Annotated in this window: 58 protein-coding genes and 1 pseudogene (1 of these 59 running past the window's edge); 28 read left to right on the plus strand and 31 right to left on the minus strand. The window is 41.9% G+C overall.

Annotated elements, in window-relative coordinates; translation table 11 throughout:
* The first annotated feature begins 81 nt into the window (after window positions 1-81).
* The 4 genes from psbQ (at window position 82) to hemJ (ending at window position 3,609) form a co-directional block, all read left to right on the plus strand.
* Window positions 82-549: a photosystem II protein PsbQ gene (psbQ, locus tag V7K45_RS10105; protein WP_335002909.1), complete on the plus strand. Its 468-nt coding sequence runs from the start codon at window positions 82-84 to the stop codon at window positions 547-549.
* Window positions 550-654: 105 nt separating this feature from the next.
* Window positions 655-1,773, plus strand: a complete 1,119-nt coding sequence (locus V7K45_RS10110; RefSeq protein ID WP_335002911.1) for an NAD(P)/FAD-dependent oxidoreductase — start codon at window positions 655-657, stop codon at window positions 1,771-1,773.
* 146 nt (window positions 1,774-1,919) lie between these two features.
* Window positions 1,920-2,771 (plus strand): alpha/beta fold hydrolase, encoded by an 852-nt coding sequence (locus tag V7K45_RS10115; protein WP_335002914.1) that lies wholly within the window; start codon window positions 1,920-1,922, stop codon window positions 2,769-2,771.
* Window positions 2,772-3,027: 256 nt separating this feature from the next.
* Window positions 3,028-3,609 (plus strand): protoporphyrinogen oxidase HemJ, encoded by a 582-nt coding sequence (hemJ, locus tag V7K45_RS10120; protein WP_335002916.1) that lies wholly within the window; start codon window positions 3,028-3,030, stop codon window positions 3,607-3,609.
* Between the two features lie 79 nt (window positions 3,610-3,688).
* Here hemJ and V7K45_RS10125 read toward each other — a convergent pair whose 3' ends face one another.
* Window positions 3,689-4,582 carry a peptidoglycan-binding domain-containing protein gene (locus tag V7K45_RS10125; RefSeq protein ID WP_335002918.1) on the minus strand — a complete coding sequence of 298 codons (894 nt, stop codon included), beginning with the start codon at window positions 4,580-4,582 and terminating at the stop codon, window positions 3,689-3,691.
* Between the two features lie 144 nt (window positions 4,583-4,726).
* On the opposite strand from V7K45_RS10125, the gene V7K45_RS10130 reads away from it, so the two are divergent.
* Window positions 4,727-4,876, plus strand: a complete 150-nt coding sequence (locus tag V7K45_RS10130) for a hypothetical protein (RefSeq protein WP_335002920.1) — start codon at window positions 4,727-4,729, stop codon at window positions 4,874-4,876.
* A gap of 601 nt (window positions 4,877-5,477) precedes the next feature.
* Here V7K45_RS10130 and V7K45_RS10135 read toward each other — a convergent pair.
* The 5 genes from V7K45_RS10135 to V7K45_RS10155 form a co-directional block, all read right to left on the minus strand.
* The gene (locus V7K45_RS10135; RefSeq protein ID WP_335002922.1) at window positions 5,478-5,756 is read right to left on the minus strand and encodes a transferase hexapeptide repeat containing protein; all 279 of its coding nucleotides are present in this window, start codon (window positions 5,754-5,756) and stop codon (window positions 5,478-5,480) included.
* A complete protein-coding gene (locus tag V7K45_RS10140; protein ID WP_335003034.1) occupies window positions 5,756-7,474 on the minus strand; it encodes an NAD+ synthase in 1,719 nt (572 codons plus the stop codon). Before V7K45_RS10140 ends, V7K45_RS10135 begins: the two co-directional genes overlap by 1 nt.
* A gap of 70 nt (window positions 7,475-7,544) precedes the next feature.
* A complete protein-coding gene (locus V7K45_RS10145) occupies window positions 7,545-8,291 on the minus strand; it encodes an NUDIX hydrolase (RefSeq protein WP_335002924.1) in 747 nt (248 codons plus the stop codon).
* Complete coding sequence (locus V7K45_RS10150) at window positions 8,252-8,851, minus strand: nicotinate-nucleotide adenylyltransferase (RefSeq protein ID WP_335002926.1); 600 nt, start codon at window positions 8,849-8,851, stop codon at window positions 8,252-8,254. Before V7K45_RS10150 ends, V7K45_RS10145 begins: the two co-directional genes overlap by 40 nt.
* Window positions 8,852-8,942: 91 nt before the next feature.
* Entirely contained in the window at window positions 8,943-10,352 is a 1,410-nt protein-coding gene (locus tag V7K45_RS10155; protein ID WP_335002928.1) for a nicotinate phosphoribosyltransferase, read from the minus strand.
* Between the two features lie 454 nt (window positions 10,353-10,806).
* On the opposite strand from V7K45_RS10155, the gene V7K45_RS10160 reads away from it, so the two are divergent.
* Window positions 10,807-10,959: a hypothetical protein gene (locus tag V7K45_RS10160; RefSeq protein ID WP_335002930.1), complete on the plus strand. Its 153-nt coding sequence runs from the start codon at window positions 10,807-10,809 to the stop codon at window positions 10,957-10,959.
* A gap of 712 nt (window positions 10,960-11,671) precedes the next feature.
* Window positions 11,672-12,238, plus strand: coding sequence for a CAP domain-containing protein (locus tag V7K45_RS10165; RefSeq protein WP_335002932.1), 567 nt, complete (start codon window positions 11,672-11,674; stop codon window positions 12,236-12,238).
* 256 nt (window positions 12,239-12,494) lie between these two features.
* Here V7K45_RS10165 and V7K45_RS10170 read toward each other — a convergent pair whose 3' ends face one another.
* The 5 genes from V7K45_RS10170 to V7K45_RS10190 all read right to left on the minus strand — a co-directional run bounded on the left by V7K45_RS10170 (window position 12,495) and on the right by V7K45_RS10190 (window position 20,153).
* Window positions 12,495-14,006: a trehalase family glycosidase gene (locus V7K45_RS10170; protein WP_335002934.1), complete on the minus strand. Its 1,512-nt coding sequence runs from the start codon at window positions 14,004-14,006 to the stop codon at window positions 12,495-12,497.
* A 125-nt stretch (window positions 14,007-14,131) separates the two neighbouring features.
* Complete coding sequence (treY, locus tag V7K45_RS10175; RefSeq protein WP_335002936.1) at window positions 14,132-16,930, minus strand: malto-oligosyltrehalose synthase; 2,799 nt, start codon at window positions 16,928-16,930, stop codon at window positions 14,132-14,134.
* A gap of 224 nt (window positions 16,931-17,154) precedes the next feature.
* The gene (locus tag V7K45_RS10180; RefSeq protein WP_335002938.1) at window positions 17,155-17,355 is read right to left on the minus strand and encodes a hypothetical protein; all 201 of its coding nucleotides are present in this window, start codon (window positions 17,353-17,355) and stop codon (window positions 17,155-17,157) included.
* 62 nt (window positions 17,356-17,417) lie between these two features.
* The gene (gene treZ / locus V7K45_RS10185) at window positions 17,418-19,265 is read right to left on the minus strand and encodes a malto-oligosyltrehalose trehalohydrolase (protein WP_335002940.1); all 1,848 of its coding nucleotides are present in this window, start codon (window positions 19,263-19,265) and stop codon (window positions 17,418-17,420) included.
* 480 nt (window positions 19,266-19,745) lie between these two features.
* The gene (locus V7K45_RS10190) at window positions 19,746-20,153 is read right to left on the minus strand and encodes a thiol-disulfide oxidoreductase DCC family protein (RefSeq protein WP_335002942.1); all 408 of its coding nucleotides are present in this window, start codon (window positions 20,151-20,153) and stop codon (window positions 19,746-19,748) included.
* Between the two features lie 527 nt (window positions 20,154-20,680).
* Between V7K45_RS10190 and V7K45_RS10195 the strand changes: the two genes are divergently transcribed.
* From V7K45_RS10195 to V7K45_RS10220, 6 genes are all read left to right on the plus strand, one after another.
* Complete coding sequence (locus V7K45_RS10195; RefSeq protein ID WP_335002944.1) at window positions 20,681-21,205, plus strand: calcium-binding protein; 525 nt, start codon at window positions 20,681-20,683, stop codon at window positions 21,203-21,205.
* A gap of 385 nt (window positions 21,206-21,590) precedes the next feature.
* Window positions 21,591-22,640, plus strand: coding sequence for an aldo/keto reductase (locus tag V7K45_RS10200; RefSeq protein ID WP_335002946.1), 1,050 nt, complete (start codon window positions 21,591-21,593; stop codon window positions 22,638-22,640).
* A 114-nt stretch (window positions 22,641-22,754) separates the two neighbouring features.
* A complete protein-coding gene (gene dps, locus V7K45_RS10205; protein WP_335002948.1) occupies window positions 22,755-23,327 on the plus strand; it encodes a DNA starvation/stationary phase protection protein Dps in 573 nt (190 codons plus the stop codon).
* Window positions 23,328-24,172: 845 nt separating this feature from the next.
* Window positions 24,173-24,889, plus strand: a complete 717-nt coding sequence (locus tag V7K45_RS10210) for a pirin family protein (RefSeq protein ID WP_335002950.1) — start codon at window positions 24,173-24,175, stop codon at window positions 24,887-24,889.
* A gap of 258 nt (window positions 24,890-25,147) precedes the next feature.
* Window positions 25,148-25,852 (plus strand): mobilization protein, encoded by a 705-nt coding sequence (locus V7K45_RS10215; RefSeq protein WP_334839092.1) that lies wholly within the window; start codon window positions 25,148-25,150, stop codon window positions 25,850-25,852.
* Between the two features lie 214 nt (window positions 25,853-26,066).
* Entirely contained in the window at window positions 26,067-26,789 is a 723-nt protein-coding gene (locus V7K45_RS10220) for a class I SAM-dependent methyltransferase (RefSeq protein ID WP_335002953.1), read from the plus strand.
* An 8-nt stretch (window positions 26,790-26,797) separates the two neighbouring features.
* Here the strand turns inward: V7K45_RS10220 and V7K45_RS10225 are convergent, their stop codons facing one another.
* The 3 genes from V7K45_RS10225 to V7K45_RS10235 form a co-directional block, all read right to left on the minus strand.
* Complete coding sequence (locus tag V7K45_RS10225) at window positions 26,798-27,226, minus strand: YidH family protein (RefSeq protein WP_322661105.1); 429 nt, start codon at window positions 27,224-27,226, stop codon at window positions 26,798-26,800.
* 321 nt (window positions 27,227-27,547) lie between these two features.
* Window positions 27,548-28,210, minus strand: coding sequence for a hypothetical protein (locus tag V7K45_RS10230; RefSeq protein WP_335002957.1), 663 nt, complete (start codon window positions 28,208-28,210; stop codon window positions 27,548-27,550).
* Window positions 28,211-28,290: 80 nt separating this feature from the next.
* Window positions 28,291-29,001 carry a cadmium resistance transporter gene (locus V7K45_RS10235; protein ID WP_335002959.1) on the minus strand — a complete coding sequence of 237 codons (711 nt, stop codon included), beginning with the start codon at window positions 28,999-29,001 and terminating at the stop codon, window positions 28,291-28,293.
* Window positions 29,002-29,287: 286 nt separating this feature from the next.
* On the opposite strand from V7K45_RS10235, the gene V7K45_RS10240 reads away from it, so the two are divergent.
* Window positions 29,288-30,274: a LysR substrate-binding domain-containing protein gene (locus V7K45_RS10240; RefSeq protein ID WP_335002961.1), complete on the plus strand. Its 987-nt coding sequence runs from the start codon at window positions 29,288-29,290 to the stop codon at window positions 30,272-30,274.
* Window positions 30,275-30,363: 89 nt separating this feature from the next.
* Here V7K45_RS10240 and V7K45_RS10245 read toward each other — a convergent pair whose 3' ends face one another.
* The 5 genes from V7K45_RS10245 to V7K45_RS10265 form a co-directional block, all read right to left on the minus strand.
* Window positions 30,364-30,732 carry a pentapeptide repeat-containing protein gene (locus tag V7K45_RS10245; RefSeq protein WP_335002963.1) on the minus strand — a complete coding sequence of 123 codons (369 nt, stop codon included), beginning with the start codon at window positions 30,730-30,732 and terminating at the stop codon, window positions 30,364-30,366.
* A complete protein-coding gene (locus V7K45_RS10250) occupies window positions 30,722-31,036 on the minus strand; it encodes a hypothetical protein (protein ID WP_335002965.1) in 315 nt (104 codons plus the stop codon). Before V7K45_RS10250 ends, V7K45_RS10245 begins: the two co-directional genes overlap by 11 nt.
* Before the next feature lie 167 nt (window positions 31,037-31,203).
* On the minus strand, window positions 31,204-31,632 hold the full coding sequence (locus V7K45_RS10255) for a hypothetical protein (RefSeq protein WP_335002967.1): 429 nt from the start codon (window positions 31,630-31,632) through the stop codon (window positions 31,204-31,206).
* A complete protein-coding gene (locus V7K45_RS10260; protein ID WP_335002969.1) occupies window positions 31,629-32,483 on the minus strand; it encodes an FAD-binding domain-containing protein in 855 nt (284 codons plus the stop codon). Before V7K45_RS10260 ends, V7K45_RS10255 begins: the two co-directional genes overlap by 4 nt.
* A gap of 276 nt (window positions 32,484-32,759) precedes the next feature.
* Window positions 32,760-32,963 (minus strand): hypothetical protein, encoded by a 204-nt coding sequence (locus tag V7K45_RS10265; protein ID WP_335002972.1) that lies wholly within the window; start codon window positions 32,961-32,963, stop codon window positions 32,760-32,762.
* A gap of 106 nt (window positions 32,964-33,069) precedes the next feature.
* On the opposite strand from V7K45_RS10265, the gene bcp reads away from it, so the two are divergent.
* The 4 genes from bcp to V7K45_RS10285 all read left to right on the plus strand — a co-directional run bounded on the left by bcp (window position 33,070) and on the right by V7K45_RS10285 (window position 36,160).
* Window positions 33,070-33,549 (plus strand): thioredoxin-dependent thiol peroxidase, encoded by a 480-nt coding sequence (gene bcp / locus V7K45_RS10270; protein WP_335002974.1) that lies wholly within the window; start codon window positions 33,070-33,072, stop codon window positions 33,547-33,549.
* Window positions 33,550-33,651: 102 nt separating this feature from the next.
* Window positions 33,652-34,308, plus strand: a complete 657-nt coding sequence (locus tag V7K45_RS10275) for a type I restriction endonuclease (protein ID WP_335002976.1) — start codon at window positions 33,652-33,654, stop codon at window positions 34,306-34,308.
* Between the two features lie 62 nt (window positions 34,309-34,370).
* Window positions 34,371-34,997, plus strand: a complete 627-nt coding sequence (locus V7K45_RS10280) for a restriction endonuclease subunit R (RefSeq protein ID WP_335002978.1) — start codon at window positions 34,371-34,373, stop codon at window positions 34,995-34,997.
* A 5-nt stretch (window positions 34,998-35,002) separates the two neighbouring features.
* A complete protein-coding gene (locus V7K45_RS10285; protein ID WP_335002980.1) occupies window positions 35,003-36,160 on the plus strand; it encodes a cysteine desulfurase family protein in 1,158 nt (385 codons plus the stop codon).
* 107 nt (window positions 36,161-36,267) lie between these two features.
* Here V7K45_RS10285 and V7K45_RS10290 read toward each other — a convergent pair whose 3' ends face one another.
* Window positions 36,268-37,200 carry a 1-aminocyclopropane-1-carboxylate deaminase/D-cysteine desulfhydrase gene (locus V7K45_RS10290; protein ID WP_335002982.1) on the minus strand — a complete coding sequence of 311 codons (933 nt, stop codon included), beginning with the start codon at window positions 37,198-37,200 and terminating at the stop codon, window positions 36,268-36,270.
* Between the two features lie 219 nt (window positions 37,201-37,419).
* Here V7K45_RS10290 and V7K45_RS10295 point away from each other — a divergent pair, with 219 nt between their 5' ends.
* From V7K45_RS10295 to V7K45_RS10305, 3 genes are all read left to right on the plus strand, one after another.
* The gene (locus tag V7K45_RS10295) at window positions 37,420-39,150 is read left to right on the plus strand and encodes a diflavin flavoprotein (RefSeq protein ID WP_335002984.1); all 1,731 of its coding nucleotides are present in this window, start codon (window positions 37,420-37,422) and stop codon (window positions 39,148-39,150) included.
* Window positions 39,151-39,262: 112 nt separating this feature from the next.
* Window positions 39,263-39,775, plus strand: coding sequence for a phosphate-starvation-inducible PsiE family protein (locus V7K45_RS10300; RefSeq protein ID WP_335002986.1), 513 nt, complete (start codon window positions 39,263-39,265; stop codon window positions 39,773-39,775).
* A 96-nt stretch (window positions 39,776-39,871) separates the two neighbouring features.
* Complete coding sequence (locus V7K45_RS10305; RefSeq protein ID WP_335002988.1) at window positions 39,872-41,608, plus strand: diflavin flavoprotein; 1,737 nt, start codon at window positions 39,872-39,874, stop codon at window positions 41,606-41,608.
* A 452-nt stretch (window positions 41,609-42,060) separates the two neighbouring features.
* Here V7K45_RS10305 and V7K45_RS10310 read toward each other — a convergent pair whose 3' ends face one another.
* The 3 genes from V7K45_RS10310 to rplU form a co-directional block, all read right to left on the minus strand.
* Complete coding sequence (locus V7K45_RS10310; RefSeq protein WP_335002990.1) at window positions 42,061-42,480, minus strand: hypothetical protein; 420 nt, start codon at window positions 42,478-42,480, stop codon at window positions 42,061-42,063.
* A gap of 285 nt (window positions 42,481-42,765) precedes the next feature.
* Window positions 42,766-43,062 carry a 50S ribosomal protein L27 gene (gene rpmA / locus V7K45_RS10315; protein ID WP_099099325.1) on the minus strand — a complete coding sequence of 99 codons (297 nt, stop codon included), beginning with the start codon at window positions 43,060-43,062 and terminating at the stop codon, window positions 42,766-42,768.
* 29 nt (window positions 43,063-43,091) lie between these two features.
* Window positions 43,092-43,499, minus strand: coding sequence for a 50S ribosomal protein L21 (rplU, locus tag V7K45_RS10320; RefSeq protein ID WP_335002992.1), 408 nt, complete (start codon window positions 43,497-43,499; stop codon window positions 43,092-43,094).
* 582 nt (window positions 43,500-44,081) lie between these two features.
* Between rplU and V7K45_RS10325 the strand changes: the two genes are divergently transcribed.
* Window positions 44,082-44,315 (plus strand): Nif11-like leader peptide family natural product precursor, encoded by a 234-nt coding sequence (locus V7K45_RS10325; RefSeq protein ID WP_334929218.1) that lies wholly within the window; start codon window positions 44,082-44,084, stop codon window positions 44,313-44,315.
* Between the two features lie 317 nt (window positions 44,316-44,632).
* Window positions 44,633-45,721: a nucleotidyltransferase domain-containing protein gene (locus V7K45_RS10330; RefSeq protein ID WP_335002994.1), complete on the plus strand. Its 1,089-nt coding sequence runs from the start codon at window positions 44,633-44,635 to the stop codon at window positions 45,719-45,721.
* A gap of 72 nt (window positions 45,722-45,793) precedes the next feature.
* Here the strand turns inward: V7K45_RS10330 and V7K45_RS10335 are convergent, their stop codons facing one another.
* Window positions 45,794-46,090: a hypothetical protein gene (locus tag V7K45_RS10335; protein ID WP_335002996.1), complete on the minus strand. Its 297-nt coding sequence runs from the start codon at window positions 46,088-46,090 to the stop codon at window positions 45,794-45,796.
* 162 nt (window positions 46,091-46,252) lie between these two features.
* On the minus strand, window positions 46,253-47,377 hold the full coding sequence (bchI, locus tag V7K45_RS10340; RefSeq protein WP_322667693.1) for a magnesium chelatase ATPase subunit I: 1,125 nt from the start codon (window positions 47,375-47,377) through the stop codon (window positions 46,253-46,255).
* A 312-nt stretch (window positions 47,378-47,689) separates the two neighbouring features.
* Here bchI and V7K45_RS10345 point away from each other — a divergent pair, with 312 nt between their 5' ends.
* Complete coding sequence (locus V7K45_RS10345) at window positions 47,690-48,982, plus strand: glycoside hydrolase family 10 protein (RefSeq protein WP_335002999.1); 1,293 nt, start codon at window positions 47,690-47,692, stop codon at window positions 48,980-48,982.
* Between the two features lie 92 nt (window positions 48,983-49,074).
* Here V7K45_RS10345 and V7K45_RS10350 read toward each other — a convergent pair whose 3' ends face one another.
* The gene (locus tag V7K45_RS10350) at window positions 49,075-49,776 is read right to left on the minus strand and encodes an ATP-dependent Zn protease (RefSeq protein WP_335003001.1); all 702 of its coding nucleotides are present in this window, start codon (window positions 49,774-49,776) and stop codon (window positions 49,075-49,077) included.
* Window positions 49,777-50,003: 227 nt separating this feature from the next.
* On the opposite strand from V7K45_RS10350, the gene V7K45_RS10355 reads away from it, so the two are divergent.
* The 3 genes and pseudogenes from V7K45_RS10355 to V7K45_RS32940 form a co-directional block, all read left to right on the plus strand.
* On the plus strand, window positions 50,004-50,219 hold the full coding sequence (locus V7K45_RS10355; RefSeq protein ID WP_322674149.1) for a DUF2945 domain-containing protein: 216 nt from the start codon (window positions 50,004-50,006) through the stop codon (window positions 50,217-50,219).
* 9 nt (window positions 50,220-50,228) lie between these two features.
* Window positions 50,229-50,555 carry a DUF3140 domain-containing protein gene (locus tag V7K45_RS10360; protein ID WP_292779720.1) on the plus strand — a complete coding sequence of 109 codons (327 nt, stop codon included), beginning with the start codon at window positions 50,229-50,231 and terminating at the stop codon, window positions 50,553-50,555.
* A 23-nt stretch (window positions 50,556-50,578) separates the two neighbouring features.
* Window positions 50,579-50,728 (plus strand): annotated as a pseudogene (locus V7K45_RS32940) (response regulator); the annotation flags it as partial.
* Between the two features lie 32 nt (window positions 50,729-50,760).
* On the opposite strand, the gene V7K45_RS10365 reads toward V7K45_RS32940, so the two are convergent.
* The 4 genes from V7K45_RS10365 to V7K45_RS10380 form a co-directional block, all read right to left on the minus strand.
* On the minus strand, window positions 50,761-51,606 hold the full coding sequence (locus V7K45_RS10365; RefSeq protein WP_335003003.1) for a GNAT family N-acetyltransferase: 846 nt from the start codon (window positions 51,604-51,606) through the stop codon (window positions 50,761-50,763).
* A gap of 522 nt (window positions 51,607-52,128) precedes the next feature.
* Window positions 52,129-54,417, minus strand: coding sequence for an FUSC family protein (locus V7K45_RS10370; RefSeq protein WP_335003005.1), 2,289 nt, complete (start codon window positions 54,415-54,417; stop codon window positions 52,129-52,131).
* A 135-nt stretch (window positions 54,418-54,552) separates the two neighbouring features.
* Window positions 54,553-55,161 (minus strand): hypothetical protein, encoded by a 609-nt coding sequence (locus V7K45_RS10375; RefSeq protein WP_335003007.1) that lies wholly within the window; start codon window positions 55,159-55,161, stop codon window positions 54,553-54,555.
* Between the two features lie 236 nt (window positions 55,162-55,397).
* Entirely contained in the window at window positions 55,398-55,862 is a 465-nt protein-coding gene (locus V7K45_RS10380) for a pentapeptide repeat-containing protein (protein ID WP_335003009.1), read from the minus strand.
* A 311-nt stretch (window positions 55,863-56,173) separates the two neighbouring features.
* Here V7K45_RS10380 and V7K45_RS10385 point away from each other — a divergent pair, with 311 nt between their 5' ends.
* Window positions 56,174-56,746 (plus strand): hypothetical protein, encoded by a 573-nt coding sequence (locus V7K45_RS10385; RefSeq protein ID WP_335003011.1) that lies wholly within the window; start codon window positions 56,174-56,176, stop codon window positions 56,744-56,746.
* 173 nt (window positions 56,747-56,919) lie between these two features.
* Here the strand turns inward: V7K45_RS10385 and purU are convergent, their stop codons facing one another.
* Window positions 56,920-57,235 carry the 3' end of a formyltetrahydrofolate deformylase gene (gene purU / locus V7K45_RS10390; RefSeq protein ID WP_335003013.1) on the minus strand. Its footprint extends 539 nt past the window's final position, so only the last 316 of its 855 coding nucleotides appear in the window; its start codon lies off the right edge, out of view; the stop codon is at window positions 56,920-56,922.

Genomic DNA, 57,235 nt, shown 5'->3' on the forward strand with positions numbered 1-57,235 from the left:
GGCTGACAAGAACGATTGACTGCGCTAGCGATCTAAAATGACACTGTGAATCGGTAAACCAAAAGCAATCAAGTTCAATATATGGTGCGTCAACGCTCGATTTTTTCATTTTTCCTAGTACTATTGGCCACATTTCTGATTAGTTGTGGTGGCCCTGGGGCTGCGGTGGCACCTCCGACTTACACAGCAGTACAACTTGAAAAAATTCAGGCTTATGTTCCTGAAATTCAGGCTGTGCGCGATCGCTCACAAGAGTTGACAACCCTGATTAAAAGAGGTGATTGGATCAATGTGCGTAACTTTATACATGGGCCCATAACAGAAGCAAGGCTGAACCTGACTTATGTCACTTCCAACCTTCTACCCAAAGACCAACCCAAAGCACGTCAAATAACGCGAGATTTGTTTAACGACCTAGTTAAACTTGATAAAGCTACTAGTGCTGGCAATCCTTTAGTTGCCTTGAATCAATCCCAAGCTGCCTTCGCAGAGATTGACAAATTCCTTCAACTGCTTCCTAAAACCAGCAGTGAATCAGAGGCAAGTTAAGCGCAAGGTAAGATGAGCAAAGGGGATGAGGAAACAGGGAGAGTAAAAATTGCTCCCCCTGTTCCTTCATCCCCCAGATTTTTTGATCTTCGCCTCAAAACAGCAATGAGTCATGTAGTTATTATCGGTTGTGGTGTAGTTGGGGCTGCGATCGCTTACGAACTGAGTCTAGTAAAAGGGCTGAAAATTACAGTTTGCGATCGCCAACCCCCAGCACAAGCTTCCACGGGCGCTGCACTTGGCGTTTTGATGGGCGTAATCAGCCAAAAAATCAAGGGTAAAGCTTGGCAGATGCGACAAACTAGCATCCAACGCTATGAAACCTTGATTCCTGAACTAGAAGCTTTAACGGGTCGCAAAATCCCTTTTAATCGTCAGGGAATTCTCATGCTTTTGTCTGATTCTTCCTTAGAGGGGATGTCAGCATGGGAAAAACTAGTAAAAATTCGCCACTCTCAAGGCTGGAATTTAGAAATTTGGGACACGGCTAAACTCCAGAATATCTGTCCTCAAATTAATAACGAAAAAATCACTGGCGCTGTCTATTCTCCCCAAGACCGTCAACTCGATCCAACTGCCTTGACGTTAGCTTTAGTTGAGGCTGCACAGCAAAATGGTGTAACTTTCAAATTTGGCGTGACTGTTTTGGATGCCCCAACCTCAACACCTGAATCTTCCCTCCAATTTTGCAATCAACTTGAGACTACAGAAGGAAAAATAGCCGCAGATTGGTTTGTAATTGCAGCAGGGTTAGGTTCTACACCGCTAACGGCAAAATTAAATCAGATAATTGATATCCGCCCTGTACTTGGGCAAGCCTTGCAAATGCGTGTGGGGCATCCATTAGGAAATCCCGACTTCCAGCCAGCGATAACAGGTAACGATGTCCATATTGTTCCTGTGGGCGGTGGAGATTATTGGATAGGCGCAACAGTGGAATTTCCTCACAATGGCGATGAGATACCGCCAAATCAAGAACTGCTGGAATCTGTTAGAGAACAAGCGATCGCATTTTGTCCAGAATTAGCCACAGCAAGCATTCTTCGCACCTGGTCAGGGTTACGTCCCCGCCCTGAAGGTCGCCCAGCCCCAGTTATTGGTAAGTTGCCAGGGTTTAGTAACGTCCTCTTAGCCACCGGACACTATCGCAACGGCGTTTTACTAGCACCCGCTACAGCTTATGCGATTCGTGAGATGATTATTTCTCAGGGAATGGGGGGATGAGGGAGCAGCACTTCGGCTACGCTCAGTGACCAAGGAGCAGGAGAAGAATAACAAACAACTCAATGCCCAATTCCCACTTGCCCTGAGCGACTTGTACTGAGCGTAGTCGAAGTAAGCCGAAGGGATGCCCAATATAGGAAAATAACGTGTCAATAACAGAACATAAAATCAATGTAGATTCACTGGAATGGTTTTATCGGGAATCTTTACCAATCGGCAGAAGTGACTTAGCGCCTGTGGTGTTGCTACACGGCTTAGTTTCACAAAGTTACAGTTGGCGTCATATTATACCTGCGTTGGCGAATCAGGGGACAAGAGCGATCGCTCCAGATTGGATTGGTTACGGCTTTTCTGCCAAACCAGAAAAACGAGATTTTGCTTACACTCCCGATGCTTTTATCACAGCTTTAGAAGGATTTATTAAAGCCTTAGAACTTGAACATTTTTCTTTAGTTGTCCAAGGTTTTTTAGGTTCTGTAGGATTACAATATGCGTTGCGTCATCCAGAACAAATTGCTAATTTAGCTATTTTAAATACACCAATTTCAACTGCTGCCAAATTACCCTGGAAAATTAAACAAATGGGTTTACCTTTGGCTGGTGAAGTCATGACCCAAGATCCCTTATTAGTCGATCGAACACTAGAGGGTGGGAGCCGTTATCGCATTGGAGATAAGGATTTAGATGTTTATCGAAAACCATTTTTAAAAAGTTCTTCATCTGGTCGAAGTCTCTTAGCAAGTATTCGCAATTTACAGCTTGATTCTGCCATGACAGAAATACAAACTGGCTTCAAAGAATGGCAACAACCAATTCTGATTCAATGGGGTATGATTGACCCTTGGCTACCTGTAGACATTGCCGAAACCTTTACCAATTCCGTACCAAATACCGAATTAATAAAACTTAATAACGTCGGACATTATCCTCAAGAACACTACCACGAGGCGATTTTGGAAGACCTTTTACCCTTTGTGCGTCGTAAAGATGTTCATTGACAATATAGCTTTGGCAAAAATCGATATTATAAAAATGAATGTCAGAATTCAGGAGTCAGAATCAATTAGTAGAGGATGCAAAATCATCAGTATAGTCTACTAAATGGAAGATTGAGTGGCAGAATTAAAATGTTTTTTCTTGTTAAAACTCTTCCTTTAACGAGTGGAATATTCTAAATTCAGAATTCTGGCTCCTGACTACTTTTTATTACCATTACAAATGGATCGCAACCACAAGTAAAGGAGATTATGATTCATGGCTTATTCATGGTTTAAAGCTTTTCATATTGTCGGATTTGTAGTTTGGTTCGCTGGTTTGTTCTACTTAGTACGTCTTTTTATCTATCACGTTGAAGCTAACGAAGAACCTGAACCAGCACGAACGATACTGAAAAATCAGTATCAAATTATGGAAAAGCGCCTTTACTCCATCATCACTAACCCAGGAATGTTTGTGACGATCGCAATGGCCATCGGTTTAGTCAGCACTGAACCGGATATCTTAAAAGAGGGTTGGTTGCATATCAAACTGCTGTTTGTGGCGATTTTAATTGGCTATCATCATTACTGCGCTCGGTTGATGAAGAAATTAGCAGTAGATGAATGTCGCTGGAGTGGTCAGCAATTACGTGCTTTAAATGAAGCGCCTACAGTTATGTTAGTAGCGATCGTTTTGCTGGCTGTGTTTAAAAATAATTTACCTACAGATATCGCTGCTTGGGCTATTTTCGCCATGATTATTTTGATGGCAGTCACTATTCAACTTTATGCCAAAAAACGCAGGCAAGATAAAGAGAAATTGACCGCACAGATAGGGCAACCACAAGAACAAAGTTAGACAACGTAAGGTAGCACATCTGTGCTACCTTACTAAACAGAAATGCTACCAATTAACCATTACCTCATCCTGGAAACCTTTACAGTAAATCATCCCCAGGAATCACGGTTGTGTAAAAAATATATTTGCGATTAGCCACATAACGACGATCTTGTTTAATAATTGCCATAAACTCTCTATGTCCCTCACGGGTACGTCCCACTAAACAACCCGCGCTAGCAAGGCGAATATCATTTTGAGGAAAATCAAAGCCGTAGTGTTGATTCACATGAAAATCATCACCTGTATCAAGTTTGTCGCCAGTCCGTTTAAAATCTTGGTTGAAATCTCTACAAACTGTTATATCTCCAACTTGCACTAACGCTTCATGAGGTTCTGCTGTACCGTGAGTACCAACAGCCCAAGCTTTGTATTGCCCAAACTGAATCCTAGCTGCTCCTTTGGGATTCATCGGATTGTAAGTGTAGTACTTCCCTGGTTCTGTAGTAGCTTCCCAATGATCTACGATTTTGGGAACGCCATTTACTAGTTCAATAACAATGCGGCGATCGTTAAATTCGTTGGGTGCATCATTGTTGAGAGTCCAGTCTCCATTGATACCCTCTACATAAACAATATTGTATTCTTTGGGATTGGTAAATATCTGATAACCTTTGGCTAGCATATATTTCACAATCTTGCTAGCGATGTCATTGCCTAGTTTTAAGGGGGGTTGAGGAAGATCGTCTATTTTGGTTTCAATTAGTTTCTTAGCTGTAACTGCTCCTAAAAAGCCACTCTCTTCAGTCTTTGTTAATTCTTGAAATTTTTTGAGAGATATCACAGAAACAGGGCCAAATTTCCCATCTGCGGGAGGTTCCAGCAAACCTAAGCCGACTAACAGTATCTGAATCTGACGAGCCAAGTCTTCATCCTCAGCGATCGCATCAAATGACCATTTCTCATCTTTTCCCAAGAAATCTTGTAGTTTCATTATGCACCTGCTTTCATTTACTGAGTTCTAAGTATAAACATCATTTTAAAAATTGATGTCGTCTAAAACTATACTCTAACCTCAAATATGATGTCAGCTGGAGTCTGGGATCGCGCGCACATTGAGCTAATTTGCAGAGATTTCGTGAAGAAATTGATCGATACACCGAAATTCGCAACACGCGCCGAACTAACCAACCTGCTAAAAGATATGAACACGCTCACCCCTGGTATTCACAGCGAATCAGACTTTGAGTCATTGCTAAATGCGATCGCACACCGTTTAGATGAGTAAAACTAGACTATTAGTCAATACAGTTTAGTTAGTGCCAAAAACCTTGCAATGTGTAGGTTGGGTTGAGGAACGAAACCCAACATTTTCGGGGTTTTGTTGGGTTGCGCCTTGCTTAACCCAACCTACAATTTTACTTTGAGTCATTGCTAAATGCGATCGCACACCGTTTAGATGAGTAAAACTAGACTATTAGTGACGCTTTGAGATAGAGCAATGTCTCCGACAGGCTATGTCTACGCCCTTTTAACTCGACAATTTGTGTTCTGAAGTGCAAGCTTTAAGTTAAGAAGTAGAATGATGAAGATAAAAGGTGCAACTGTGAGGATAAAAGGTCAAGCGATCGCCCTTTTAACTCGACAACTCATGTTCCAAGGTGCAACTTTCAAGTTCAGAAGTTAAACAGTGAAGGGTGAAAGTAAATATTTGGCTCTTTAATTCACTTCGGAGTTTGCACTGTCCCATTGGTGTCGACTTAAGACTGGGCGAATGGAATTCGCGGCTATACAAGCGAAGTCCGCCTGCGCGGACTAACGAAAAATTAAGGATTTGAAACCTGCGAAGGCAGGTTTTGTCTGTGTAGACGCGGTTTCAACCGCCCATTTCACTCTTCTGTAAATATGTCAGCATGGCGTAATGACCGACCATACTCTAAAGCTTCCAAAAATGCTGGTTCATCAGAGATTGAGCCAATAACCTTTTCCAGCCAATTACTATAGGTAGGCGCATCAATAACTCGATATTTGATATCTGCAACTGTTTGTTCAAGAGTCGCTAAACGTTGTTCAAAATTTGCTTCATCTAACATAATTTTCTTTGAGACTCTAGTTTCAATGGTAATACTTATCCGCGCCTGGACAACGCGGATGAGCATCTTATCCATCACAATAAACTAAGGTTAGGTGTAGCTGTGGTTTTAGCCTGATAAGCCTTTTTGACACCAACCCAGTTACTAGCAATTGGCATTCGCCAACCGGTTCCAAAGGCGCGATCGGTGATTTTTAAGCCGGGGGGTGCTTGTCGCCGTTTAAATTCAGCCCGCGCCACCATTTGGATTACTCTGTCTACAATCACCGCATCGTGACCGGCTGCAACAATTTGCGCTGCTGATTGATGGTTGTGAATCAGGCGTTGCAAAATATCGTCCAAAACTTCGTAAGGCGGTAGAGAGTCTTGATCGACTTGGCCTGGTTTGAGTTCGGCGCTGGGTGCTTTAGTCAAGACGTTTTCCGGGATGATTTCATTATGGCGATTTAACCAATGGCAAAGTGAATACACGCGGGTTTTAGGTACATCTGCAATCACTGCTAACCCGCCATTCATATCGCCGTAGAGAGTACAGTAACCAACTGCCATTTCTGACTTGTTACCAGTAGATAAAAGCAGATAGCCAAATTTATTAGCGATCGCCATTAATAAATTACCGCGAATCCGAGATTGGATATTCTCCTCAGCCAGTCCAAACTCTGTACCCGCAAACACATCATCTAAAGTTCGATCGAAGCCTTGCATTAATTCGCCAATTGGTAAAAGATTAGTGTTAATCCCCAAATTTTCGGCTAATGCTACAGCATCGCTAATGGAATGCTCCGAACTGTAAGGGGAAGGCATGAGAACACCAAGGACATTTTCTTTACCAAGTGCAGCCGTGGCGATCGCAGCTACTATGGCAGAGTCAATTCCACCACTTAAACCCAAAACTACTTTAGAAAAGCGACACTTACGAGCGTAATCTTGCACTCCCAAAACTAAAGCTTGCCAGATTTCTTCATCTTCCGATTCATACACAGGTGCTATAGTACCTAATTGAAAATCCCGTTGCGCTTCGTCAAATTCAACTACTACTAAATCGGTATCAAAGCCACGGGCACGACACATAACTTCACCTTGACGATTCAAGGCAAAACTACGTCCATCAAAAATTAGGTCATCATTTCCGCCAACCTGATTAGCATAAATCATCGGTTGTTGAAAACGTATTGCACTATGCCTGAGCATAGTTTCACGAAACTGCTGCTTGCCGACAGTGTAGGGGGAAGCAGACAAATTTACAATTAAATCTACACCCAAAATTGCTAAGTCAGCAATCGGATTTACTGCATAACTACGTTTGCCCCAGAATTCCTCATCGTTCCATAAATCTTCGCAAATAGTTACGCCAATATGGATATTATCTAAAGTGAAATAATTGGCTTGCAAACCTGGTTCAAAATAGCGACGTTCGTCAAATACATCGTAAGTCGGCAAAAGTCTTTTGTGAAAAACTTGCTTAACCTGGCCATTCTCTAACAAAGCTATGCTGTTAAATAAACTTTTACCTCCAGTAATAGACGCTTCGAGGTTTTGTTCAACAGTTCCTACCAACACAGCTAAATTTGGTGGTAAATCCTGAGCCAAGTTTTGTAAAGTGATGCCCATCGCTTCCACAAAACTAGGATTTAGTAATAAATCTCTTGGTGGATAGCCGCACAGAGAAAGTTCTGGTGTTAGCAACAAACGCGCACCGCTAGATGCTGCTCGTTGTGCTGCCTCCAGGATTTTTTGAGCATTTAAAAGCAAATCACCAATTGTCGGATTAATTTGAGCGATCGCAATTTTCATATTATTTGTCATTTGTCATTGGTCATTTGTCAAGAGTTATAAGTTACTCTTGATTTGGGGTAGAGATTGATTAAATAAACACCAAAGGTTTATCTTTTAAGGGGGCAAAAGCTTCGGCGTCAAACTTATACAAACTAGCCGGACGGCCAGCACCCCGTGATACCTTAATTCCGGTATCGCATAAAAAACCTAACTTGAGTAGACGCGCTCGAAAATTAGAATAATCGGAAAAGTTATCACCTAAAACTGTGGCGTATAACTGATATAAATCATTCAAGGTGAACATTTCTGGCAAGACTTCAAAAGCCACCGGGCTATACTCTAATTTATTTCGTAATCGCCTGTGTCCATAAGCCAGAATTTCATTATGGTCAAAAGCTAATTGCGGCACTTGTTTTACTGGATACCAAGCTATGCCAGTCATGCGATCGGCAATCAATTCAGCTTCTTCAAATCGCACTAGGGCAAAGTAACTAACTGATAAATAACGCACACCATAACTATCAGTTGCTTCCCGTGGATCGCGATTTGGCCCGCCAAAGGTATACAGTTGTTCTAAATAGAGATTGTTGACCTTAATTTTCTCCGCCATAATGCGATAAGCGGCATCTTCTAAAGACTCTCCTGGACGTACCAAAGTACCGGGAAGACTCCAATGATTTAAAAATGGTTCTTGCTGCCGCATTACAAGTAGAACTAACAGCCGATTTTGTACAGTATCTACAGAAAAAATTACATTATCAACACCAACCTTGAAATCGGCCAAAGGTTGTTGGTTTAACGGAGTTGGTAGCTTTTTTGGTGAACGTCCTGGCATTCGTACAAATGCTCTCGATTAATATAGGCAACTACAGGGGCTGTAAGGGCTTGGGGATCTCTATGTTCGCGGTACGCTGTTGAGGAAACATCTAGACCGGTCAGACTAGCGATCGCAATTTTCCCTCCCAGCTTTTGCACTACCTCTGAACTAGACTCATCTATTACATATCCGGGTCGCGGTACAATCAGTAGTTGCACTTCCTGTAACAAATCTTCAATGCGATACCAACGTGGTAGCTGAGTCAGTAAATCTGAACCAACGATCAACGTCAATTCAGCGTCTTCACCCCAAGTAAGCTTGGCTTTTTCCACTGTTTCCAGCGTTCTGAAGCTACTCAATTCTTGTTCCAAAGCAATATTGTGCCGTGGGGTGTCTATATCCGCAATCAACAGTCGCAACATTGCTGCCCGATGTTCCAAGGGTGTTTGATGGGACTTAAATGGATTATCTGCTGCCCAAACTGCTACCCAATCATAACGCTCAGATAACCAACTCAGAATTTTTTGATGTCCCGCAGTTGGTGGATCGGCACTAGTACCAAACAAAGCAATTCTCATACTAATTCGTAATTCGTAATTCGTAATTCGTAATTAAGACAGACTGAAAGAGTACTTCTTACCTCTGTGTTCTCTGTGCCTGTGCGGTAGCCTACGGCAAGCCGCTGGTGCGTCTACGTTTCTTAGTTTCTTCAGTCAACACCCGTAACCCCTCAGAAATTTCCACTTCTACAGCTACCGGACGATCCAAACGCCGTGTTTCCTGTGGCAAACTCGCAACTGAGGCGGCGGTACGTTGACGAATTGTTGCCAACGATTCCAACGGCTGCACTCGTTCACCGTTTTGCACTACCAATTGCAACAAAGGTTCTTCTTCTAAAGCAATTTCACCTAAGAGTCCCAACCTGTCTGCTTTTACCTTACCTCCCGTAAACGAGCGAAAAATCTGCTTGCGTCCTGGATAAGTAACTTTACTACTAGACTGCTTCATCACGGGGATGCCATCAATGTCTACAAGTTTATAAACTCCATTGACAGGCGAACCTGTAACTAGTCGCGTTCCCAGCCCGTAACCATCAATTTCGGCCCCAGCAGCTTTTAATCTGGCAATTTCCCACTCATCCAAATCACCACTAGCAAAAATTGGCACACTGGGAAGGAGCGATCGCACCTGTTTTGATAAGGTAACTAAATCTCCTGAGTCCAATCTCACTCCTGTTAATTGCATTTCCCCGGAATTTACTTTTTCGGCCAAGCGCTGGGCAGCAGCAATGGTATCGTAAGTATCAATTAGTAATGGCGCACCCGGAAAATAGCGATGAAATGCACTAAAAGCTTGTTCTTCAGTGCCTTCTATTGCTGACAGTGCCATCACTAAGGCGTGTGCCATCGTACCACTTGGCTGTTGTCCCAGTTGTAGCGCTGCTAACACATTGGAAGTGGAATCTAACCCACCCGCCAACGCCGCCCGCGCCGCCCACAAAGACCCTTGGGGACTAAATGCCCGTCTGGTACCAAATTCTAAAAGAGTTGCTGATTCCCCCGCTACATCCCGCAACCGGGCTGCTTTTGTGGCAATCAAAGTCTGGTAATTAATCGTATTCAGCAGGTAAGTTTCTACTAGTTGCGCTTGCCAAAGGGGTGCTTCCACCCGCAACAGTGGTTGATTGGCAAACACGGCTGTTCCTTCTGGTACTGCCCAAACATCGCCCGTAAAGTTTCCCTCAGCTAAAAGTGACCAAAAGCGATCGCCTGCGTGAGCAAAAATTCCCGTTGCTTGTAATGCCGCAATTTGCGCGGTACTAAAGCGGATTTTAGCTAAATATTCCAATGCCTGCGTCAGCCCCATTGCAATCAAATAACCAAAACCCTCTGGCAATCGTCTGACAGACAATTCAAAGCTTGCCCGTCGTTGTTCTATACCTTCGCCTGTGTAACAAGCTGCCATTGTTAACTGGTAAAGGTCGGTCAGCAAGCTGTAGTCATCGGCAGAAAGGTTTAGTTCCTGGTTCTGCTGGCTTTGCTGTTTATATACATAGTCCAAATCTGGCAAAGTTGTCATGCAAGAGCTTCCTTACAAGATGCTTCTTTTATTTATGGTAATATTTACCATAAATAATGTCAACTCCCTGCAAGTATATTGTCTGAGATTGCCGTAGAACAGTAGATTTATCGCTAGCTTAATACTAACTTTATCAAATACTTAATATTTTTTAATAGTGATGGCACGCAATAATGTTAATTAGAGCGGGTGGCTAATCAAGGGAAATAATATCCTGTCAGAGAAAGTTTGTTTTGCTTCGCTATTTTCCCAAATGGGTTGAAAGAAACAACTCTGTTACAATTAGAATCGAAGAGAAAAATTTGACTTTTTGACAAGCTAAAGTATTGCAAAGTTATCTGAATAAACATTGCATATATTCTCAATATATTGAGAATATATGCAAGGCTTGAGTATTAAGATTAGAGTATAAGCATCACCATTAAAGCGACTCAAAAAGAAGGAGTCCAATCTTATGGATATTTCCAAAATCATTGCGAACATAACCCAGTATATTTCTGAAGCTGCAATGCGGATTTTTGGCCCTACGGATGATGCTTATCCTGCTGTTGGCGTACAACCTTTTACAGGTGAGCCTTACGACGAAGATAGAGATGAGAATTGGTAGATGCTGATACGGCATTGATAAATAGGAGTCAAAATTCAGAATTCAGACGAGGGCAATTTCTGGGGAGTTTAGGCAAACCATATAATTGAAAACCACTAAATTGTAGATTTAGCTTTGTACTTAAACCCCTTTATTCATAAAATAGTGGCGTATTGCAATACGCTACTCATCTAATTTGTTTTGCATTCTGGCTCTTAACAATTCGATTTGTAAAAATCGCCAAAATCAGATACCCGACTTTCCTAAGAAGTCGGGTATCTTGTTGTTTATGGATAATTAAGTTGTATTAATTGACTGATAAAGCTTCTAGAGATTGCTCTGCCGGAAAGTGATAGAAAGGGTTTAAGTCGGTAGGCATGAGCAAACTAATATATGTTTAGTTTTGTAAAAACAGTGAAATAAGGAATTTGTAAGGTATGTATCGAATTTAGATTTCGTTACATACTTGGAAATTTCCTCGCCCACTTACTCAGGATTGCTATACCATTAGCAAAAAAAATTTAACTTGCTGCATAGATTCCTATATCTGAACGTAAGAATCGAAAGGGTTCACAAGTTTCCTCTTTATCAAGAGAATCCAAACTTTAAATTCTTATTCAAGGAGAATACTTATGAACCCTAAACGAAGACCTAAAAAATCTTTCGGAGAGGTTTGGAAACTACTTCTAAACTTCTTTGAAACATCACCAAGTCCACTTCAGGGGAGATACAAATGAAACTTGTTAAAGGCACTTTTCTAACCGGGATATTTTTAAGCACACTTGTCTTAGCAGCTAGTGGACTCTCAGAAAACCCAGCACAGGCCGAATTGACAATTAACCCGTCACAGTTTCATTTAATAAATCAAATTAAAATTGACCCATCATTATACCGTGTTGACGAACTAGCAGTACTAAAACAAGAAGTTTATGACCAGGTGAATCAGTACCGGGCTACTCAAGGTCTACCACCCCTTCAATTAGATTCTCGCATAACTGAGCAAGAGCAAACCTATGCACAAACTATGGCTGAAGCTGGATACACCCTTAATCATCAGGGGGTTTATCAGAGAGCCGAGGTAGTGCGCCAAGCGATTCCCCACAGTAGCTACAGCTATGGTGAAAATGAGTACTTCTGTTACGGTGATGGTTGTTCTGCCACGGCCGCGGTGCAGTGGTGGCTGAGTAGCCCTGCTCATCGCGCAAATATTCTAGGCCAGTATGAACTAACTGGCATAGGCGTCGCCAAGGATGCCAATGGTAAGTATTTCTTCGCGCAAATGTTCCTTCACACCCAGTGATATTGTGTCCTTAGTCGCAACACCATCAATTAGTTGATAGCGATCGCACTCACCGTAGTGGCTAATAAATTCATCAACAGTTAGATTGGGGCTGATTGAACGATTGTGATTATTCCTCAGGAACCAGAAGTCAGAATTCAGGAGTCAGGAGAACATTGGATAAATAAATATGCCAATCATACTAGATTCCTTCTATATTCTGAATTCTGACTCCTGTTAGCGGATAGCTATACTTGAGCAGTGCTGAATTCTTACTTTAAACTTTTTGATTGCCGATTGCTAAGAGTTCCAGAATGGCTCCATTTGTCCAGCCGAAACCAACTTCGTTAGAACTATATCCAAAGCATATTTCGTCGGAAACGTTGGCAGAACAGCGTTCAACATCATATTTCTCAACTAAGGTATTGTGACGCTCGAATTCTTTAACTACCATAGTGAGAAACTTGTTGGCAATGCGATCGCCTTCTGTATGATACCCATAGCGGTGAAGTCCAAGGACTGCAACTAATGTCAATGGTGCCCAGCCAAGGGGAGCATCCCACTGGTTGCCGGTGACACGAGTACTGCTAAAAATTCCGCCTGGGGCTTCAAACAAAGAGAGATTTTCTACGACGCGTTTGGCTTGAGTTGGAGAAGCAATTCCCAGCCAGAGAGGATAGAACGTGGTAGCAAATTCGTAGCGGCGGCGTTTTCCATTCTGGAAATGATAGTCGAAATATAATCCTTGTTCTTCATCCCAGAGAAATTTATCGATCCGATCGCGGCGGATATCTGCGCGATCGCTCCATTTTTGTTCCAATTGTTCGTTCCCCAGAATATGCTTAATTTGCGCCATGTCAAGTTCAACCTGATACAGCAAACTGTTGAGGCACACAGGAGCGTAGTGGAGGATATCAGCACTGAAAGGGCCAAATCGGTTGGTGATATCAAAACCGGACTCGCGCATGGTGCGATCGCTTTTGTAAAATAGATTGGTCAGTTTATTTTTTTCGCGATCGTAGTAAAGATTGACATCGTAATCTTCAACCTCAAAGCTTTGGTAATATTCCTTGACGCGATCGTAGTGGCTTTTTCCCTCTTCATCCCGCTCGGAAAACAAAACTTCTGGTGCCGGGCCTTCCCCAAAGGCATAAAATCTGGATAAGCCGGTTGCAGCATTCAGATGGGGCGGTACTACCCAGTAATAATAAAATTGCTCTAACAACGGTACGGTTGCTTTCAACCACTCTTCATCTTGGGTGTGCTGGAATAACGCCAAAACCATCATACTGAGGACAGGGGGCTGCGATCGCGACAGCATATAAGTCCGGTTGGCGTTGAGGATGATGCCGTAATGTTGTACTTGATACAACAATTGATCGACTTGACTTTGTGCTAGCTCCAATTCTCCATCGTGCAAAAGTCCTAGCAATATAAAGTAGCTGTCCCAGCCATACATTTCGTTGAAGCGACCACCTGGTACGACATAAGGCCCTGGTAAGTATAGTAACCCATGCTGTTTAATCGCTTCTGCTTCTGCTGGCAAAGTGCGAATTTCTAGCTGTTGCATATCTTTTGGAGATAGCGATCGCTCTAACACAGTCTGAATGTTGGGACAATCTTCTGAAGGGGAAATGTAAACAATCCAGGGAGTTTCTGTTGTGTGGTCTAGTTTGGTATCCTTGGCAGATTGTAATAAGTGTTCGTGCGATCGCGTTAAAGTTTTCCACATTTTTTTGATGTGGAGGCGCACAGCTTCAATCTGCGCGGTGGTAAGTGTTGAGGTCATAATTACAGAATTGTTTTTTAACGCATAGGCGCTGCGCCTTCCCGCAGGGTAGGAACGCCAAGGGAAACGCAGAGGAACGCTGAGTTTTTACAGGGTTCTCTCTGCGTGGGACAAGATTTTTGTTTTTACTCGGCAGTGCTAATTAAAAGAGCAACTGGGAAATGAGTTAGGGCTGTTGCGATTGATAGGGTTTGTGTAGCTTGTAAGGGTTGCTGAGTTATGACGTTTTTCCAAGTGGTGGAAGTTCCAGGGGGTAGTTGCAGGTGCGTATCTTGCCAAACTGACTCGCCCAAAGGATTGTCTCCTGGCTGGATGAGGCTGGTTAAAAAGCGGGGCGCGATCGCGATCGCTGTTTGATTCCCCTCCCGCCGTGCAAAGGCGATAATATGATTGGCGTAGGTTCCCTGAACTTCTAACGGCAGATAGTCGCCGTCCTGGAATAATGAGACATAGTTTGTTCTGGCTTGGAGTAATTGAGCCGTTAAAAACAGTTTGATTCTGCCGTCTGTTTTGTCGTTTAGTAACTCCTGAATTAGTCCCAGAATGTCTGTTTTTACCTGTTCGCGGATAGCGCTTAAGTAAGTACGTCGCTGTTCAAAATCCACGGGACGGCGATTATCTGGATCGACTAAACTCAGTTCCCAAAGTTCTGTTCCCTGGTATAAATCGGGTACGCCGGGTGCGGTAATCTTCAGTAAAGTTTGGGAAAGAGAATTAAATATCCCATAGTCGGCAATTCGCTGTTGAAATGGACGAAAGGCTTCTAGAAATTCCCCGGATATCGCAGGATCGAGTACTTTCTCAATGAAGGAGGTACAAGCTTCTTCATACTGGCTATCAGGTCGTAACCAGGCTGTATGCACCTTTGCTTCTCGTATTGCTTTTATTATATAGTCTTTCACCCGCTCCACGAAGGATGCATGTTCGTGTTCGGCAAAAGGAAAGGCCCCTACCAGGGTTTGATAGAGAAAATACTCATCGTTGCGATCGGGCATAGCGAAGCCGTGGCGATCGCTACGATGTCCGCGATTAATGGCGCTCCAGGTATTTACCTGCCGATCCCATTCATCGGGGATTTCTGAGAGGACATTCAACCTGGCTCGCACATCTTCGCCGCGTTTGGTGTCGTGGGTGGCTGTGGTGTTCATTGTGTGAGGCCAGGTTGCTTGGTGCTGTTTGTTAAAGGCATGAAATTTGGTTACATCAATCCCAAAATGACCGGGATTTCCGCCGACTTCATTCAGCGACAGCAACCGATTGTAAACATATAATGTGGTGTCTTCTACACCTTTGGCCATTAACGGGCCGCTGTATTGCTGCATCCGCAAGACAAAATATATCCACTGTTCGCGTTCTGTTTGAGTCAGAGAATTATCAAACTCTAGCAGCATTAACTTTTCAATAAAAGTCAGTTCGTTCTGCAACAGGGGCGTTTGTTCTTTGGCTTGATCGATTACTTTCTGAATTGTAGCGCGATCGCTTTCTCCAATTCCATCGGGTGTAATGTAGGTGCGGTAAATTGGGAACAGTGTCAAAACTTCAGCGATCGCTCTTTTTAATCCATTCAATGTAAAATCATTGCCATAGCGATATTTGCTGGAAACGTTTTTTAACAATAGAGCCAAATTGTCAATATCACCTGCTAAATTTTTTTCCAAAATCAGATGCTTTTTATCCTTGACTACTGAGGCATAATCTACTCTGGAACTGATAAAGTTTTGATAAATTTTATCGAAGAGTGATTCATTTTCTGTTTGACAAAATACGCCATTTACATAGTTAAGAAAGTCATATCCAGATGTTCCTTGAATCTTCCAGTTTTCTGGCAATTCTTCGGTGAGTTCTAAAATCTTCTCGACGGTGATATAAACATCTACCATCTTTTCTTGCAGTCTTTCAAGATACTGGATTGGGTTATAAAGTCCATCAATATGGTCAATCCGTAAACCAGTAAATTTGCCTTCTTCAACCAGCTTTTGAATTAGGCTGTGGGTATTATTAAAAACCCGCACTTCTTCAACTTTAACGGAAATCAGTTCATTGACAGTAAAGAAACGACGGTAATTCATTTCCTCTGCGCCAACTTTCCAGAAGGCAAGGCGGTAAAACTGGTCGTTCAGTAATTCATCTAGGAGGTTAAAACTTTCTGAATTACCGGGTTCTCCGTTAAAAGTTTCGATATTTTCGTCAATGAACTCGCGGATGGTGTCGTTTGTGGTGTAGAGTTCCCAAAGCAATCCTTTAATAAATGCGATTTGGTCTTGTCGCTGTTTTCCTGCAACTTCGGAGGGCACACTTTTGAGAATGTAGAGAATCCCCAATAGTTTAATAAAATCAGGGTGATTGCGTCCCAGTGTGCGCGTGAGTTTACCTAAATTATGGGTGATAAATTTTGTGTAAGATTCTAAGCGCAACGGCAATTTTAAGCTGTAATAATTGACGGTTAAACCGTTTTGTTCGTATTGCAGTTGAATGTGTCCGTTTTCCAGGGATGCACCATAAAAATCTCCCAGTAATGGTGCGAGAATTCGCTCTTGGCGATCGCCAAAAGGAGCATTCCAAGAAAGGTCGAAGTAATCGGTATAGCTAGAATCTGGGCCGTGTTCCAATACGTCCATTAAGTAATCGTTTTCGCTGCTATAGGCCATGTGGTTGGGCACAATATCTTGTAACCAGCCCATACCAAGGGATTGAACTTCAGCAACTAATGCATCAAAGGACTCATTAGTTCCCAGTTCTGGGTTAAGTTGAGTGGCATCTACTATATCGTAACCGTGTGTACTCCCAGATCGTGCCTTGAAAATGGGGGAAGCATACAAATCGGAAATACCTAAATCTGCTAGATAAGCTGCGATCGCTTTAGCGTTGTCAAAGCCAAACTGAGGTGTAAACTGAATTCGATAAGTGGCGGTGGGAATTCGCATATTTTTAGAAGGGAGTAAGAGGGATGAAGAAGATGAGGTTTTGAGGGTAAACGCTGAACCTTTTAGAGGATGTTTGAAAAGTCCTCTTCTCGGTAGCTACCCCCCTTGTAAAGGGGGGAAACAAGAAATCTAGTTCCCTCCCCTTTACAAGGGGAGGGTTAGGGTGGGGTAAATTTGAAGGGGGTTAGAGGAGATCAATAAGTGCTTAACATCACAGCCAACCATTATTCAAACATTAAGCCTTTTAGCTTGAACATTAAGCCTTGTTGCTCAAACATTAAGTCTTTTAGCTCAAACATTAAGCCTTTTAGCTTGAACATTAAGCCTTTTAGCTCAAACATTAAGCCTTGTTGCTCAAACATTAAGCCTTTTAGCTCAAACATTAAGCCTTGTTGCTCAAACATTAAGCCTTTTAGCTCAAACATTAAGCCTTGTTGCTCGAACCTTGAGGGTATAAGCCTGAAACTTTAAGTTCTAACTCTCTCCCTCATCCTTTTTCATAGAGTACTAAACTAGTAGGTTGCAATTTCACTTCTTGACCCGCAGACAAATGTTCAGCAGCTTCAGAACCATGCCCAGACCATGAGGTATCAGCAGAGTCCAATAATTTATTAGCATCATGCTCAAACGGCAAAGCCACTGTCACTGGTGACGAATTGAAATTCATCACAAATATTATTTCACTCGATTCGCACCAACGCCGCACGATGACTACCTCTTTCTCTTCATCGCTAGTTGCTTCGATGAAATTGCGGTCTTGGTTGAGAAGTGCTGGATGTGTCTTCCGTAAATTAATTAACTGACGATACCAATCCCAGAGAACTTTGTGCTTACCTTGATTGCGTAATTCCCAATTAAGTTTAGACTTGAGGAAAGTTTCTGCCGATTCCGGATCTGGGGGATCGTCTGCATAGTGAAATGCTTCAAATTCTTCTTTGCGTCCGGCTCGAACTGCTTGAATCAAATCGGGATCGGAGTGACTAACAAAGTAAATGAAGGGTGCAGTTTCGCCGTATTCTTCTCCCATGAACAACAGGGGTAAGTTAGGTGACAACAGCACAGCACCAGCAGCTAACTTTAATCCTTCAAAAGAGATCCTCTGGGTGAGGCGTTCTCCTTTCATTTGATTGCCGATTTGATCGTGATTCTGAATGCAGACTGTAAATTGTGACAAAGGGCGATCGCGGCAAGATAAGCCATGAAATCGTTTGCGATCGGGCGAGTACTTCCAATCATAGACAAAAGTATCACTATAAGCTTTTGCCAAATCAGCACATTTCCCAAAATCTTGGTAATATCCTTGGCGATCGCCTGTCAACAGTGTATGCAATGCGTGGTGAAAATCATCACTCCACTGAGCATCGAGTCCATATCCACCCAATTCTGCTGGACGAATTATTCGCGGATTATTCAAGTCACTTTCGGCTATCAGATGGCGTTTCCATCTTTGCCCTTGTTGTGAGAAATGATGAACTGCTTCCGCCAATTCCCATAAAAAATGCTTCGCTCCCAAGTCGTAAATTGCTTGAATGGCATCCAGGCGCAATGCATCAATGTGGAATTCGCCCAACCAGTAAAGAGCATTTTCGATAAAATAATTTCGCACACCCTGACTATGGGCATCGTCGAAATTCATTGCTTCGCCCCACGGCGTTTTATAGGTTTTAGTAAAGTAGGGCGCGAACTGACTCATGTAGTTGCCTTCCGGCCCAAAGTGGTTATACACCACATCCAGCACAACGGCGATATTATTTTGATGACAAGCATTTACCAGTTGCTTGAGTTCGGCTGGACTACCGTAGGAATTTTGGACAGCATAAGGATAAACGCCATCATAGCCCCAGTTACGGTATGCAAGAGTTGCCTCAATATGAGTATCTCCCGGAACCTGGGAGATGGGCATGATTTCAATGGCGTTAATTCCCAGTTCCCTCAGTTCTGGTAAACGGGGAATGATGGCGGTGAAAGTTCCTTCCGGCGTGAATGTCCCTACGTGAACTTCGTAGAAAATCATTGACTCCACAGGAATACCCGCCCATCCTTCATCAGTCCATTCAAAAGAAGGATCGACAATTTGCGACGGCCCATGTACCCCTTCTGGTTGATACTGCGACGCCGGATCGGCAAAGTTGTCTTGACCATTCAAGACATAGCGATAAAGCGTACCCGGATACACATCGTTGACTTTCGTGTGCCAGTATCCCTCAGATTGAGGCTTGAGGGGAATTAACTGCTGTTCTGGCGTCAAAATTTTTACCGTGACGCTATCTAATAGCGGAGACCAAACTGTAAATTCACACTCTCCGTTACCTAAGTATTGAGCACCAATTTTCACGCAGTATCCTCCCGTCAGATTCTTTGTTGTGCCAAATTATGGCGCGATCGCAAATGTCATTGATTGCACAATGTTTACAAAGACGCCAGATAGCATAATGGTTGGTCTAGCAGACTTTTTGCTAGCATCTGGAGGCGGATTTTTGACTAAAATAAACTCTGTCTAATGACCAAGGAGGCAGAGGGCAGGGGGCAGGGGGAAAGGGGAAAGGGGAAAGGTGAAAGGTGAAAGGGAACCAGTAACTTAAAAGCAGGGGTTTCAAATATGGGGATACGGCTTACTTATCGCACTACGTGCCTTAAAAATCTTCTTTTTTTATTCTCCATATTATTTAAAAATAGGGGCTTCATAACCAAGAACAGGAAAAGAACATTAGTCTATTGCCCTTTTCCCCTTCCCCTTTCCCCCTTCCCCTTTCCTTCTTCCCCTTTCCCCCTTCCCCTTCTTCATGTAGCTGCGGTTTCTAACGGACTATCTAATTTAAGTTGGCTTGCAGCTGCCATCTACACAGTACGATGATTGATATGTATTAGAACGTTTACCAAAGATTGCGTAGCGGTTATCGCGGATTTGTTCGTAAAAGCGATCGCCTGCCCATTTCATCCCCGGTAATGCTCGATAAGCGTCTACAAATATACTTCCTGCTGGCAATAAGCGCCCAATTTCTTCAGCTGCGTTACTGCCTTGCCAACGTCTTTGAGGGTCATTGCCATCAATTAAAATCATCCCCTGTTCGCAATCTTGGGCTGAAATTCCCCACTTTAAAAGTGTCTGCTCATCTTGCATGGGACTGTAGCGAAACAGCTTTCCTTGGTCTAAAGTTTCTAGCAATTGCACCAGGCTAACGCAGAGATTACAATTCCCGTCGTAGATTACGTAGTAATTCATAAAAATAATGGCTCTTTGGCAATTGAATTGTCGGATGTGTCTAAAACACAACTTTGGTATTCTAGCTTAGAAAACCGTAGCGATCGCTCTTACCTCACCGAAACCAATCTCCAGTTCAAATATGCATAATGTCGTCTAGCTTAAGTTGTTAATTTGGCAAGACATGAGAATAAATAATATTTTGTAAGCAATATTGTTGTTGGCAAACACCGTTAACAAACGGCAAAGGTTGGTTGTTTGGGATTACCGATAAACATCACGATGCATTTGTACAGCATAAAAGTCCTACAGTCATAGTTTTCAAACAAGGACTATTGAATGTTTCTATATAAATTACTCTCACCACAAAAAATAATTAGCATTTTTATTTTTTAACAAAAGAATCTTGTGTATTGATTCCTGTTTAATATATAGTCTTTTTTCGTACATACATTGGCACAAGAAAATACTGGATGCTTGCGACATGTAAGTATATCCTTAATTGTTAGACTTTGTATCTTAAAACACCAATTACCTAATAAACAAGTATGGCTAATATCACTGGAACCCCTCTAAACGATGTTCTTAACGCTACTGTTGGCAACAATGTAATCAATGGACTGAATGGAAATGACCGCTTAACAGGGAATGCTGGAGTCAATACTCTGAACGGTGGTTCAGGTGATGACTACCTTGATGGTAGAGATGGTAATGATATTCTAATTGGCGGATTGGGTAGAGATACCTTAGTTGGTGGAGCAGGAGCTGATATCTTCCGTTACAACAGTGCTTTAGAGGGTGGCGATATTATCAATGACTTAAAGGCATCTCAAGGTGACAAAATCCAAGTTTCTGCATCTGGATTCGGAGGTGGACTTGTAGTAGGGCAATTACAACGTTCTCAATTAACTCTTGGTAGTGCTTTCACCAACCCTAACCAACGCTTTAGAGTTGACACTAGTAGCTCGATTCTATTCTTCGACAAAGATGGTAGCGGTTCGCAATTTGGCTTTGTCGAAATTGCTAGAATAAACGGCGTTAAAGGTCCTCAAATTATCGAAGTAATCGCCTAGAAAATTTTCGATTTTAAATTGTAAGGTTGGGTGTCGTAGCTAAATGGACTATGGCACCATTAGCAGACATCAAAAAACTCAGAAGCCGAGTTTCGTAAATTTAAAAATCTAGTTATAGAAACATATTCAGGTTGCATTTTATTACATTATTAAAACAACAGTATATTTAATAATTTATTTTTGTAGGTTGGATAACGCTAAAACTCAACCTACACATTTTTCTTGTTTAGCCTTAATCGAGTAGTATTGCAAAGCGATCGCCGCATTCAAATAGCACGACAATATAAATATTAAAAGGCTTGTCCTTAAATATCGTCCCCGATTTCCAGCTATTATTCCTTTGGAATGGTATTTGCTTAGTTTTTTCATTAATGAGAAAATATTCATGAGATACAAACTCTTGGGCAAAAGCGGGTTAAGAGTCTCTGAACTCTCCTTGGGAACCATGACCTTTGGTGAAGATTGGGGTTGGGGTGCATCTGTTGACGAAAGTCGGAAAATCTTTGATAGCTATGCAGAAGCAGGGGGAAATTTCATTGACACCGCCAACGGTTATACCGATGGTAGCAGTGAAAAAATTGTCGGCGAGTTGATTGCTAAAGAACGGGAACGCTTTGTAGTTGCGACAAAATATTCCTTTCCCTTGCGGATGAATGACAAAAAGGGCAACCCTAACGCCAGTGGAAACCATCGCAAGAATTTAATTCAGTCTTTGGAAGGTAGCCTGAAACGGCTGAATACCGATTACATTGATTTATTCTGGTTGCACGCTTGGGATTTCACAACACCGATTGAAGAAGTCTTGCGATCGCTTGATGATGTAGTGCGTCAAGGTAAAGTACTTTACATCGGCATTTCTGACACACCCGCTTGGATCGTTTCCCAAGCAAATACCATCGCCCATTATCAAGGATGGACGCAGTTTGTCGCCCTGCAAATTGAGTATAGTTTAATTCAGCGAACACCAGAACGGGACTTGATTCCGATGGCAAAAGCTTTGGATTTAGCAGTAACACCGTGGTCGCCTTTGGGTGGTGGTGTGTTGACAGGTAAGTATAATCGGTCTCCTCAAGGGGGCGCTGAACAAGGGCGACTCGAAACTTTGGGCGGAGGGATTTCTGAGAAGAATTTAGCGATCGCTGAAGTTGTTAGTCAAGTTGCGGCAGAAATTGGACATACACCTTCACAGGTAGCATTAGCTTGGTTACGCGCTCAAAGTGGTGTGATTATTCCGATCGTTGGCGCACGTAAGTTAACGCAGTTTCAAGATAACTTAGCTTCGATAGAAGTCACACTTTCGCCAGAACATCTGCAACGGTTAGATGAAGTCAGTCAAATTGAATTAGGTTTTCCCCATGACTTTTTGCAGAATGACGTAATTCGCGATCGCCTTTTTGGTGGTACATTTAATACCATAAAAAACCATCGGATCTGACCAATAGTCATTAACAGTAACACATTCAGCCATTAATATAATCTGTCGTCAGAGAGTTTCGCACAGCCAACTAAACTCTGTAAAGTTAGATGCAAAAGGCATTAACGTAGAACTATGAGCGACAACACCATTACATCACGTTTGTACCCCACTCGTATTGACATTCCCGCTGAAGCGCGAGTGCAAATCGTGGTACTTCTCAACCAAAGCTTGGCAGCAACTTCGGATCTAAAAACCCAAGCAAAGCAAGCGCACTGGAATGTTAAAGGAACTGACTTCTATCAGCTACACCTATTATTTGATGAACTTGCTGGGGAATTAGAAGGATACATCGATTTGATAGCTGAACGCGTCACAGCTTTAGGCGGATACGCTTTTGGAACAGCCCGCGCCGCAGCTAGTAATTCAATTTTGCCAGAATATGCCTTAGATATTTTGGATGGTAAAGACCATGTGACAGCCTTGGCAGATCGTTATGCACTCTATGCTAAACATCTCCGGGAAGCGATCGATAAAACTGATGAATTAGGCGATCTCGATACAGCTGATCTTTACACCGAAATTTCTCGCACCATAGACAAACGACTCTGGTTCTTAGAAGCTCATCTTCAAGTAGCAGAAATTAAGGCAGAGAATGGCAAAGCGGGTACTACTAAAACTCAAAAGATCCCTGCTGCTGTCAAATAAGCACTTTTGAGAAACACTTGATTTACTAATAGGGTGCATTAGACTAAAGTTTAATGCACCCTATTGGCGTAACACAGCTAAAAGCAAAAAAATTTATAGGTTGTGTTGAGGAACGAAAGCCAACACTCCGATCAATGTTAGGTTGAGCAACGCTAAACCCAATTTACATTTAATGCACTATTAGACTTATTGCATAAGTCGGGAAAAGGGGAAGGTGGGGTCCCCTCTGGGGATAAGGGGCAAGGGGAAGGGGAAAAGGTTCTGCAAAAGTCCCTTTCCCCTTTAACCTTTACCCTTTTCCCTCTCTTGCCAAAAGCACTTTTGCAAGAAGTCTATTTTATCCTTGCCACGCCACTAGTACAGCAAGGCGTAATTAAAAACTAAAAATTAAAAATGAATACAGTATAAAGGTTTCGTTGATTTAAAATGGTTGGTTTATTTCCGCCGTGTTGTACTATCGCGGTTCTCGTTTGGATGCAATACAGTTTGACCTCTCTCTTAAAAGGACAGAGGCTTTGAATCTTACTCCCCTTTCGTTATAGGGAAGTGGCTGGGGGTTAGGTCTGTATTTCACTCAACTGATAACCGCTATAGCAGCTAATCTTGTTGTACAAAACTTGAAATTACAGTAATTTAGTTCTCAAAAAGTGTATTTTATTCAATTAAAAATATCTGTAAAATTTCACAGTATCTTTTTGGTAAGTACGCCACTTTTAAGTGCGTACTTTTCATTTGATATGTATATACTTTACTATTTAAATAGTTACAAATTAGGTCTAATCAACCAGAATTCTAAGTTTTGAATTCTAAAATCTTCTAAAAACAATTAACAACGAGGTAAATTTATGTCTCAAAATACAATTACCCACTTAATTCACGATCGCAATGCCCGTGGTCACGCGAAAATGGGCTGGCTCGATAGTTATCACACCTTTTCTTTTGGTAGTTTTTACGATCCCAACCGCATGGGATTTCGCTCTCTGCGGGTAATTAACGACGATCGCATCGCCCCCGGTGCTGGATTCCCTACCCACAGCCATCGTGACATGGAAATCCTCACTTATGTTTTAGAAGGTGCTGTAGAGCATAAAGACAGCTTGGGTACTGGCTCGGTGATTCGTCCTGGTGATGCCCAAATTATGAGTGCTGGAACTGGAATCAGCCACAGTGAATTTAATCCCTCACCAACTGAACCACTACACTTACTACAAATCTGGATTCTTCCCGATCGAGAAGGAATAACGCCAAGATACGAACAAAAAGCTTTTCCTCTCGAAGAAAAGCGCGGTAAACTCCGCTTAATTGCCTCTAAAGATGGGCGCGATGGTGCTGTGACAATTCACCAAGATGTTGAGTTATACACATCTGTTTTAGAGTCAGGTGATGTTGTTAATTATCAAGTCAAATCTGGTCGTTATGCCTGGTTACAAATAGCCAAAGGCATAGTTAATCTAAATGGCGAAGAACTTAGAGCCGGTGATGGTGTACAAATCAACGGCGAAGAACAGCTAGAAATTAGCACCAACATCGGCGGCGAAATCTTGCTTTTCGATTTAGGCTAATATCGCAGTGAAAAGAGGGTTAGAAACCACGTCTAAATAAAACCTGCTTTCGCAGGTTATAACAAGGGGCTTAAGCCCCTTGTTTTGTCTTAGACCGCGCGGACGAACTTCGCCTGTGTAAAATGAGACTGTTGGAATATATCCAAATCACGGTTATACTTTCTCATAAAACCACCAAAATACTTGGGGGCAATGGCCAAAAAGTTCTTAGTTTGGGAAAGATATATCAGACTTTAATAACTATTAGAGGTGGCTGTAATGCCGACGATTCATTTTGTGGATGGTGAAAAAGGCGGGGTAGGAAAATCTCTCTTTGCCAGGACAATGATTCAGTATTGTCTGGATAAGAGAATCCCATTTGTACCAGTGGAGACAGATAGATCGAATCCAGATGTCGCAGGGGTATATAAGGAGATATGTAAATATGCTGTGTTTAGTGAGAATGAACGACAGGCAAATAAGGCAGATAGAATATTTGAGTGGGCGATAGAGAAGCCAGTAATTGTAAATTTAGCTGCGCAATCGCATAGAGCAGTACAAGGATGGATTGAATCTAATCAATTACTTGAATTAGGAAGTTCGCAGGGAGTTCTGTTTTGTAAATGGTTTGTATCGACAGGAGGATACGACAGTATCAACCTGTTTGCTCAGTCAGTGAATACTTACGGTGATAAAATCCCTCATATTCTGGTGAGGAATTTAGGGCTGTGTGATGATTGGGAGCATCTAGACTCAGACTCCAACTATCAGAACATAGTAAATAAATATCAGATAAAAGTTATAGATTTTCCGAAGTTAGCATACAGAGAAAGAAACATAATTGACCAAAATCGCCTGACTTTTGCAGAGGCTAGAGAATATAAAGAATTTGGGATAATTGGAAAACAGAGAATAGTGAATTTTCTAAAGCTTGCTTATGGTGCTTTTGAGAAAGTAGGTATCTGGTATGAAAAAGTTGAATAGCAGACATTAGTAATTTGTCCGAAGTCATTGGTCACTTGTACTGAGCGTAGTCGTTGGCGCAGCCTCTCATAGAGAAGTATTAGTCATTAGTACCCATGACTTCGGACAAACCTTAGCAGGAGATTGGATGGGGGTACGATGGCGTACCCACCTGCCGTAGGCGATCGCTTTGCGAATTTGACTACAATTCTTAGAAAGAGTAGCAAAAACCTAAATGTCTAAAAAGTCCGATTCTCAGTTCCAAAATCTCTTTAGTTCACCCAAATCAACCAACTGGGACGAAAGATTAGCCCAAATAGCCTATCGCTTTAACCGAGAATATCAACGTGAAACCTTTGAACTCCCAGCAGAAGTACAGGCGATGCCGATATTCCGTGAGTGGATTTCTGGAAGTTTCTCAGGGAGAATCGCTTCCCCTTTCTGGGAAGTTGCTGAACCTAAAAAGAACCAACACTGTATAGATATTGGCTGTGGGATCGGTTTTTTAATCTATCCTTGGCGGGATTGGCAAGCATTTTTTCATGGGCAAGAAATTAGTAATGTGGCACGCGATACCCTTAATTCTCGCGGGCCGCAGTTGAATTCTAAGCTGTTCAAAGGGGTTGAGTTGGGAGCAGCTCATCAGTTAAACTATTCACCAGAGCAATTTGATCTTGCGATCGCCACTGGATTTAGCTGCTATTTTCCCCTCGAATATTGGGATGCTGTACTAGCAGAAGTCAAGCGGGTGTTAAAACCAGGTGGACATTTTGTATTTGATGTTCTCAATCCAGAACAGCCTTTAGCCGAAGATTGGGCAGTTCTGGAAACCTATCTGGGTGCTGAGGTGTTTTTAGAGCCTTTGACTAAGTGGGAAAAAACGATTAAGGCCGCTGGTGCTAAAGTCGTAACGCACAAATCAGGAGAATTATTCGAGTTATACAAAGTGCGGTTTTAAAAATACTATTACTCAGGGATAACTGGACTCATTGGATCTAAGGAAGTTGTAAAAACAAAATAGATTACCCCAGTTCCGAGAATCATCACAGCGAGACTGAACAGCAACACCCAACGGTCTGTTGGTTCGTAAGTATCTTCTTCGATATCACGACGGACAGCAAAATAATGTACTGTTGAGAGCCACACCGTGATTAAACCCACCAGCGAGAATACTAAACCTAACTTCCAGCCGTTGCCAGGACGGGGTACTAAAGGTACATGGAAGGCACGCAGACGCACAATGACGACACCAAAACCTAAAAGAGCGATCCCTGTCCGCATCCAAGCGAGGTAGGTACGCTCATTTGCCAAGTGATCTCGGATTCTGGACGGATTCAGTCGTCCTGGCTTTTTTTTATCTTTTTCTTCTTCTGTAGGTTTCAATTTTAACTGCATCAATAACACCCTTATCCCCAAAGCGGCTCTGATCAAAAAAATGCGAAGGTAGTAGAAAATCTCTTTCCAGATGACTTGCACCCAGCACAATAGTTGCGCTATTGAAATATGCCTGTTGTGATTGTACATTTTTTCCAAAATTTATTTTAATGCAGATATCGAAATAAAACAAGCCTAAAATTGAGGATAGATAAATTCAAAAAAAAAGAGCCAAGATCAAAGAGATGTTTCACCAGTGTTTGTCCTGTTTTTCTCTGATTTTGGCTATTACCCTATTTAAATTCAGAACAATTATTCAAAAATAAACTATGCAGTTCTATTTCAAGACTGATTGCTAGGCGCATTAGGAACTCGTGTATTTATGAGATCCTGCGAGATATCTGGGATAAACCAGTTAGCCTCTTTGCTGTTTAGAACTTTTACAGTCGGGACATTCAATTCAATCGCAGCAGTATCTGGATTCTTTTTAATTACCAACTGAGTTCCATCAAGAATCTTCAGAGCAGCGGCTCCTGTCAATTCTTCACCTTGCCCATTAGGACTAGAAGTGAAATTTTCTACCTGGACATCATTCGGTAGATAGATGCCATCACAATCCCAGTTATTTTTAGTGGATTGACCATCACCTAGAAAATATAAGCCATTCTCGTATACGGCATCTTCATCTTCTTCATCATTTGGTCTTTTACCGTATACCGCAATGGTATTACCTGTTTGGTTGTTGCATTGACCCCAATTGATTCCAGTTTCTAAAGCATATTTTTGCAGTGTTAATTCTTCGGTTCTTTTTTTAATTTCTTCTGGTGTGAGACCTTCAACTTGAGTTTGGGCATCTTTTGTCTGAGAGAGTTGCTTAAGTGCTTTAGTGACTTCGATGTAATCAGGGTTTTTGCTAAATTTAGGTCTATCAGCAAAAGAAGGTTGAGCAAAGGCTAGATTAGCGACAATCATCAAGACAATTAGCAGAGATTTCCAGATTTTCATGTTTTGATTCCTGTTGTTGGGTAAGATATTTTCCAGTTTAGAATTGATTTTGCTCAAAAAATTGACGATCCATCTCTTTATTAGACACTTAATTTTTCTTGTTCCTCACTCGACGGCTGAGTAGTGAAACCTAAAACTAATGAGAATATATAACTAGAAACTACAGATAAAAGAGTCCAGGTAACATTTTCCGTGACAATAAACACGCCCAAACCAATCAAAATACAAGGGACAAAAGTATTGCCATTTTCAGTTAAAAAGTTGGCGATCGCAGGTAAGTAGGTTAACTTATAAGCGGTATAACACCATACACCCACTAGGGTAAAGAATACACCTATAATCACCAGCAGACTGTCTAATTCTGAGTTGGCAAACAAAGGCACGTAGACGCTGATATTATCACTGCCATTAGCAAAGGCGATCGCGGCTACATTGCAAGTTTGTGGAGAAACAAAACTCCTAACTATAGAGGGACAAGACGGCTCGGTTTCTTCTTCAGCTTCCTCAGATGAATCCTCTTCGCGTTTTAGTAAACTGCTCACACCAATGATTATTGGCATAAAACCAAGTAGTCTAATCCAGTCCTGCGGTATGATTAGTCCACCGAAGAAACCAGGAAGACTAGCAACGATCAACGCTGCAAAACCGAGATACTGACCAGCAAGGATGTGACGACTGCGAAACGTTTTACTTATTTGTGAAAAAAACAACGTCAGTATGACAATATCATCGATGTTGGTGGCAGTGAATGCGGTAATCCCTGTGGTAATTGCAGTTACTAAATCGTTCATTTTTGGAAATCCTTATGTTCATGCTTGGGAATTGGGCATGGGGCGTTAGGAGTGCTGTTAGCGGATAACTCAGGTTTAGCCCGTGCTGAGTTAAGAGTTAGGAGTTTTGTTTATCCCTTGTCCCCTTGTCCCCTTGCTTCCCCTCTATACTTGGCCGTTTGAATCCGTGCCGAAGCCTTGATTTATACTTTAGTCAAACTAACCGATAGAATCAAATGCTTTTATTTGTCAGAATGATAAATGAAAGTGATTAAAATTTTGACACCAAGTCTTAGGGATACGATAAATGGCAGGAATGACGCTTGAGCAGCTAAAAATATTTCTGGCTGTGGCGCAGAACTTACACTTTACTCGCGCAGCAGAGGAGCTTTATATTACACAACCTGCTGTCAGTGCAGCAATCCACAACTTAGAGCAAGAATACGGAGTGAAACTATTTCATCGGATTGGTCGCCATATCGAGATTGCTGAGGCGGGTAAATTACTGCAAGTGGAAGCGCAGAAAATTCTCGATCAAGTTTCCTTGACTGAAAGGGGATTGCGAGAATTGAACAATCTGCAACGAGGTGAATTGAAATTAGGGTCGAGTCTGACCATTGGCAACTACTGGCTACCAAGCAAGATTAGTGAGTTTAAGAGCCAATATCCTGGTATCCAGATTGACTGTACCCTTGCCAATGCAGAAACGATTTGTGTCGGTACAGCGATGGGACAGTTTGATTTAGGTTTGGTGGAAGGAGATGTGAAGCCAGCACTTCAGAGTACTCTGGAATACGAAATAGTGGCGAGCGATCGCTTGCAAATCGTGGTCGGTCAAAAACACCCTTGGTTTGAGTGGGGAGAAGTTGATTTAAGTCAACTAACCCAAACTCCTTGGGTGATGCGGGTGCGCGAATCTGGAACCCAACAAAGGTTTGAGGAAGCGTTGCAAAATTGGGGGATCAATCTCAGCGAACTGAATGTAATTTTAGTGTTTACCAGTGGTGAGATGGCAAAAGCCGCGATTGAAAATGGTGTAGGCGCAACTGGAATTTCTGAGTTGATGGTAAAAAAAGAAATCCAGCTAGGAACTCTGCGGGCAATTCGAGTTATTGATAATAGAGAAGGCAACGGTGCGATGACTACGGCAGACTACGCCTACGCAGAAATAGTTCGACCTTTTTTCAAAATCAAGCATCGTCAGCGTTTTCAAACTGCTCTTTCCAAAGTCTTTGAACAAATGTTGATATCGTCTATGCTGGATGGTTCACATCAACATGTATCAGTTATTTAAAGGAAATTGGGGATTGGGCATAAGAGGCAGAGGTGCAGAGAGGCAGAGGGGCAGAGGGGAAAAACTTACTGCAACTGCTTCCCTGTTCCCTACATCTTCCGCATATTTCTACTGATAGGGTCAAAACCTCTAGAAAACCGTGTACTTTCATCATAGTAAGCGCCAGTTAGATTAGCTCCATACAACTTGGCATAGTTGAGTTTTGCTCCCCGAAGATTTGCTTCATTCAGATTGGCACCACTCAAATTAGCTCTGGTCAAATTCGCTTTGGCTAAATTAGTTCTACTCAAATCTGCTCCCCAAAGTTTAGCTTTAGCTAAGTTAGCTCCACTCAAGTCAGATCCCCATAAATTAATTCCCGGCAAATCGGCTCCAATCAGCTTATCCCGACTCAAGTTGACGGCTGGAAAATATCTTTCTCCTGCGGCAAAACGCCTTTTTAATTCTTCAGCATTCATGCGTCGCGTTCACCTTTTTTAGCAATACAGAAGTTATTTGTTCCCATTCCTGGCTTAGTTCTCCTGAAAATACTGGCTGACCACTGCGTTGATACCAGAAATGCGCATTGTTCAAATCGCCTTCTTTGCGGTGCAGATAAGCATGAACCCAGGCACTGTCAGCATCGCTGGCATTTGCAACTATTTCATGAGCTTTGTTCCAATCACCTTTATTGTCATACCACATTGCTTGCAGCCCTTTTGGTATTGTCTGAGGACATGGGCGCTGCTTTTCGATCAATCGCAGGAATTCTTCTGTATTCACAATCGCCACCTAACAAGAATCAAACTCCTATCTCTAAGATACTCCTCAGCTTCAGGGTCGGATAAAAGACTTAATACCCGTCCATTTGCCAATACATCGGGGGGAGGGTGTAAATCTAGGGTTTAGGTGTGATGTGCGTACACCGTAGCCCACTTTATAAGAGGGATTTAGAGTGAGGGCTTTTGATAAACATAATTTTGAGCCACTTTCCAATAGCGCGAGAACCGTTTCAAGTCAATATAGCCGTCATAGTCAAAAAATGGTTTTACCTCTAATACTTCCACTGCTATAGAACGCTCCATTTGATTACAGATATCATCAAACCTGGGACTAGGACTATTGGCTGTGACAACTAAATTGGCATCATGTTCTTGAGCAAAAGCTAAAATTTCTTGTGCCACATCGCCACGGCGAATAACAACAGGTAACTCTAGCAAACATTCGTAGATAAAAGTCAGACGTTTAAGACTCAATTGCCATTCCTCTATCAAAGCCTCATCCCAAACCCAGATAGCTGGGGCATCAGGGTATTTCTGCAATGCGGGATTATTTGGACTGAGGCAATCTCCATGTACCCAAACAATTGGTTTATTCATTTTTTACCTTTTTTTCCACGCTGCCAACTTTGGCTATTGGCTTGTTTGCTAAATTCACCTTTGGGAAAAAGTCGCTGTTCTAATTCTTCATAACTACCTTCAAAATCACAATGACCGTAAAGAGGACATTTCTGGCAATAAATGCCTTTGGTGTAGCGTTCTAAGTTTTCACGGTTGAAAAAATATGGTTTCTGACTAAAAGTGCTAGCAACCCACTGCCATGACATATTATTACTAGCAGGATCTCCATCTAAAAGATGCTCAAGAAACCATTTGGCTCCAGCTTGCCAACGAATACGCCGCCAATGGATAGTATAAGCAGCTAGCCACATTCGTGCATGGTTATGTAGATAACCAGTTTCTCTCAAATCACGACTGAAACTGTCAATGCAAACTCTGCCTGTAGTTCCTTCTCTGATATCTTGCGACAATTCGGGTGCATATTCGTCCACAGTATAACCAGTTTTGTAATCTTCCTGGTCTTGCCAGATTTCATCCCCCAACTTCATATACAACCGTTGCCAATAGTCGCGCCAGCCTAACTCGTTAATTAGTTTCGTAGCATCCTCTTGTTGCTGTACCTGGTTGAGGACATAATCTCGAATTTCTCGCAAACTCAAAACGCCATAGCGGATGTAAGGCGAAAGACGCGTGACTGCACCTGCGAAAAAATTACGTGTTTGGGCATAGCGAAGGGGATCGATTTTTTGCAGCGCTGTTTGTGCCGCTTTGCGTCCCCCCAGAGTTTCGCTGATGTGGTTATCGCGTTCTGCTGCACCTGGGAATTGTTCGCGCAGGTAGGCTACCAACTCATCGCGGTTGGTAAATTCGCGTTGCATATCTTTAGGCATGTGAACTTTGAAGAGTAAGAATAGATAAACAAAAATACCTGTAGGTTAAGTCATTATTATGACGCAATAAAGTTCAGAATGAGCAACAAAACCCTCATGTAGAGACGCGATTTATCGCGTTTTGAAAGACCAATTATCTATACCAATAACCCTTAACTGAAAGGTATTGTATTATGGCGTATCAATACAAGTGTACACGACAGGCATTTCTCTTAACTTAGTGATAGAACTTTTTTCATATTAAGTAAAGATGAATGAGTGCATAGGAAAACCTAATTACTCAGGCAGTTTATTTAACTCTTTGATTCCTCGTTCTTGCAATAGTTGAATTACTTCATTATCAACAAATGTCACAGCATCAAGACTAAAACTATAGATGCAGTAACATGTTTTACTGTCTTCACCTACAAATTCTTCGGATTTGATGACTCGAAGATCGTCGATTAATCGGTCTTTCCACTGTTGTAAAGTTTCAGTCATTGTGGGAAAAAGGTTCTTCTATCGATGTTTTTTGTCTAAGTCCCAATCAAAGAAAACATAGCTATATGTACAATTCTAAAGTATCGCAATCTCTCACACCTCCATCATGAGCAACATTCCCCAAATCGGACAACCAGCGCCAGATTTCTCCACACCTGACCAAAATGGTAATGCAGTCACTCTCGACGACCTCAGCAGTCAGTGGGTTGTCCTCTACTTCTACCCCAAAGATGACACACCTGGTTGTACCACCGAAGCGAAAGATTTCAGCGAGTTGTATCAAGACTTCAGCGCACTGGGAGCGAAAATCTTAGGTGTAAGCCCAGATTTGGGTAAATCCCATTGTAAATTTATCAGCAAACATAACTTGTCAATCGCCCTTTTAAGTGACCCAGAACATATTTTGACAGAAGCCTACGGTGCTTGGCGCTTAAAAAAATTTATGGGCAAAGAATATATGGGTGTTGTTCGCTCAACCTTTCTAATTTCACCTGATAAAATTATTGTCTATACTTGGCCTAATGTGAAAACCAAAGGTCACGCTCAAGCAGTTTTAACTAAATTACGGGAATTAGCAGCCACCTAACGCAACTGAATGCAGGTATGCAATGCTACGTAATACTGCTCTAGAAACTGCCAGCGTGATGATTAAAGTAAATAATTAGACTTTTTGCAATTTGAAATAAACATGGTTCAAGTCATCCAAGCCCAAAATGTCACTCTTGCCTACTTAAAGGAAAAATTTGCTCTATATAAATCTGAAGATGAGCAATTTTTTACAGAGTGGTTTGACTACAGACCTAAAATTTCCGAATTAGAAAAGCAATCTTTAGACAGAGTTAAAAATAACTATCTCAATGTGCTGGAAAATGCTCCTCTTTTAGAAGAAGCAGTAAAATTGGTAGTATTATCTCCGTTGCTAGATTTAGCTGGTTTTTATCGTCATCCTTTTTATATTGCGACAGAAGAAAGTGTAGAAATTAGCGAACAAGCTATTATTGATAATGAATTAAGCGCCGAAGAGACTAAAGAAGTTATTAAAGGTAAAATTGATGTCTTAGTTCTCCAAGATCGCCTATGGTTACTTATAATTGAATCTAAGAGGTCTAGTTTTTCCTTGGCAAAGGCGATTCCTCAAGCATTGACTTATATGCTGGCAAATCCTCACCCTGAAAATGCTGCATATTCCTTAGTAATGAATGGAGAAGATTTCCAATTTATGAAGTTGATAAAACAAGAACAACCAATGTATGCTTTATCTGATAGATTCACTTTATATAGACGCGAAAATGAATTATATAAAGTTCTGAACATATTAAAACAGATAGGTCAAGTTGTAAGTTAATTATCTTTGCTATTCCTATCTACGTTCAAACTAATAGTTGTATTGTATCTTTAAAATTAATTATGGTTCAATTTATCCAAGCACAAAATGTCGGGCTTGCCTATTTAGAAGAAAGATTTAGCCTACAGCTAGCCGAAGATGAGGCATTCTTCACAGAATGGTTTGAAAATTTACCAAAAATTACAGATTTAGAAAAGCAAGATTTAGACAAAATAAAACTTCATTTTCTCCGTTTAGTCAAGCGTCCTCCTTTGTCAGAAGAAACGGTTAAATTAGTAGTTTTATCTCCTTTACTCAATTTAGCTGGATTTTATGATGATCCTTTTTATATGAGAGGCGAGGAATCAATAGAAATTTCGGCAGAAGATGAAGGAGAAATCATTAGAGGTAGAATTGATGTTTTAGTTATTCAAGAACAATTCTGGTTGTTAGTAATTGAATCTAAAAGGTCTAGTTTTTCTCTTTTAGAAGCCGTACCTCAAGCACTTGTTTATATGTTGGCTAATCCTAATCATGACAAACCTACTTTTGGATTGGTAACAAATGGTAGTCATTTCATTTTTATAAAACTGACTCAACAGAATATACCAAAGTATGCATTGTCTGATGAATTTACGCTGTTGAGGAGAAAAAATGAACTGTATCAAGTTCTAAGCGTATTAAAAAATTTGAGTCAAAGTTTGAGTTAATAATTATGTCTATTCGTCCTATATACCTTGATTGTCACGCTACTACATCCGTAGACGAACGGGTATTAGCAGCAATGCTTCCCTACTTCACAGAAAAATTTGGCAACCCAGCAAGTATTAGTCATGTTTATGGTTGGGAAGCAGAAGCTGCTGTGAAGCAAACGCGAGAAATTTTAGCAGCAGCAATCAACGCCACACCAGAAGAAATTGTGTTTACAAGTGGTGCAACAGAAGCAAATAATTTAGCGATAAAAGGTGTTGCTGAAACTTATTTTAAAAAAGGTCAGCATATTATTACTGTTGCTACTGAACATAGTGCAGTAATTGACCCTTGTAATTATTTAAAAAGTCTCGGTTTTGAAATTACTATTCTCCCTGTCCAAAAAGATGGATTGATTGATTTAACTGAGTTAAAAAAAGCTTTCCGTCCTGAGACAATTTTAGTCTCGGTGATGGCTGCAAATAACGAAATTGGCGTGTTACAGCCTTTAGCAGAAATTGGCGAAATGTGCCATGAACACAACATCATTTTCCACACCGATGCCGCCCAAGCTATTGGTAAAATTCCCTTAGATGTGCAAGCGATGAAAATTGACTTGATGTCGCTAACAGCACATAAAGTATATGGGCCTAAAGGCATTGGAGCGCTATACGTCCGCAGACGCGATCGCAGAGTACAACTGGCTCCCCAGCAGCACGGCGGCGGACATGAGCGGGGAATGCGTTCTGGTACATTGTATACACCGCAAATTGTCGGCTTTGGCAAAGCTGTAGAAATTGCTTTGGCTGAACAAGCAACAGAAACCCAACGCCTCACCCAATTAAGACAAAGATTGTGGGAACAGCTTTCGCAAGTTGAAGGAATTCATCTCAATGGACATCCCGAACAGCGATTGGCGGGAAACTTGAGTATCAGTGTTGAGGGAGTGGATGGAGCCGCACTTTTGCTAGGATTGCAGCCAGTAATGGCCATATCTTCTGGTTCTGCTTGCTCGTCGGCACATACTGCACCTTCTCATGTTCTCACAGCATTGGGACACCCCCAACAGCTAGCTTATGCCTCGATAAGGTTTGGTATTGGTAGGTTTAATACAGAAGAGGAGATTGATATTGCAGCGAAACATGCGATCGCTACCATTCAAAGTTTACAAAATAAACGGTAAGAACCGAATGGCACTAAGATAAGCCTAAAGTCTTGTGTTGCCTCTGGTCAAGCCACTGGAGGCAGAGCCTCCGAGAATCGGTTCCCAGCCTCCAGGCTGGGAACCAGTTAGAACCTTTGAAAACCCTCCTCAATACCAGCGTTGCCCTGTAAGCCTCCTGTGTGTACCAGCAACAAGCGATCGCCTTTACAAAAAAATCTCTGCTGTAGTAAATCCATCACTCCGTAAAACATTTTGGCGGTATATACGTAATCGAGGGGTACGCCATGTTCCTCTGTGAACTGCTGACTGAATAGTAGTAACTCATTGTTCACCTTTGCATAGCCGCCAAAATGATAATCACATACCAATTCCCAGGAAGCGGGAGAATTATATGGTGTAGGTAAATCAGAGGCGAGGTAATTTGTCAATAAACTTTCAATTTCCTGTGTAAGAAAAGCCCCATTTTTCAAAACGGGAAAAGCGATCGCTTTTTGTTCTTCATGCAACGAAAGCGCAATACCTGCTAGTGTGGTGGCTGTACCACAGGCTACGCAGATACGATCGAATGCGATCGTCGCATCACCAACTATTTCTGTGCAGCCGCGCACACCATTTAAATTACTCCCGCCTTCGGGAATGATAAACACTTCGCCGAAACTTTGCCGCAGATATTCTTCTAACGCTGGTGTGTTGCGCTGTCGATACATTTCCCGATTCATATACACAAGCTGCATACCCTGTTGTACAGCAAAACTCAGCGTTGCGTTTAATGGTAGCCTCTCCTCTCCACGAATTACACCAATGGTGCGAAAACTGAAAAGATTACCAGCCGCCGCAGTTGCATAGATGTGATTGGAATAAGCACCACCAAAGGTTAGCAGTGTTGTGAAATTTTTCTCCTTGGCCTCTAAAAGATTGTATTTCAGCTTAAACCACTTATTGCCGTTAACCCACGGGTGCATGAGATCCAGGCGCAGCACATACAGTTCAACACCAGCGTGACGGGCGATTTCGCTATTGATTTGTTGTAGAGGAGTAGTAATAAAGGTTAACGACATCTGTCAAGATTTTAACTTAGAATTTGCATTTTCTCACGTTCATTATCGAATATAAAAGTAATGATAAACATTGAGTAATTCAATGGTAAGTCAAGCTAAATGATAAATAAATCTTTCTGATGATTAGCTTTAGAAATTGGCATTTTACTAATTGAGTGTTTCAGGTAAATATAAGAAACATAACACCCGCTCCAGATAATATTCTTTTGGAGAAAAGAAATGGTTGCACTCACACAGCTTACTCAAGTTATTTCCCATCCTGGACGTTTGACGATTGAAACTGTTGAAATTGCTCCTCAAACGACTGCTATACGTTGTCTCGATTGGGATAGAGAACGTTTTGATATCGAGTTTGGTTTAAGGAATGGTACAACCTATAATTCTTTCTTAATTCAAGGAGAAAAAATTGCCTTAGTTGACACATCTCACCGCAAGTTTGAGCAATTATATCTTGAGGTAGTGGCGGGATTAATCGATCCGGCTAAAATAGATTACTTGATTATTAGCCATACAGAACCAGACCACAGTGGCTTAGTGAAAGATATTTTAGAATTAGCTCCCTCCATTACTGTTGTTGGTGCAAAGGTAGCTATTCAATTTTTAGAAAATATGGTTCACCAGCCTTTTAAATCAATACAGGTTAAAAGTGGAGAGCGATTAGATTTAGGCAACGGACACGAATTAGAATTTATCTCTGCGCCTAATTTACACTGGCCTGACACAATCTTGACTTATGACCATAAAACTTCCACACTCTACACTTGCGATGTATTTGGGATGCACTACTGTGATGACCACACTTATGATGAAAATATTACTTTACTTGAGGAAGATTTTAAATATTACTATGATTGTCTCATGGGGCCTAATGCCCGGTCTGTCTTGGCAGCTTTAAAGCGGATTGAAAAGTTAGAAATAGCAACAGTTGCTACGGGACATGGCCCTTTATTACAAAACTATATCTCCGAATGGCTGGGACGATATCAAAACTGGAGTTCAGAACAAGCAAAAACAGAGACTTTAGTAGCTCTATTTTATGTTGAAGATTATGGGCATAGCGAACATTTAGTCCGTAACATTGCACATGGATGTGCAAAAACCGGCGTAGCAATAGAATTAGTAGACCTCAATAGTGCAGAGCCTCAAGAAGTTCGAGAATTAGTTGCACAAGCTTCTGGTTTAGTAATTGCAATGCCACCCCAATCTTCGGTGATGATTCAAGCTGCTTTAAGTACAATTTTGGCTGCTGTTCACAAGAAGCAAGCAATTGGTTTATTAGAGTCAGGAGGGGGAGAAGATGAACCAATTTACCCGTTACGCAATAAGTTTCAAGAACTAGGATTAACTGAAGCTTTTCCACCTATTTTAGTTAAGGAAATTCCTACCCAAGCAACGGAACAACTTTGTGATGAAGCGGGGACAGATATGGGTCAATGGTTGACCCGCGATCGCACCATAAAACAAATCAAATCTATCAATACTGAGCTAGAAAAAGCTTTAGGGCGTATTAGCACAGGATTGTACATTATCACCGCCAAAAAAGGAGAAATTCAGAGTGCGATGTTGGCTTCATGGGTGACACAAGCCAGTCTTGAGCCTTTAGGAGTAGCGATCGCAGTATCTAAAGATCGGGCAATTGAATCCTTGATGCACGTTGGCGATCGCTTTGTTTTAAATGTTTTAGAAGAAGGCAAATATCAAGGATTAATGAAACATTTCCTCAAGCGTTTTGCTCCTGGTGCAGATAGATTTGCTGGAGTGAAAACATATCCAGCTAAAAATGAATCGCCCGTTTTAGCTGAAGCTCTAGCTTATATGGAATGCGAAATTACTAGCCGCATGGATTGTGGAGATCATTGGGTAATTTATAGCACAGTTCAAACTGGAAGAGTTGCCAACCCACATGCACTTACTGCTGCCCATCACCGCAAAATTGGCAATCATTACTAAATTGTCATTTGTCATTTGTCATTGGGCATTGATCGATAATTAATAATTCTTCCTCTGCTCCCCTGCTACCTACAGACGCGATGAATCGCGTCTCTACAACTCCCAAAAAACTATGTATAAATCTGTTGAAAATACCCCGATTACCATGTACGAAATCAATCGTGGGCGCGTTGTCCGAAGCTTGGAATTTATCCAAGATGTAATTGTAATTTCTTTGTGTATCGGTTTATTTAGCTTCATGGTGCTTCAGGTGAGAGATATGTTTCTCTCCTTACTTCCTCCTTTAGATTTTCATGCTGTTACTGCCGATATTCTCTTTTTACTTATCTTAGTTGAGCTATTCCGATTGCTGATTATTTACCTACAAGAACATCGAGTATCTATTGGAGTAGCTGTTGAAGTTTCCATCGTTTCCGCCTTGCGGGAAGTCATTGTTAAAGGTGTTCTAGAAACAAGTTGGAGTCAAGTTTTAGCAACTTGTGCCTTTTTATTAGTCCTGGGAGCACTACTATTTCTCCGAGTTTGGCTACCCCCTACTTTTGAAGGTATTGACCCGGAACAAGAAGTCTCTAAACGCTATAGAAGCCGAGCAAAATCCGAATTAATACAAAACAATGGTCATTAAAAATAGAGAGTAGGTAGAGATGCGATTAATCGCGTCTGAATCTTCTGTTATGCCCAACGCCCAATTCCCCATTCCCCATTATTAACAGAGGTTATTATGTCTGCTGCCACATTAATGCCCAACCATAGCAGAGATGTACAAGTTGCTGAAATTGGTAAAAATACTCTGATTTTACGATCGCGGACTTGGGACAGATTAAAATTTGAGGTTGAATATTCCCGCCAACGGGGAACTACAGCGAATTCTTATCTGATTCAAGCTGATAAAAAGGCTTTAATTGACCCTCCCGGCGAATCTTTTACCGAAATTTACCTTGAGCAACTAGCACAACATCTAGATTTCATCTCCCTCGATTACATTGTTCTCAGCCATGTCAATCCGAACCGCAGAGCCACCTTGCAAGTATTACTCTCTCTGGTTCCTCAAGCGACTCTCATTTGTTCTCGTCCCGCCGCCAATGCTCTTAGAACTGCCTTTCCCGAATTTGAATCACCTATTCAAGCGATGCGATCGCAGGATACTCTAAATTTAGGACAAGGACATCTTCTATCATTTATCTCCGTACCGACTCCTCGGTGGGCGGATGGACTTTGTACCTATGATGCCGCGACAAAAATACTCTACACAGACAAACTTTTCGGCGCTCATATTTGCGAAGATACTTTGTTTGATGAAGATTGGAAGGGTTTAGATGCGGAACGTCGTTACTATTTTGAATGTCTTCATGCACCCCAAGCCAAACAAGTCGAAGTAGCCTTAGATAAAATATCGGTTTTGGGAGCCAGATGTTATGCCCCAGCACACGGGCCAGTTGTTCGTTACAGCCTGAGTCGTTTTACTTATGATTACCGTCAATGGTGTCAAGGACAAAAATCTCAAGAATTAAGTGTCGCTTTGCTCTATGCTTCTGCTTATGGAAATACAGCAATTATGGCGAATGCGATCGCTCAAGGTTTGATCCAAAATGGAGTTAATGTAGAATCAATCAACTGCGAACTAGCCGATTCTGCGGAGATTAACCGCATTGTAGAAAGTTGCGATGGCTTGATTATTGGCTCACCCACTTTAGGTGGTCATGCACCAACTCAAATTCAAACTGCTTTAGGAATAGTTCTCTCGGTGGCAGCCAAAACTAAGTTAGCAGGGGTGTTTGGTTCTTACGGTTGGAGTGGCGAGGCAGTTGATTTAATCGAAAGTAAGCTCAAAGATGCTAATTATCAACTAGGATTTGAAACAATTCGGGTGCGTTTCAGTCCGACTCCTGAGATTCTTCAGCAGTGTCAAGAAGCTGGTGCTTTTTTTGCCCAAAACTTGAAAAAAACTAAAAAACTGCGTTCTTCCCGCCATATTGTAACAGAAACCCATGTAGATCGTACCGAACAAGCGGTGGGGCGGATCGTTGGTTCTCTGTGTGTTGTGACAACTCGTGATGAAGAAACTCACAAAGGGGTTTTGACTTCTTGGGTATCTCAGGCAACTTTTAACCCGCCAGGAATTATGATTGCGATCGCTAACGAGCAAAATGCAGATTTAATGCATCATCCTGGTGATAAATTTGTGCTAAATATCCTTAAAGAAGGAAGAAATGTCCGCCGCTATTTTTCTCGTCACAGCACTTTAGGAGATAATCCCTTTGCAAATCTTGCCACAAACACTGCTCTGAATGGTTGTTTAATTCTGAATGAGGCATTAGCCTATTTAGAATGTACAGTGCAAAATCAGCTGGAATGTGGCGATCGATGGTTAATTTATGCCGTCATCGATCGCGGTGAAGTGTTAGAAAATGATGGTGTCACGGCTTTGGAGTATCGTAAATCTGGCAGCTATTATTAATCTGACTGTTCACTAGACTTCTTGCAGAAGTGGGGAAAAGGGGAAGGGTTAAAGGGTAAAGGTATGGAATTTTCCTAAATCCAGTAACCTTTAACATGCACCCCAACATCTTGGCATTTGTTATTTATCAACGTTTGTTTTATAACTATCGGGTAAGGTGGGGAAAGGTAGTACATAAGAACTAGCAAAGTGATGTGGAGCGATCGCTCTGGTAGGGGTCAGCAATCGGACATTAATGGTAAAGTCATTGTAAAAGGAGAATCAAGCCAAAAAAAGCGTGAAGCTAAAGCCTAAAATCACCATTGCTACTTTCACTCATAAGTTGGCATTTACAGCGCTAAATTCTAATGTCTTCGTAGTCCTCGAAGTATCTCGGCTTGGGTTATATCGCAAAGGACTATGGTATGGCTGCCTAACAGACCGAAGTTCAGCAGCCGGTTAGCCGCAGCAAGTCACGCCACCCGATAGAACTCTTGCGCCTGTCGGAAGGTGCGCCCGACCGAGAAGTCGGCGAAGTCGCAGTCACATTGAGCGATGTACTCCAACGCATCCTGTGCCGGGTCACTGCCGTGGGCGCGGAGGAACTCCTTGGTCTGCTTCAAACCCGCTCCACATAGAAACTGGACATCAATCCCGCAGTGTGTATCGAAGTTGCACGACTTCGCCTTCCAAACTAACAGGCAGTCTTCGACCACACCCAGCGAGAAAAGCTGGGCGCACAAGAGGCGCATCAGGAACTGGTCGCCAACCTCATTGGCTTCAAGTCGGATCTGCTCACGCAGTGCTGCGACAATCGCCGGGCGGTCGGCGTGCTTCGCCGGTAGCCCAAAGCGCCTCAGCGCCTCGTCGACACCTTCCCAACCGTCATCCATCACGCTGCCTAACTATTACTATTTATTATGCGGAAACTGTCTATATAACATTCATATTCGGGTATTATAGGGAATTTTTCCGTATAACTACCTTAAGAGGGTGTTTGAAAAATTATGTAGGGTGTAAAAAAGCTCTCTAAGTATAAGCTGTGAATGGATAATAATTGTTCGATGAGCTTGGTTAAAGCCGTCCGTCAACGTCACCGACGAACGGCTGTTTGCTTTCTTGACATCTGCGCTGATGTCTTAACTTGACACCAACGGCAGGATGCCCACCCTGATACTCTAACTTGCTACTGCTTCAGCAGGAGCTGCCTCAGCAGCAGTTATGGGTAAATAAACACTAACTTTTTTACGAGTTTTGCCCTTTCTCTCAAACATTACAACACCATCGATTAAGGCAAACAAAGTGTCATCGCTACCAATACCGACGTTGTTACCAGGGTGGAATTTGGTACCGCGTTGACGCACGAGAATGTTTCCTGCACGTACAACTTGACCGCCATAACGTTTGACACCCAGACGTTGGGCATTAGAATCACGACCGTTGCGTGTACTACCTGTTCCTTTCTTATGAGCCATGATTTCCTCTTGTGTATCTACTTCTTTTATTATTCAGCAGCGGTTTCAACTTCTTCAGCAGCAGTGTTATCTATAACGGGGGTTTCTTTCTCCGGTTCTCCTTGGGCAGCAAACACTGCACCGTTAAGGGTGATGGAGTCAATCATAAGTCTGGTAATTTCCTGACGATGCCCCCGTTTTTTGCGGGTTTTCTTTTTCGGCTTCATTTTGTATACCAGGACTTTACGACCTCTGTAATGTCGCAGTACAGTCCCTTCTACAGTTGCACCTGTTACTAATGGCTGTCCAATGGTGACTTCGCCATCGTGCTGCACGAGTAATACGGAATCTATTGTAACTTTTTCATCTGGTTCGATCGCCAGCAGTTCAATGTCGTAAAACCGCCCTGGCTCTACTCGTATTTGTTTGCCGCCAGTTTCAATAATCGCGTAGGTCATGGAATTGTCCTTGAGGTTGCCGTACAGGTAGCTGGTTTTTATCTCCTGTAGAGATGCTTTTGCCAGCCTTTGTAATATGTCTACCTGATCCGAGCAGGAATTAGACAGACAATCTAACATAGTATTTTATTAATAGGCGTCAAGTCAAGCTCTAATAGGATTTTTTGCGTTTGGCATTGCTATCTGGTCAGTCTGAAGATGAAAAATCAGCTAATTACTCTGTGCGATCGCTCATTTTCCAAGAGTGGGGAGGAATTAGTCAACTGTCGTCATAAGTGTAGACATAGCGGGTTGTAGACATCGCCTACTCGCACAAATGTAAATTGTATTTATAAGAAGTCAGAATAAATACTTTTTAGAAAAAAATTGCTACTATCTTAGGGCTGAATCTTCCAAAAATTAACATTAGTTAGTATTAGCTTAAAAGTTATACTTTGTTATCAAAATCAACACATTTTTCTTCTTTGTTTTAAGATGAAATATACGGTGTCTCATCTAGAAATTCTTTACAAAAGTTAGTAAATCCTCAAGAGTTAAACTATCACATTCAAACCTGATATTTCAAACAGGAGATTGATTGTCATGACACAGCAAAATGCTGCCCGACTTTTTCAAGCTGTAAAACAAGATCAAGCGTTACAGCAAAGACTCAAAGCAACAGCCGATCCAGAAGCCTTCATCAAAATTGCTCAAGAGCGTGGCTATGATTTCACCGCCAAAGAACTAGACAGTGAAATCAGCAAATTATCTGAAGAAGATTTAGCCGCCATCGTCAATCCAGGATGGGGGAATAGACGCCACATTTATCCTAGATAATTCCTGTTCTAGGAAACCGAAAGTATAGAAACAACTAAATTGACAAGTTTTGCTCCTCAAGGGGATACTGTTGCATCGTCTCCTTTAGGGGTATTCCTGTTAAACACAAGACTCAAATCCCTGATTTCCTAGAGAAGTCGGGGATCTTATTGTTTGCAAATGATTAAGTAGAGCTGTTATCTATTAATCGTCAGCTTTATTTATGCTATGACAGTATCTATGCAATATCTAAAGAGAGTTAAAAACCCTTTCTCTACTCTCCATCTCGCCACCTGCTTAACTGATGAGTTAGGATGACTATATTTTAATCAGGTGATATGAAAAGAATAGAAGTTGAGCAAAGAACTATTTTAATTGGTTTGGCTGGAAGCCACGGCTATGGTTTAAATCGTCCTGATTCCGACTTTGATTATCGGGGAGTATTTATTGCACCCAAAAGGTACTATTTGGGATTTGATCGGATAGAACAAAAAGATACTGGTTGGGATGAACCAGGAATATTTCCTTTTGTTGATGGTAACAAAGACACAGTTATATATGAATTAAGAAAAATCCTCCAGTTATTAGCGGGCGCAAATCCCAATGTTTTAGAATTGCTCTGGTTAAATAACTATCCTTTTTTAAACGCAGTTGGACAGCATTTAATAGATCGTAAACAGTTGTTTTTGAGCAAGAAGGTAAAACATACTTACACTGGTTATGCCTTTGCCCAAATCAAAAAGATGGAAACTCATCGAAAGTGGTTGTTAAAGCCACCGCAAAAAAAACCGATCCCATCTGACTTCGCTATAGAAGACGAAGCACCTCTGAGCAAAGATGAGCTAAATGCTTTTCTGGAGTATCTTTATAACTTAATCAGAGGACGGATTGAGTTTTTGGAAGAAGCGGAACAATTATATCAATTGCTGACAGCGGATATTGATTTTAAAGGAGTGTTAAAACAATATACTTTACCTGATGAAACTTTGGAATATACCCAAAAGTTAACCAATAGCCGTAAAGATTTTATCCGTCTGCTTCAGAAAAGTCAAAGCTATCAAATAGCTTTAAGAGAATGGAAGGCTTACTTATCTTGGCAGGAGAATAGAAATCCGGCTAGAGCAGAAATGGAAAGAAAGTCGGGTTTTGACCTGAAACATGGAATGCACTGCATTAGATTGTTACGCAGTGGAGTAGAAATATTGCGGCGAGGTGAAGTGATTGTAGATAGAAGAATAGCTGGTGATGTTGAGGATTTAAAAGCTATTTTAAAAGGTGAGTATTCTTATGAACAGGTGATGAAAATAGCAGAAGATTTGGTCGCTGAAATGGAAGTTGTTTGCGAACAATCTGCGCTACCTCATAAACCTGATTTGGAGCAAATTAATGAGTTGTGTATGGAATTGGTGGAAATGCAAAATTGGTAATTGGGCATTGGGGATTGGGCATGGGGCATTGTTAATTAAGTTTCTTCCCTATTCCCTATTCCCCACTCCCCATTAAATACTGTACATTAAATCAGCAAAACCATAGAGGCTGATGATAAGTAATAGAGATGCTGTTAGTTGGGTAATTCGTGTTTGGGGTGAGGGAGCGATCGCTTCCCGCACTAAGATGGAAATAGATGCCCCAACTACTAAGCTCAAACCTAAGATTAAATAGGGTATGTCAGGTAAAATACTGGCTATTGCCAGCATTGCGATCGCTAATAAGAGCATCAATAATTCTACAAACCTGGGCGGGTTGTATTGGCTAGATAGAACAAAGCTGTTGAACCAAAAAGACCAAAATCTCATATTTTAGTACTGAGTGCTGAGTGATGAGTTAGGAGTTATATATAGTCAGTGCTGAGTGAGAAATTAAATAAAGTTGTGAGATATGAAGCAGCTTTCCATTCAAAACTCTTAACTATTAATTCTTCACCGGAAGCGGAGCGTTTCCGGCTCCGCTTCTAACTTTTAACCTCTAGCCCCTAACTTTTGACCTGTGCCGTTCTTTTGTGCAGTATCACTTTCTGGTAGTTCGACGCCAAAGACGCGGCTAAAAACTTTGGCGACTTTGTAGCCAGAATCAATCGATTCTAAAGGGTCTTTCCGCAGTCTGTGACGCAAACATAGGGTAATTACGCGATGAATATCATCAACTGTAACTTCAGTGCGTCCTTCATAAGCTGTTAACGCTTTGGCAGCGCGGTTACTAACAATGTCACCCCGCAAACCATCCACATCTAGTTCTGAACAGACTTCAGAAATTTTCACCCGCAGATCGTAGTCAATTTTCACTTCTGGCAAAAGCTGTTGAGCATTGACAATTTGCTGTTGTAATGCTTCTTGCTGGGCTTTATAATTTTCGAGAAATACTGGGGGATTTTGGTCAAAATCCGCCCGTTGTTCCACGATTTGCACCCGCAAGGCTGGTTCTTTAACTGTGTGAATTTCTGCGTGCATCCCAAAGCGATCGAGTAGTTGGGGGCGTAGTTCGCCTTCTTCGGGGTTTCCAGAACCCACAAGCACGAAACGCGCTGGGTGACGGATAGAAATACCTTCTCTTTCTACAGTGTTCCATCCACTGGCAGCGGAGTCGAGTAACACGTCTACAAGGTGGTCATCTAGTAAGTTGACTTCATCCACATAGAGAATGCCTCGGTTAGCCTTTGCTAGCAGTCCCGGTTCAAAAGCTTTGACACCTTCAGATAAAGCTTTCTCGATGTCGATTGTGCCACAAACTCGATCTTCTGTAGCTCCTAGCGGCAGGTCTACCATTTGAACTTTTTTGTGAGCTACGGGAATTTCCGCCCCTTGTTCTAACAATTGGCGGACTTCATCGCTCATCAAGTCGGGGTCGCTAGGATCGCTACTGAAGGGGTCATTAGCAACCACAGAAATTTCTGGTAGCAGATCCGCCAGCGCCCGGATAGTTGTGGATTTCCCGGTGCCGCGATCGCCCATAATCATTACACCCCCAATTTTGGGGTCAATCACGTTCAATAGCAGCGCCAGTTTCATTTCTTCCTGGCCCACAATTGCCGTAAAAGGAAATACTACGCGACGCGCACTTGCCGTGGATTGAGCAGTTGGACTCACTAAATTACCTTAACAATATTTTTCTTATTACAGTTCTTTATTGTGACACAGGTAGGGCATGGGGGAATGTGAAGATCGGAAGCAGGGGAGCAGGGGAGAAAGTTGTAGTAAGTTTTTCCCCTCTGCCCCTCTGCCTCTTGTACCCAATGCCCCATTCCCCATACCAATATCTATTGGGCACAAATGCTTATTAGCTGCGTCAACTATCTTAATTTGTCTGTTTTAGTTTTTTGGTGCAAAAGTTCCATAAGCAAGGAACGAACAACTACCAACTCATCAATTCTGTACTAAGCATAAATACTTGTAGACTATATGGTTAGTAGATTCAATTGTAAAAGCGAACAATGGCGTGTGTGGGTAGCTAATGCATCATTCAAATTTATGAAATCATCTTTTTTTGTCCAAAGTTGGCGGCGACTACTCAAATCTCTTTTTCCCATTCTCATTTTAATATCCTTTGTTAGTGTATTGCTGGTGGACAGTTTCACCCCTGCGATCACCTTCGGTGGGCGCTTCAGCGCCATCGCACAGTTACCCCGTCAGGAAATTCGCGGGGTTTGGATGACCACTAATGATTTTGACACCCTCAAAAATCGAGACAAAGTGCAGGATGCAGTGAGTCAACTGCGACGGATGAACTTCAACACAATCTATCCTGTGGTGTGGAATTCTGGCTATGTAATGCATCCCAGTGCGATCGCGCAACGTGCAGGCATTCAACCTTTTGTCTACAAAGGTTCAGATGGACATGATATTCTCGCAGACTTGATTAACCAAGCCCATCGCAAAGGATTGCTAGTGATTCCCTGGTTTGAGTTTGGTTTCATGGCTCCCCCAACCTCAGAACTAGCAATCAATTACCCGGATTGGTTCACACAAAAGCGGGATGGTAGCCAAACTTCAAACAGTGCGGCTGGTGAGGTGATGTGGCTCAATCCGTTCCATCCAAAAGTGCAACAGTTCATCACTAATCTAGTGCTGGAAACTGTTACCCAATATGATGCCGATGGTATTCAGTTTGACGATCACATGAGTTTGCCCCATGAATTTGGCTACGACCAATATACAGTTGCTTTGTACACCAAAGAAACAAAAAATCCTCCCCCAAAAAATCCCCAAGATGCGGCATGGGTAAAGTGGCGGGCAGATAAGATTACGGCGTTCATGGTAAAACTTAATCAAGCTGTGAAGCAGAGAAAACCCCAGGTGATTTTCTCTGTTTCTCCTAATTACTATGATTTTGCTTACAAGTTTCACTTGCAAGATTGGCTGAGTTGGATGCGACAAAATATTGTGGACGAGTTAATTGTGCAAATTTATCGTCCGGATCTGCAAAGTTTTGTGGCCAATATTTCCCGCGCAGAAATTCAAGAAGCGCAGCAAAGAATTCCAACTGGAGTTGGCATTATGACAGGGTTACGAAATAACCCAGTTCCCATACAGCAAATTAAGTCTCAGGTGCGGGCTGCCCAAGAACGCGGTCTAGGCGTAACCTTTTTTTATTATGAAAGTCTTTGGAACAATGCTCTAGAACCTTTGAATGAGCGACAAGCTGGATTTGAAAATCTTTTTCCATCTCCTGCACTCCGCGCCAGAGTTGAATAACTTTTTTGTTTAAGATGATGTTAATGATTTCGTAGTAAGGACTTTAGTCCTTGTTTTTGAAGCACTAAAGTGCTTACTACAAACTCTCAAAACTAGCTTGATATAACTTCCTCCTTCCCACTCCTTACTCCTAACTCAGCATGACAATCTTCTACCGAAGTACGTTGTCGCATGGCACTAACTAAAGTCTCATAGCTAGACCAATTTTCTTGCAGTAGAGTTTTTGCCTGGAGAGCATGAAACCGCAGTTTTTGCTCATAAACTGATTCAGAAAAGCCTAACATTGTCAAGACTCCGATCAGCTTGCTTTTATCATCAGTTCCACCCTCAGCATTATTAAAAACCAAGGTTTCAGCAGCAATACCCGCCATCCAAACGGTACAGTAGCGGTCTAGCATTTGGGTGCTGATTTTACCTACTTCTAGTTGAGATGCTAATTCGCCATCATCAAAGCTAACACCGCCTTGGCCAGGTTGCCCCTGTTTCCAGGCTTCCCAAGCGCTGAGTGTGTAGCCAGTAACGGGAATACCCAACAGGTAAGCAACCAAGAAATGTCCTGCTTCGTGGTGGACGATGCGATCGCGGTGTTCTTTTGAAAAACCAGCTATCCAATCTACAAAGATAGTACCACCCTTGCCTTGCAGGCTGAAGCTATCTAATGTCGCTATGCCTAAGATGGTGAAGGTAGCAAGTGCTGGTACTGCCGGTGATAAGTTGAAGAATGGCCCCACCAGTACCGATAGGGTCATGAGAAAGATAGATATTGCAACTAAATTTAGGCTAGTTTGGCTCATTGAGAGTTTTCTGAATGCAACTTAATATTTCTTTATTATGAGGCGAGCGCACAGCTTTTGTATCAAGCGAGTTGTAGCGATCGCCTAATTTTTCATCTCACACCTAATTAAATTACTGGCTTAATAACGGATATTTTCTCTATCACCAGAATGATGGCTGCTTTTCCAGTCGCAGACATAATGTGACTTTAGTAGGTATAAAACATCAAATAGGATAGGAGATGAATGTGGCTGAAGAATTTAAAAAAGGCGATCGCGTTGAATGGAACACTTCACAAGGTAAGACAACTGGCAAAGTAGTAAAGAAGCTCACTTCACCTACAGATATTAAAGAACACCATATTGCTGCAAGTGAAGATAACCCCGAATATTTAGTTGAAAGCGATAAGACAGGAAAACAAGCTGCTCACAAGCCTGATGCTCTGAAGAAAGTAGAGGAGTAATGCTTAGTCATGAGTAAAGATGTTAAAGCGGTGATTGACGAGTTTCATCAAGTTGTCAATATGACACCTAAAGAACTAGAGTCTTGGCTAGATACGGATGAGTCACAAACTGTCGGGCAAAAGGATGGCGACGATGAGTCAATTGGTCATAAATCTGGACGGCGTATTATCCAGCTATTGCAGAGAAAGGATGATTATACCAACGACGATCTTTCGCACATGAAGAAAGTTATTAGTTACGTCCATCGTCACATGGCACAGAAGCCATCGGGTGATTTGGAACACACACGCTGGTGCTATTCTTTGAAAAATTGGGGACACGATCCACTTAAGTAAAGTACTTTGTAGCCTGCCATTTAGGTGGGCAAATTCCGGCGATCGCTCTAAGTGCTTACGCCGCAGAAACGACCCAAAAACAGGTTTTTACAGCCGGATTTCAACTCCATATCGCTAAACCAGCCGATCCTGCCAGATTGGTAGCTGCGATCGCAGCCCTTGTGAAGAATTGAACTTTTAAAAGTCATTAAGTTTGCAGCATTCTCTAACCTAGTTCTACACTTGTCACAGCAAAGATGCGATTAATAGGTAAACTAGGAATTTCTTTAGTGTACATCCGAGCAGTTTGAGAGACTGGTTGCAATTGGTAACGTTGAACTAGGTCAATCGCTTGTGGATTTGCATCCGGCACATCAAAAAACACTGGAGCATGAGGATTTTGTGCAAGCAAGGCTTGAAACAATGCTTCAGCAATCTGTTCATCATTAGCAAATAGTGGCCCAACCCTAAAACCTGTATGGGCAGGTCGGATAACTCCGTAACCAGCAAGAGATCCATTTTTGAGAAACCCGAAAGCAGTACTTTCTCGCTGTTCTATCCAATGTTGCAGAAATAGCGATCGCTTAGAAGGAAAAAATTGGCGATCGTAAGCCACCAAATCTTCAAAAGGCACTGTTTTCAGATCCACGATTCCAGCAGGCACAACACCGCCACCTACCCCTTCATAACGAATATGGTTATAAGCGATTTTGAAACCAGACTTTTTGTAGTTATCTTGTTGAGCTACTGCACCATCCAAGCCGATGTTACGATCGGCACCCAGATAGTCCATTGCTGTCTTCCAAATTTTTATACCCAACCCCTGCCCACGAAACTGGGGTTTCACAACGTAAAAACCTATAACGGCAAAGTGTGGATCGTAAGCAACAGCAGAAATAGACCCCACCGGCTCACCATTCAACTCACCCAAGAAAAAACCGCTCTCGTCAGTTTGATAAAAAGATTGAGCATCATACTTTCCTGGATTCCAACCTTCGGTTGCTGCCCAAGTAATCGCCAAATCTATTTCCGACCTTTTCATTGGGCGGACGACGAAATTCTCAGTGGTCATAATATCTTCTTACTGCTAGGCTGTTAACTATTTAACTTTGATTTTGCAAACTGAGTGATAACTCTTAATATTACTTTTTTGTATAGCTGCGACTTCTAGTCGCTTGAGCATCATTTACTCAAATATTACTGTTCTATTACCATAAGAAGGCAGGAGGCAGTGTTTCGACTACGCTCAACAACCAGGCAGGAGGCAGAAGGCAGTGTTTCGACTACGCTCAACAACCAGGCAGGAGGCAGAAGGAAACCCACGTTTTTAAATGTGGGATTGAAGCAAGCACGCTTTATGTCTTGTGCTATGCGTATCGATACAATTCTTTTTTTAAACTGCGGCTCTAGACCCTGAAACTTTAGTTTTTATTGATGCTCCTTTCCTTCTGCCCTCTTCCCTCTGCCTTTCTTTGTAAAGAAAATTATTCGGCGTTGCATATTTACGGCATGATTTGGCAACTTCTAAAATTCCCTCTTGCTTCCTCTGCTTTAAGAGCTTGCCCCAATTCATCCCACTGTTTTGCAACGCCAATTATTTTTGCAGACGATCAATTACACAGTGCATAACTTTAATTTCATTAACAATTCGATCCAGTTCTGTGGAGAGCGGAGTTTGTTCTCGAACGGCTTGTAATGTGGGAGTTAAAGTGTTGGAATTGGTAGTAATCTCTAATAACCGAGCAGTGTGTAACCGTTCAATTTGGGCGTGAATTGCTTCGAGATAGCTATCCAGCGCTGGTAATGGTTGAGGTGGCTGTCCTAGCCCTTGGGCATCTGCTAAGTTTTCCAAAACTTGAATAATGGTATCAGCAAGTCGCTTTACTTCAGGAAATTGGTACTCACCGCTAAATTCGCGCAGATGTTCTGCCAAAGTTGTTACCGAACTGAAAAAGCCACGAATGTATGTTATCAGCGTCATTACAGGTTCGATTTCTCCCTGAATGTGACGAGGTTCGCTGAATAATCGTTGAGCTGCGGCGTTGGCGTTGGCGTTCTCTAGTGCTGCTTGGTGGCGTAGCATATTGATAGAATCAGCGATCGCATTATGTTCTGCATGGAGATAGTTAGCTATTACTTGCTGAAAGTAAGCAAGATTAGCTCGAATTGTCTTTTCCAGTTGTGCAGGAAGTTGCTGTCGTTCCCAACGGGGAAAAAGCAAATAGCTACCAAGCAATGCTAAGGCACCCCCAGCCAAGCTATCGAAGATCCGCAATACTCCAACCTTCCAGCCGCCAGCACTAATAATGTTAAGTAGCAATATGATGGCGGGAGTCAGCAGGATGATAAATAAGCTGTAGCTTAACGATCGCACCGACATCGCCACAAACACTAACAGCAGGAAACAAACTGCGATCGCCAATTGATTCTTAACTAGTAAAACCAGAACAATACCGATAATTCCACCCAAAATAGTGCCAACGACTCTTTGGACTGTTGTCTGTGACGTTCCACCAAAGTTAGGTTTAAGTGCAACTAAAGCTGTGAGCGTTATCCAGTAGCCTCTAGGTAGTTGGAATAGCGAGGCAATTAATTCAGCAAAAGTTGTGATTAGTGCGAGGCGCAGCGCATGACGAAAGAGGACTGAATCAAAAGTGAAATTATTTCGCAGCGTATCAATAATTGTAGAACGCTCTGGTTGGGCTGGGGGAGAAATATCTCGCTGGGCAATGCTGTTACGCAGTTTTCCTTGGCTTAAATCTGTAACAATCTCTGCATCAGTATGAATTTGCTCTACTAGCTTTGTCAGACTGGCTGTAATCTTGCCAAGGTTGAGGAGATCGGAATAATCATCTGTCTGAGCGTTGATGGTTTGATTGAGGACTTGCGAACGCAGAACTTGCCTTTGGTGTTCTAGTGCTTCAAGACTCCGATCGAGATCCCCTAAGTGAGGTGAGTTTTTTCCTTTGGCGATCGCTTGTGATAACATTTGCAGAGCAATTGCTGACTGTTCTATCACTTGCTGAATTTCTGGCTGTAAGCGAGAAAATAATTGATGTTCGGATGCGATCGCTAATAGTTCGCTCAGTGCTACAACAGAATTGACAATTTGATTTATATCTTCGATTAATACGAGTAACTGATTTCCCCGCAGGGTAGCTCCTCTTTGCCTAGTCCAGATAGTTGTCCAGACACTACGGGCAAATGTTAAGTTTTGAATGACTGTATCCTGAGCTTGCAAAAATCGTTGTTCCCACTCCTGACGATCCTTTGGATTTAATGCTCTCTGGCTTGCCAAGTCCACAAAATTGCTCAATGAGAGATAACAGTTAGCGACTGTCTGTATTGCAGGTACATCAGGACGCACCGCCCACAGTCCCAATGACAAGACAGTTGTCCATGTTCCACCAGCTAGGCATAGCCCACAGTGTTGAATAAGAGTAGACAAATTAGAAAATGAAGCGAATTTAGCCAGCGCAATCACAAACATAATCGAAGTAATCAAGCTGACAGATGAAGCCACGTTGCCATAGAGATTTGCTAAACCTGCTATAAATATTACCAAGAACGTGGTCGGGACAGCTAACCAGAGATGATCGCTAACCAAACTTGCGATTAGGAACATTACAGTTACCCCAATCGTAGCTGCAATCATAGCGATCGCTCGCTGACGGTAGGCTCCGTCAACATTTACCATGCCAACGAACCAAGCTGCCATAGTAGCGATCGCACTTTCAGCAGCATGACCTGTAATGATTCCAATTCCAATCGGGACACCCAGGACAAAAAGGCTACGCAATCCAGAGGCAATGGCGGGTTTACCTGGCTGGAGTTGAAACTGCTGCAACAACCAACTAAGAGGACGTTTATCTGTAAATGACATTATGAGACTGGCGACTATAACAAAGCGCGATCGCTTCTTAAAGCATTTTAGCCAGATATAACTGCGTGGCGGATGTCTGTAATATGTTTTTTGAGGTCATTGAGTTGTTTAATTTTTACTATGACTAGTTTAACATTAGAGATGATGACTTAAACCATCTAGTAAACCTTCGGCAGTATACTGCAATCCGGTTGAATGGGGTGAATGCGAATTATTCAATGCCCATGCCAATTTACTTTCTATAAAAGGTGTAGGATTTATTTCAGAAATAAGGTTTCTTTTTTCTTGATTAGATAATCCATAATTATTCCAGAACAATATCCTCTCTAAAGAAACTAAAGCTTGATAGGACTCATTTGGATTAAATTCAGAAGAGTAATTTTGAATAATATCTAGTAGTGCTAAAAGTCCGGTTTTTGATGAAGATTTACCAATAGTAAATAATAAACTACTCTTTGTTCTATTTGAATCAGTAATCTCTCTTTTGAGGAATTCTATAATTTCTGCTTCTTCGCTCTCAGTTAAATTTATAGTTATTAACTCCTGTTTGATTAAACTATCATATCTACTCAGTCTTTCATCTAGTGGTAACTGCCAAGAATTAATTTCTAAGATGAATGATAGATCAGTAATTGCATTACTGCGTACACGTTCGTCGTCTGATTTTATATTTACAAAAAGTTCGTTAATTAAATCATTCATAGCTTTTGCTACTAAAGATATTGCCGTTTGCTCAATCGTCAAAGCTGAACTATTTTATGGCGCAATGAAAAGTGCCAACCCAGAACGTAATCTTACCTTACAGCAATAATTTTTAGCTCAATTTATATCACTAACGTTTGACGATCTCGCAGCAATGACATTTGGAATTATTCGATCTCAGCTAGAAGCATTAGGCACTCCAATTGGAGCTTATGATTTGCATTAAGTAAGGTTGATTTTCCTTTTTGTTAGCTGATTCATCATCGCTTATAAATCAATCAAGTGTTGTTAATACGAATACTTCCATCTGGCATAGTAGTGTTGCAAAAGATAGCACCTTCCAACCAAGGATTTTCACTGAGTTCTGCTCCACTCAAGTTGCATCGGGTAAAATTGACATTGCCCATACTAGCTCCTTTAAGATGGGCATCGACCAAGCAAGCATCACTCAAATTAGAACTATCCAGAACAGCATAACGCAAATTAGCTCGTGTCAAATCGACTCCACAGAGATTGGCTCCATACAAGGAAGCTTGCCCAAAATCAGTCTCCCGGAGTTTAGAAGCGCTGAGATTGATATTATCCAAAAGCATTTCGGCAACCACAGCGCCATTCAAAATAATACCGCTCAAGTTGGCACTAGCCAGTTCGTCAGAACCTTCAATGTAGATGTTACTAAAATCCCTCTCCCCAGCAGCATACCTATTCAACAACTCACTGGCATCAACCAATTTTTTACTCATACACTCAACTTCCCGCGTAGGCGTAGCCCGCCGTAGGCATCGCTCTCTTGCATTACCTCAGGTATAAAATCACTCAAATACTACCGTTCTATTACCATATACTAATACACGATTTTGTAAGTGCGATTGACAAAGATAAGTCTGTAAGGGAGGCGATTAAACAATGGCGCATTTACTGACAATGGCTTCCAGCCCATTTTGTACCTGCTCAAGTTCTTGGCGCTTTTGGTAAATCCACATCTTTTCAGCCTCACGTTGTTCCAGAGTTTCGTTGTGAGCTTTTTCCTGCTGTTCGAGCAGATTTTCGTAAAGTGCGATCGCTTCTGCAATTACAGCAAGACAATAACTCTACTACGAAACGCCCTACTTCTTCATGCTCTTATTTTGACAACGGTATTGATGTGATAGCAGAAATAAGACGAAAGCTGCAATTTTTGCTCAGAGTATGGAGAAGTGCATATAAGCTAAAAGCACTCTCGTCTCTTCCGACAGAATTGAAAGTAACTCATACACCGAATCCCGTACAAGCACACAGAGGCGAATTAAGTGGTTATCAATACACTTGGGTATATGCCACTACAATTGAGTCATTAGTTGGAGCAGTTGTTATTGAAGAATTTGGTGCTTTTAGTTGGGTTGGAGGGCAATGGTACTTCACAAACTTCACAGCTAAACCCTTTACTCGTAATGATTTTATTGAATGGTATTCCTGCCCTAGAGGAATGATATTACCTAATTGTCAGTACACTGATTTTCAAAATTGGAGTGGTAGTGCCAAATTAATTAACAAAAAAACCAAGTGGTATTTTATTGGACGAAATGAAAGTGGTAGACGTATTAAGGGTGAAGCTGAGATTGAAGAACTTGGTGAGCTTATTGAGTAAATTCCACGATACGTTTACTCTCCTTGTAACCGTTCACAGGGATAATGAGTTGCTGAAATCGGGCAAATGCTAAAAGATAAGTAATAATTGCAACTAATGTGTCTTCTTGTTGAACAGCTTTTATGGCTAAAATGACTCGCTGCTCTCTTATATTCCTTTGGGTATAAGATCAATCACTCGAATACTACTGTTCTATTCCCATAGACTAATACACGATTTTGTAAGTGCGATCGCACCGCTCTTGCTAATACAACTCTCTCCAAATCTTTGCCTTTTCTCACCAAATCATCCACTTCATCACGGTGGCTAACTCGCACCACATCTTGTTCAATAATTGGGCCTGCATCTAAATCAGCAGTGGCGTAATGAGCAGTTGCACCAATAATTTTTACCCCACGTTCAAAAGCTCGGTGATAGGGGTTTGCTCCAATAAAAGCTGGTAAAAATGAATGGTGTATATTAATAATTTGCGGAAATTGATTAATAAAA

Origin of the sequence: Nostoc sp. (genome assembly GCF_036917375.1) — a bacterium.
GTDB lineage: Bacteria > Cyanobacteriota > Cyanobacteriia > Cyanobacteriales > Nostocaceae > Nostoc.

What these genes read in the sequence shown, in the direction of transcription:
- V7K45_RS10245 (WP_335002963.1), bottom strand. Translation starts at nt 30,732, where the DNA reads ATGAATGCTGAAGAATTAAAAAGGCGTTTTGCCGCAGGAGAAAGATAT.
- hemJ (WP_335002916.1), top strand. Translation starts at nt 3,028, where the DNA reads ATGGCTTATTCATGGTTTAAAGCTTTTCATATTGTCGGATTTGTAGTT.
- V7K45_RS10325 (WP_334929218.1), top strand. Translation starts at nt 44,082, where the DNA reads ATGACACAGCAAAATGCTGCCCGACTTTTTCAAGCTGTAAAACAAGAT.
- V7K45_RS10160 (WP_335002930.1), top strand. Translation starts at nt 10,807, where the DNA reads ATGGATATTTCCAAAATCATTGCGAACATAACCCAGTATATTTCTGAA.
- V7K45_RS10240 (WP_335002961.1), top strand. Translation starts at nt 29,288, where the DNA reads ATGGCAGGAATGACGCTTGAGCAGCTAAAAATATTTCTGGCTGTGGCG.
- V7K45_RS10350 (WP_335003001.1), bottom strand. Translation starts at nt 49,776, where the DNA reads ATGAGCCAAACTAGCCTAAATTTAGTTGCAATATCTATCTTTCTCATG.
- V7K45_RS10285 (WP_335002980.1), top strand. Translation starts at nt 35,003, where the DNA reads ATGTCTATTCGTCCTATATACCTTGATTGTCACGCTACTACATCCGTA.
- V7K45_RS10200 (WP_335002946.1), top strand. Translation starts at nt 21,591, where the DNA reads ATGAGATACAAACTCTTGGGCAAAAGCGGGTTAAGAGTCTCTGAACTC.
- V7K45_RS10140 (WP_335003034.1), bottom strand. Translation starts at nt 7,474, where the DNA reads ATGAAAATTGCGATCGCTCAAATTAATCCGACAATTGGTGATTTGCTT.
- rplU (WP_335002992.1), bottom strand. Translation starts at nt 43,499, where the DNA reads ATGACCTACGCGATTATTGAAACTGGCGGCAAACAAATACGAGTAGAG.
- V7K45_RS10165 (WP_335002932.1), top strand. Translation starts at nt 11,672, where the DNA reads ATGAAACTTGTTAAAGGCACTTTTCTAACCGGGATATTTTTAAGCACA.
- V7K45_RS10360 (WP_292779720.1), top strand. Translation starts at nt 50,229, where the DNA reads ATGAGTAAAGATGTTAAAGCGGTGATTGACGAGTTTCATCAAGTTGTC.
- V7K45_RS10335 (WP_335002996.1), bottom strand. Translation starts at nt 46,090, where the DNA reads ATGAGATTTTGGTCTTTTTGGTTCAACAGCTTTGTTCTATCTAGCCAA.
- V7K45_RS10170 (WP_335002934.1), bottom strand. Translation starts at nt 14,006, where the DNA reads ATGACCTCAACACTTACCACCGCGCAGATTGAAGCTGTGCGCCTCCAC.
- bcp (WP_335002974.1), top strand. Translation starts at nt 33,070, where the DNA reads ATGAGCAACATTCCCCAAATCGGACAACCAGCGCCAGATTTCTCCACA.
- V7K45_RS10145 (WP_335002924.1), bottom strand. Translation starts at nt 8,291, where the DNA reads ATGCCAGGACGTTCACCAAAAAAGCTACCAACTCCGTTAAACCAACAA.
- V7K45_RS10230 (WP_335002957.1), bottom strand. Translation starts at nt 28,210, where the DNA reads ATGAAAATCTGGAAATCTCTGCTAATTGTCTTGATGATTGTCGCTAAT.
- V7K45_RS10300 (WP_335002986.1), top strand. Translation starts at nt 39,263, where the DNA reads ATGTATAAATCTGTTGAAAATACCCCGATTACCATGTACGAAATCAAT.
- V7K45_RS10155 (WP_335002928.1), bottom strand. Translation starts at nt 10,352, where the DNA reads ATGACAACTTTGCCAGATTTGGACTATGTATATAAACAGCAAAGCCAG.
- V7K45_RS10215 (WP_334839092.1), top strand. Translation starts at nt 25,148, where the DNA reads ATGCCGACGATTCATTTTGTGGATGGTGAAAAAGGCGGGGTAGGAAAA.
- V7K45_RS10255 (WP_335002967.1), bottom strand. Translation starts at nt 31,632, where the DNA reads ATGAATAAACCAATTGTTTGGGTACATGGAGATTGCCTCAGTCCAAAT.
- treY (WP_335002936.1), bottom strand. Translation starts at nt 16,930, where the DNA reads ATGCGAATTCCCACCGCCACTTATCGAATTCAGTTTACACCTCAGTTT.
- V7K45_RS10290 (WP_335002982.1), bottom strand. Translation starts at nt 37,200, where the DNA reads ATGTCGTTAACCTTTATTACTACTCCTCTACAACAAATCAATAGCGAA.
- V7K45_RS10305 (WP_335002988.1), top strand. Translation starts at nt 39,872, where the DNA reads ATGTCTGCTGCCACATTAATGCCCAACCATAGCAGAGATGTACAAGTT.
- rpmA (WP_099099325.1), bottom strand. Translation starts at nt 43,062, where the DNA reads ATGGCTCATAAGAAAGGAACAGGTAGTACACGCAACGGTCGTGATTCT.
- V7K45_RS10260 (WP_335002969.1), bottom strand. Translation starts at nt 32,483, where the DNA reads ATGCCTAAAGATATGCAACGCGAATTTACCAACCGCGATGAGTTGGTA.
- V7K45_RS10125 (WP_335002918.1), bottom strand. Translation starts at nt 4,582, where the DNA reads ATGAAACTACAAGATTTCTTGGGAAAAGATGAGAAATGGTCATTTGAT.
- V7K45_RS10265 (WP_335002972.1), bottom strand. Translation starts at nt 32,963, where the DNA reads ATGACTGAAACTTTACAACAGTGGAAAGACCGATTAATCGACGATCTT.
- V7K45_RS10150 (WP_335002926.1), bottom strand. Translation starts at nt 8,851, where the DNA reads ATGAGAATTGCTTTGTTTGGTACTAGTGCCGATCCACCAACTGCGGGA.
- psbQ (WP_335002909.1), top strand. Translation starts at nt 82, where the DNA reads ATGGTGCGTCAACGCTCGATTTTTTCATTTTTCCTAGTACTATTGGCC.
- V7K45_RS10210 (WP_335002950.1), top strand. Translation starts at nt 24,173, where the DNA reads ATGTCTCAAAATACAATTACCCACTTAATTCACGATCGCAATGCCCGT.
- dps (WP_335002948.1), top strand. Translation starts at nt 22,755, where the DNA reads ATGAGCGACAACACCATTACATCACGTTTGTACCCCACTCGTATTGAC.
- V7K45_RS10190 (WP_335002942.1), bottom strand. Translation starts at nt 20,153, where the DNA reads ATGAATTACTACGTAATCTACGACGGGAATTGTAATCTCTGCGTTAGC.
- V7K45_RS10345 (WP_335002999.1), top strand. Translation starts at nt 47,690, where the DNA reads ATGGTTAGTAGATTCAATTGTAAAAGCGAACAATGGCGTGTGTGGGTA.
- V7K45_RS10365 (WP_335003003.1), bottom strand. Translation starts at nt 51,606, where the DNA reads ATGACCACTGAGAATTTCGTCGTCCGCCCAATGAAAAGGTCGGAAATA.
- V7K45_RS10280 (WP_335002978.1), top strand. Translation starts at nt 34,371, where the DNA reads ATGGTTCAATTTATCCAAGCACAAAATGTCGGGCTTGCCTATTTAGAA.
- V7K45_RS10195 (WP_335002944.1), top strand. Translation starts at nt 20,681, where the DNA reads ATGGCTAATATCACTGGAACCCCTCTAAACGATGTTCTTAACGCTACT.
- V7K45_RS10110 (WP_335002911.1), top strand. Translation starts at nt 655, where the DNA reads ATGAGTCATGTAGTTATTATCGGTTGTGGTGTAGTTGGGGCTGCGATC.
- V7K45_RS10235 (WP_335002959.1), bottom strand. Translation starts at nt 29,001, where the DNA reads ATGAACGATTTAGTAACTGCAATTACCACAGGGATTACCGCATTCACT.
- V7K45_RS10135 (WP_335002922.1), bottom strand. Translation starts at nt 5,756, where the DNA reads ATGGATAAGATGCTCATCCGCGTTGTCCAGGCGCGGATAAGTATTACC.
- V7K45_RS10275 (WP_335002976.1), top strand. Translation starts at nt 33,652, where the DNA reads ATGGTTCAAGTCATCCAAGCCCAAAATGTCACTCTTGCCTACTTAAAG.
- V7K45_RS10225 (WP_322661105.1), bottom strand. Translation starts at nt 27,226, where the DNA reads ATGCAGTTAAAATTGAAACCTACAGAAGAAGAAAAAGATAAAAAAAAG.
- V7K45_RS10370 (WP_335003005.1), bottom strand. Translation starts at nt 54,417, where the DNA reads ATGTCATTTACAGATAAACGTCCTCTTAGTTGGTTGTTGCAGCAGTTT.
- V7K45_RS10380 (WP_335003009.1), bottom strand. Translation starts at nt 55,862, where the DNA reads ATGAGTAAAAAATTGGTTGATGCCAGTGAGTTGTTGAATAGGTATGCT.
- V7K45_RS10295 (WP_335002984.1), top strand. Translation starts at nt 37,420, where the DNA reads ATGGTTGCACTCACACAGCTTACTCAAGTTATTTCCCATCCTGGACGT.
- V7K45_RS10220 (WP_335002953.1), top strand. Translation starts at nt 26,067, where the DNA reads ATGTCTAAAAAGTCCGATTCTCAGTTCCAAAATCTCTTTAGTTCACCC.
- V7K45_RS10330 (WP_335002994.1), top strand. Translation starts at nt 44,633, where the DNA reads ATGAAAAGAATAGAAGTTGAGCAAAGAACTATTTTAATTGGTTTGGCT.
- V7K45_RS10310 (WP_335002990.1), bottom strand. Translation starts at nt 42,480, where the DNA reads ATGGATGACGGTTGGGAAGGTGTCGACGAGGCGCTGAGGCGCTTTGGG.
- V7K45_RS10180 (WP_335002938.1), bottom strand. Translation starts at nt 17,355, where the DNA reads ATGTTTGAGCTAAAAGGCTTAATGTTTGAGCAACAAGGCTTAATGTTT.